Here is a 57671-nt window from a genome sequence, read left to right on the forward strand (position 1 = left end):
CGCCCGGTTTACATTCCGAACCCGGAAGCTAAGCCTTTCAGCGCCGATGGTACTGCAGGGGGGACCCTGTGGGAGAGTAGGACGCCGCCGAACAACCCGCCCTTTTAGCTCAGTCGGTAGAGCGTCTCCATGGTAAGGAGAAGGTCAACGGTTCGATTCCGTTAAAGGGCTCCAAAGAAAAAGGCCCCCGCCTCTTGGCGGGGGCCTTTTTGCGTTTCCGGGGCCGGCCCCGGAGTCCGGACGGGCGGGGTGCACCGCGACTCTCTAACATGGGCGGGAAGGGGCGAACCCCGGGAGGCATGATGACCGTTCCCTTTGACGCGGCCCCGCAGCACAAGCAGAGCGACCCCGAGGATGTCCTCAAGAAGGTCGGGGGCGCGTGGCACTGGGCACTCGGCTTCGCCCTCGCGACCCTGATCCCCGGCATCCTGATCCTCGTCTGGCCGGACGAGACGCTGCACATCCTGGCCGTCATCATCGGTCTGCAGCTCCTCGTGGCGGGTGTCTTCCGTTTCGTCACCGCGTTCTCGCACAGCAACGACGGCGGCAGCAGACTCGCCGCGGTCTTGGTCGCCGTGCTGGCCCTCCTCGCGGGAGTCCTGGTGCTACGGCATCCGATGCAGACGATCGGCGCGCTCTCCCTGATCCTCGGCGTGTTCTGGCTGCTGACCGGAGTGCTCACGGCGTACACCGCGCTCGCGGACCGCGCGGTCGTGCACCGCGGCCTGCTGTTCGGCCTGGGCGCACTCGGAACCGTCGCCGGAATCGTCGTGCTCTGCTTCCCGGTGGATTCCGCGGTCGCGCTGACCCGGCTGCTGGGCCTGTGGCTCGTCCTGCTCGGCGTCTTCGAAGTGGTGATGGCGTTCGCACTGCGGTCCGCCACCCGCCACCCGGGTACGGCCTAGTCGCCCGTGCGCGGCTGGGGGACGCGGAACGCCAGGATGGCCATGTCGTCCGAGGCGGGTTCGGCCGCGAAGCGTTCCACCGCGCGCAGGACGCGGGCGGCGACGGCGCCGGCCGTGAGGCCCGTGCAGGTGGTGAGGACCTCCGTGAGGCCGTCGTCGCCCAGCATGCGGGTGCCCTCGCGGCGTTCCGTGACGCCGTCCGTGACGCAGAGCAGCACGTCGCCCGGGTCCAGGGTGAGGGTCTGTTCGTAGAGGTCGAGGTCGTCGATCACGCCGAGCAGCGGCTGCGGGTCCGCGGCCGGGGTGACCCGGCCGTCCGGGCGCAGGCGCAGCGGGAGCGGGTGGCCCGCGCAGACGACCTTCATCAGGGCGCCGCCGTCCGGCTGCGGGTGGAGTTCCCCGTACAGGAGGGTGAGGAAGCGGCTGCGGGCGCCCTCGTCGAGGATGGCCGCGTTCAGCCGCTCCAGGACGGCCGGTCCGCCGAGTCCTTCGCGGGCCAGTAGGCGCAGGGCGTGCCGGGCGAGGCCGGTGACGGCGGCCGCCTCGGGGCCCGTACCGCAGACGTCGCCGATGGCGAAGCCGTACGCGCCGTCGCGGATCGGGAAGACGTCGTAGAAGTCGCCGCCCACCTCGTTGCCCTCTCCGGCCGCGCGGTAGATGACCTCGACCTCCATGCCGGGGATGGCGGGGGAGCCGGGCGGGAGCAGGCTGCGCTGCAGGGAGCGGCTGATCGCCGTGCGCTCGGAGTAGAGGCGTGCGTTGTCGAGGGCGAGGGCGGCCCGGCGGGAGAGGTCCTCGGCGAGTTCCAGGATCTCCTGGCGGAAGTGCTCCTCGGACGGCTTGCCGAGGGTCAGCATGCCGATCACGCGGTTGCGGGCCAGGAGCGGGAGGACCACGGTCTCCCCGCCGACCGCCTGGGCCGTCGCGGGCCAGGGGCGGGCGCCGGCCTCGCGGACCGGGTCGGGCGGGCTGACGCGGGAGAGCAGGGCCTTGAGGCCGTCGATGCGCTCCTCGTCCTCGTGGAGCACGTACGCGAGGTAGGGGTCCGAGGACTGGTCGGCGATCGTGTAGACGGCGCACCAGGTGGCCAGGGTGGGGACGGTCATCTGGGCCATGAGGGCCAGGGTCTGGTCCCGGTCGAGGGTGCCGGCGAGCAGGTCGGATGCCTCGACGAGGAAGGAGAGGGAACCGCGGCGCAGCCGTTCCAGCTCGCCGAGGCGGGCGGATTCGACGGCGAGGGCGATGCGGTCGGCGGCGAACTGGAGGCGCAGGGCCTCGGCGTTCGAGTAGCGGCCGGGGTTCTCGGCGGCGACGCCGAGCGAGCCGGTGAGCCGGCCTTCGACCTTGAGCGGGACGGTGATCACCGAGCGCATGCCGGTGGCCTCCAGGAGCGGTACGGCTCCGGGGACGGCGGCGAGGTCGTCGTGGACGGCGGGCATGCGGGCCGAGCCGTACCGGTTGGTGCCGGCCTCGACGGGGACGCGGGCGAAGCGCTGGCGGGTGGAGGGGAGCCCGGTCGTCGCGCGGACTTCCAGCTCGGTCTCGTCGTCGGTGGCGAGCAGCAGGAAGGCGGAGTCGGCGTCGAGCATGTCGCGGGCGCGTTCGACGGTGCGCTGGAGGAGTCCGTCCAGGTCGTCGGGGGCGGGGGAGCCGATGAAGACCTCGAAGGGGTCCGCGGGCCGGGGTTCGGTGAGCTGGAGGCTGTCGGCCGCGGCGACCCGCACGGGGGTCTGGAGCAGGGCCCGCTCGTCGTCGTGGACCAGCAGGCAGACGATGGACGGTTCTCCGTGGGCATCGCGGACCCGCAGGTGGGAGGCGTACACGGGGATCACGCGGCCGTCGGCGCCGCGGATGCCGTAGCTGCCCTCCCAGCGGGACAGGCGCAGGGCCTCGGCGATGCCGGTGCCGGTGCCGGGGGTCTGGGGCCAGGCGGCGAGCTCGGAGAGGGGGCGGCCGAGGACCTTCTCGGCGGCGTAGCCGAAGACGTGCTCGGCGTCCTCGTTCCAGGCGGAGATCGCGTCGGAGGCGTCGATCTGGAGGACGGCGACGCGGACGCGGCTGTCGGCGAGGGGCAGGAGGCGGTCCGGTACGACGGGTCCGGCGGATCGGGTACCGACCGGCCGGTCCGGGAGGTCGAGCCGGAACCACACGTGTTTGTGGGTGGCGGTGTACTCGACTCCCCAGCGGGTGGCGAGGGCGGCGCAGAGCATCAGCCCGCGGCCGTTCTCGCGGTCGGGGTCGGCGTACGGCCGCTCGCCGGGGTGTTGGAGAGGAAGCTCACGTTCCGGGTACCGGTCGGCGATCTCCACGCGTACCCCGTCCCCGGAGCGCAGGCACAGGACCTCGGCCCTGGTGCCGGCGTGGACCACGGCGTTGGTGACGAGCTCGCTGGTGAGCACCACGGCGTCGTCGACGATGTCCGCGAAGCCCCATCCCTGCAGGGTGTCGCGGACGAACGCCCGGGCCGCGGCGACCGAGCGCCCGAGGGGGTCGAAGCTGGCAGCCGCCCGAGCCGTGATCACGAATCTCCTTCGACGCGGTTGGACATCGGGTGCCAGGTTACTTACCTTCGCGGTCGGCATGGTGCCGTCGTCCGGGATTCCACCCGCAGGGTGCGGCCGGTGTGCGATGGTGCCGAAGTGTTATGGCCGGGTTCGGCCGGGGTGAAACACTGGGCAGGATCGGATAGCCGGGCGTGCGACTCGCTTGGTGTCGGTGGAACAGCGGTCGACCCTTTCGGGAGGGACACGGTGGAGTCTGGCGCAGCGGTGCGGCGAACGGGAACGCGCCCGAAGGGCGGGAGGTCCCGCCGGGGCGGCACGACGGAAGTCGATACCGCGGCCCTGAACCGGCTGCTCACGGCCCTGGTGTCGATGCGGGACGGGAATTTCCGCAAGCGGCTGACGGTGTCCGGCGACGGTGTGATGGCGGAGATCGCCGCCGTCTACAACGAGGTCGCCGATCGCAACCTCCATCTGACGGGAGAGCTCTCGCGGGTGCGGCGGATGGTGGGCCGCGAGGGGAAGCTGAGCGAACGGCTGGAAACAGGCGCCTGTGAGGGCTCCTGGGCGGCCGCGATCGACGCCTCGAACCAGTTGGTCGACGATCTGGCCCGGCCGGTGTCCGAGGTGGGCCGGGTGCTGTCGGCGGTCGCCGAGGGCGATCTGGACCAGCGGATGGACCTGCGGACGCAGGCCGCGGACGGGGCCGGGCATCCGCTGCGCGGTGAGTTCCTGAAGGTCGGGCGTACGGTCAACAACCTGGTCGACCAGCTGTCCGCGTTCACCGACGAGGTGACGCGGGTCGCGCTGGAGGTGGGTACCGAGGGCAAGCTGGGCGGTCAGGCCCAGGTGCGCGGGATGTCGGGTTCCTGGAAGGACCTGACCGACTCCGTCAACACGATGGCCTACCGGCTCACCGCTCAGGTGCGTGACATCGCTCTCGTCACGACGGCGGTGGCGAAGGGCGATCTGTCGCGCAAGGTCACGGTGCACGTGGCCGGCGAGATGCTCCAGCTGAAGAACACCGTGAACACGATGGTGGACCAGCTGTCGTCGTTCTCCTCCGAGGTGACGCGGGTCGCGCGCGAGGTGGGTACGGAGGGTGAGCTCGGAGGCCAGGCGAAGGTGCCCGGGGTCGCGGGTGTCTGGAAGGACCTGACCGACTCCGTCAACACGATGGCGGGCAACCTGACGGCCCAGGTGCGCGGGATCGCGCAGGTCACGACGGCTGTCGCCAACGGTGACCTGTCGCAGAAGGTACGGGTCAGCGCGCGCGGCGAGGTGGCGCAGCTGGCCGAAACGATCAACCAGATGACGGAGACGCTGCGGACCTTCGCGGACGAGGTCACGCGTGTGGCCAGCGAGGTCGGGGCGAAGGGCCTGCTCGGCGGTCAGGCGCAGGTGCCGGGTGCGGCGGGTACGTGGAAGGACCTCACCGATTCGGTGAACACGGTCTTCCGCAACCTGACCACGCAGGTGCGGGACATCGCACAGGTGACGACGGCGGTGGCCAACGGCGATCTGTCGCAGAAGGTCACGGTCGACGTGGCCGGCGAGATGCTGGAGCTGAAGAACACCGTCAACACGATGGTGGACCAGCTCCAGTCCTTCGGTGCGGAAGTGACGCGTGTGGCCCGCGAGGTCGGCGTCGAGGGCGAGCTGGGCGGTCAGGCGCAGGTGCCGGGTGCGGCGGGTACGTGGAAGGACCTCACCGATTCGGTGAACACCGCCTTCCGCAACCTCACCGGTCAGGTGCGCAACATCGCGCAGGTGACGACGGCGGTGGCCAACGGCGATCTGTCACAGAAGGTCACCGTGGACGTCTCGGGCGAGATGCTCCAGCTGAAGAACACCGTGAACACGATGGTGGACCAGCTCTCCAGCTTCGCCGACCAGGTCACGCGGATGGCGCGGGACGTGGGTACGGAGGGCCGCCTCGGCGGCCAGGCCCGGGTCGAGGGGGTGTCCGGGACGTGGAAGGAGCTCACCGACTCCGTCAACTTCATGGCCGGCAACCTGACCTCTCAGGTGCGGCAGATCGCGCAGGTGACCACGGCGGTGGCGCGCGGTGACCTGTCGCAGAAGATCGACGTGGACGCGCGCGGCGAGATCCTGGAGCTGAAGAACACCATCAACACGATGGTGGACCAGCTCTCGGCGTTCGCGGAGCAGGTGACCCGGGTGGCCCGGGACGTGGGTACGGAGGGCCGTCTCGGCGGTCAGGCGCAGGTGCCCGGTGTGGCCGGCGTGTGGCGGGACCTGACGGACTCCGTGAACGGCATGGCCGGGAACCTGACCTCGCAGGTGCGCAACATCGCCCAGGTCGCGACGGCGGTGGCGCGCGGTGACCTGTCGCAGAAGATCGACGTGGACGCGCGCGGCGAGATCCTGGAGCTGAAGAACACCCTCAACACGATGGTGGACCAGCTCTCGAACTTCGCGGAGCAGGTGACCCGGGTGGCCCGCGAGGTGGGCACCGAGGGCATCCTGGGCGGTCAGGCGGAGGTGAAGGGGGTCTCCGGCACCTGGAAGGACCTCACCCAGTCCGTCAACTTCATGGCGAACAACCTGACCTCGCAGGTGCGCAACATCGCCGAGGTGACGACGGCGGTCGCGATGGGCGACCTCTCCAAGAAGATCACCGTGGACGCGAAGGGCGAGATCCTCGAACTCGTCACCACCGTGAACACGATGGTGGACCAGCTGTCCTCGTTCGCGGAGCAGGTGACGCGGGTGGCCCGCGAAGTGGGCTCCGAGGGCATCCTGGGCGGTCAGGCCCGGGTCCGCGGGGTGACGGGCATCTGGAAGGACCTGACCGACAACGTCAACCTGATGGCCAACAACCTGACCTCGCAGGTGCGCAACATCTCGCAGGTCTCGGCGGCGGTGGCCAACGGCGACCTGACGAAGAAGGTGACGGTGGAGGCGCGCGGCGAGGTCGCGCAGCTCGCCGACACGGTCAACACGATGGTGAAGACGCTGTCCTCGTTCGCGGACGAGGTCACGCGCGTGGCCCGCGAGGTGGGTACGGAGGGCCGCCTGGGCGGCCAGGCGCACGTGCCGGGTGTGTCGGGTACGTGGAAGGACCTGACCGATTCGGTGAATTTCATGGCCTCCAACCTCACCGGCCAGGTGCGGCAGATCGCCATGGTCACGACCGCCATCGCCAAGGGCGACATGACCAAGAAGATCGACATCGACGCGCGCGGAGAGATCCTGGCGCTCAAGACGACGATCAACACGATGGTCGACCAGCTGTCCTCGTTCGCCGACCAGGTCACGCGCGTGGCCCGCGAGGTGGGTACCGAGGGCATCCTGGGCGGCCAGGCGCGGGTGCGGGACGTGGACGGCACCTGGCGCGACCTCACCGAGTCCGTGAACGAGATGGCCGGGAACCTGACCCGGCAGGTGCGCGCGATCGCGGCGGTGGCCACCGCGGTGACCCGCGGCGACCTCAACCTGAAGATCGACGTGGACGCGTCGGGCGAGATCCAGGTCCTCCAGGACAACATCAACACGATGATCGCGAACCTGCGCGACACCACCTTGGCCAACAAGGAGCAGGACTGGCTCAAGGGCAACCTCGCCCGGATCTCCGCCCTGATGCAGGGCCGCCGGGAGCTGGACGACGTGGCCTCGCTGATCATGAGCGAGCTGACGCCGGTGGTCTCCGCCCAGCACGGGGCGTTCTTCCTGGCGCTGCCTTCGGGCGGCACCACGGAGTTCGGGACCGAGCACGGTCCCGACGGTTCGTACGAGCTGCGGATGCGCGGGAGTTACGCGTACGCGGGCGGCGCGGTGCCCACCTCCTTCCGGCCGGGGGAGGGACTGATCGGGACCGTCGCCGAGGAGAAGCGGACGATCCTCGTGGAGAACACCCCGCCGGGCTACCTGAAGATCTCCTCGGGGCTCGGGGAGGCGCCGCCGGCCCATGTGATCGTGCTGCCGGTGCTGTTCGAGGGGAAGGTGCTCGGCGTCATCGAGCTGGCGTCGTTCCAGCCCTTCACGCAGATCCAGAAGGACTTCCTGAGCCAGATCGCCGAGATGATCGGTACGAGCGTCAACACGATCAGCGTCAACTCCAGGACGGAGACGCTGCTCAAGCAGTCGCAGGAGATGACCGAGCAGCTTCGAGAGCGCTCCGACGAGCTGGAGAACCGGCAGAAGGCCCTCCAGGCCGCCAACGCCGAGCTGGAGGAGAAGGCGGAGCTGCTGGCCCAGCAGAACCGGGACATCGAGGTGAAGAACACCGAGATCGAGGAGGCCCGGCAGGTCCTGGAGGAGCGCGCCGAGCAGCTCGCGGTCTCGATGCGCTACAAGTCCGAGTTCCTGGCGAACATGTCGCACGAGCTGCGCACGCCGCTCAACTCGCTGCTGATCCTGGCCAAGCTGCTCGCCGACAATGCGGACGAGAACCTGTCGCCGAAGCAGGTGGAGTTCGCGGAGACCATCCACGGGGCGGGCTCGGACCTGCTCCAGCTGATCAACGACATCCTGGACCTGTCGAAGGTCGAGGCCGGGAAGATGGACGTCTCGCCGACGCGGATCGCGCTCGTGCAGCTCGTGGACTACGTGGAGGCCACCTTCCGGCCGCTGACCGCGGAGAAGGGCCTGGACTTCTCGGTACGGGTCTCCCCGGAGCTGCCCGCGACCCTGCACACGGACGAGCAGCGCCTGCTCCAGGTGCTGCGCAACCTGCTGTCGAACGCGGTGAAGTTCACCGACACCGGGGCCGTGGAGCTGGTGATCCGGCCCGCGGGCTCCGACGTGCCGACGGCGATCCGGGAGCAGTTGCTGGAGGCCGGTTCGCTGCGGGAGGCGGACGCGGACCTGATCGCCTTCTCGGTGACGGACACCGGGATCGGCATCGCGGCGAGCAAGATGCTGGTGATCTTCGAGGCGTTCAAGCAGGCCGACGGGACGACCAGCAGGAAGTACGGCGGCACCGGGCTCGGGCTGTCCATCAGCCGGGAGATCGCCCGGCTGCTGGGCGGGGAGATCCACGCGGCGAGCGAGCCGGGCCGCGGCTCCACGTTCACGCTGTACCTGCCGCTGCATCCGAGCGAGCTGCCGCCGCAGGGGTACGCGCCGCCCACGCCCGGCGGCGGGCGCGGCGAGGTGTACCGCAGGCAGGCCGACGGGGCGCGGCCCGCGCTGCCGGCGACCCCGGCGGCGCCGGTCCCCGCGGCGCAGCCGCAGCACGCGCAGCCCGTACGTCCCGCGCTGCCGGCCGCCGAGCCGGCCGGTCAGGGGCAGGGCGGGGCCGCGCTGTTCCGGCGGCGGCGCAAGCCGCTGAGCGACCTGGAGCCGCGCACGGCGGTGCCGGGACAGCCGAACGCGCAGGGGCCGGAGGACGATTGGGTCAACCCGGCGGAGGAACTTCCGGTGCTGCCGAGGTCGTACGACTTCCACGGCGAGAAGGTGCTCATCGTGGACGACGACGTGCGCAACGTGTTCGCGCTGACGAGCGTGCTGGAACAGCACGGACTGGCAGTGCTGTACGCGGAGAACGGACGGGAGGGCATCGAAGTCCTGGAGCAGCACGACGATGTGACGGTCGTACTGATGGACATCATGATGCCCGAGATGGACGGGTACGCGACGACCTCGGCGATCCGGCGGATGCCGCAGTTCGCGGGATTGCCGATCATCGCGCTGACGGCGAAGGCGATGAAGGGGGACCGGGAGAAGGCGATCGACTCCGGTGCTTCCGACTATGTCACCAAGCCGGTCGACCCCGACTATCTGTTGTCGGTGATGGAACAGTGGATGCGGGGCAAGTGATCGACTGCCGGGCACTCTGATACCAATTGCTGACTGACTGTGGCGAAAACGGTGTGAAAGGGCGGGAGGCGGGGAACCTTCTGCTCCCCCACACCGTTTCTGCTTCGTGCACAGTGACATCCTGGTGACAGGGTGTGGCGATCTCGGGACTGGGGCTACGATGACCGGCACAAGGACGGACGGCGCAAGGATGCCGTCCTCTTCTGGGGCGGGGCCCGGCGTACAGGCCGGTGCCAGGAGCCGGGGAGGCCCCATGCCGGGGCGAGGAGGACAGGGCATGGTGCAGAAGGCCAAGATCCTCCTGGTCGACGACCGGCCGGAGAATCTGCTGGCGCTGGAGGCCATCCTCTCCGCGCTCGATCAGACACTGGTCCGGGCGTCGTCGGGGGAGGAAGCGCTCAAGGCGCTGCTGACGGACGATTTCGCGGTCATCCTGCTGGATGTGCAGATGCCCGGGATGGACGGTTTCGAGACCGCCGCGCACATCAAGCGGCGTGAACGTACCCGGGACATCCCGATCATCTTCCTCACCGCGATCAATCACGGTCCGCACCACACGTTCCGCGGCTACGCCGCGGGCGCGGTGGACTACATCTCCAAGCCCTTCGACCCGTGGGTGCTGCGGGCCAAGGTCTCGGTGTTCGTGGAGCTCTACACGAAGAACTGCCAGCTGCGGGAGCAGGCGGCGCTGCTGCGGCTCCAGCTGGAGGGCGGCGGCTCCAACGGCGACGGCAGCAAGGAGACGGCCGGCCTGCTGGCCGAGCTCTCCGCGCGGCTCGCCGCGGTCGAGGAGCAGGCGGAGGCGCTGACCAAGCAGCTCGGCGAGGAATCGGCCGACGCGGCGGTCGTGGCGACCGCGGCCCACCTGGAGCGCAAGCTCACCGGACTGCGGCGGGCGCTCGACGCGCTGGAGCCCGGGACCGGCGGGGGAACGCCGGTGCTGCCCGCGCAGGGCTGAGCCCGTCGAGGTGCCGGCGGCCCGGCCGTTCGCGGCGGCGCGGTATCTGGCGGTGCGTCAAAGCACTGATGCGGCGCGCGACACGAACGGGTGAAGGGGTGGGCACGCGTGTCCACCGGCGCGCGCACCGGTAACCTCGGGCCCATGGCCTCACGTACGTCCGGCAAGGGTTCCCAGAGCGCAGCGGGCACCGCGAAGGGCCGCACCGGCCGGACGACGGCGCCGGCGAAGAAAGCGGCCGCCGCGCGCGGGTCCGCCGCGAAGAAGGCAGCGGCGCCGCGGCGCGCCCCCGCCAAGAAGGCGCCGCCGAAGCCCGCGCCGTCCCCCACCGGGGGCGTGGTGCGGCTGGTGCGAGCCCTGTGGCTGGGCTGCGCGCACGCGGTGGGCGCCGTGTTCCGAGGAGTGGGCCAGGGGGCCAAGAACCTGGACCCCGCCCACCGCAAGGACGGCGTCGCGCTGCTGCTGCTCGCCCTCGCGCTGATCGTCGCTGCCGGTACCTGGTCGAACCTGAGCGGTCCCGTCGGGGATCTGGTCACCATGCTGGTCACCGGCGCCTTCGGACGACTGGATCTGCTCGTACCGATCCTGCTGGGCGTCATGGCGGTACGTTTCATCCGCCACCCCGAGCAGCCCGACGCCAACGGCCGGATCGGCGTCGGCCTCTCCGCGCTCGCGATCGGCGTCCTCGGCCTCGTGCACATCGCCTGTGGGGCGCCGGGCCGCGACGAGGGCACCACCGCCATGCAGGACGCGGGCGGCCTGATCGGCTGGGCCGCCTCGAAGCCGCTGATCTTCACCATGGGTGCGCCGCTCGCCGTGCCGATGCTGGTGTTGCTGACGGTCTTCGGGCTGCTCGTGGTCACGGCGACCCCGGTGAACGCGATCCCGCAGCGGCTGCGGCGGCTCGGGATCCGGCTGGGGATCATCGCCCCGAACGAGTACGACGAGGGGTACGGGGAGGACGGCGCCGCCGAGCGGCACGACCCCGAGCAGTGGCGGGCCCGGTCGGGTGGCGCCGGCGCCGGTGCGGGTGCCCAGGCGGATCCCGCCGGTTCCGGCGATCCCGCCGACGCCGCCGAGGAGCAGGCGCTCGCCCGGCGCCGGCGCCCCCGCCGGGCCCCCGCCCGACCGGCCGCCGAGCGGGAGATGGACGCCGTCGACGTGGCCGCGGCCGCGGCCGCCGCGCTGGACGGGGCGGTCTACGGCGGAATGCCGCCCTCCCCGCTGGTGGCCGACCTGACGCAGGGCATCTCGGTGGAGCGCCCGGGGCGCGAGGGCGTGGAGACCACCGCTCCGGTGCCTCCCGCGCGGGTGGAGCGGCCCAAGGCCGCGGGCGCGGACCTGGGTGCGGGTGCGGGTGCGGGTGCGGGTGCGGGCGCCGAGCCGGAGTCCGAGTCGGCCGCAGGGCCGCACGACACCACCGCCGCGGCTTCCGGGACCCTGTCCGTCCCGGACCTCACCAAAGCCCCGCCGGCGGCCCAGCCGCTGCCGCCCCGCGCCGAGCAGCTCCAGCTGCGCGGGGACATCACGTACGCCCTTCCCTCGCTCGACCTGCTGGAGAAGGGCGGGCCCGGCAAGACCCGCAGCGCCGCCAACGATGCGGTCGTGGCCTCGCTGACGAACGTGTTCTCCGAGTTCAAGGTCGACGCGCAGGTCACCGGCTTCACCCGCGGCCCGACGGTCACCCGGTACGAGGTCACCCTGGGCGCCGCGGTCAAGGTCGAGCGGATCACGGCGCTGGCCAAGAACATCGCCTACGCCGTGGCCTCGCCGGACGTCCGGATCATCAGCCCGATCCCGGGCAAGTCGGCCGTCGGCATCGAGATCCCGAACACCGACCGCGAGATGGTCAACCTGGGTGACGTGCTGCGGCTGGCGGACGCGGCCGAGGACGACCATCCGATGCTGGTGGCGCTCGGCAAGGACGTCGAGGGCGGCTACGTCATGGCCAACCTCGCGAAGATGCCCCACGTGCTGGTCGCCGGCGCCACCGGCTCCGGAAAGTCCTCCTGCATCAACTGCCTCATCACCTCGGTGATGGTGCGGGCCACCCCGGAGGACGTCCGGATGGTGCTCGTGGACCCCAAGCGCGTCGAGCTGACCGCGTACGAGGGCATCCCGCACCTGATCACGCCGATCATCACCAACCCCAAGCGGGCCGCCGAGGCGCTCCAGTGGGTCGTGCGCGAGATGGACCTGCGCTACGACGACCTGGCCGCCTTCGGCTACCGGCACATCGACGACTTCAACCAGGCGATCCGGGACGGCAAGATCAAACTGCCGCCGGGCAGCGAGCGGGAGCTCAGCCCGTACCCGTACCTGCTGGTGATCGTCGACGAGCTCGCCGACCTGATGATGGTGGCCCCGCGCGACGTCGAGGACTCGATCGTCCGCATCACCCAGCTGGCCCGCGCGGCCGGCATCCACCTGGTGCTCGCCACCCAGCGGCCCTCGGTGGACGTGGTGACCGGTCTGATCAAGGCGAACGTGCCCTCGCGGCTGGCCTTCGCCACCTCGTCGCTCGCCGACAGCCGCGTCATCCTCGACCAGCCGGGCGCCGAGAAGCTCATCGGCAAGGGCGACGGGCTGTTCCTGCCGATGGGCGCGAACAAGCCGGTCCGCCTCCAGGGCGCCTTCGTCACCGAGGACGAGATCGCCGGGATCGTGCAGCACTGCAAGGACCAGATGGCGCCCGTTTTCCGGGACGACGTCACCGTCGGGCAGAAGCAGAAGAGGGAGATCGACGAGGAGATCGGCGACGACCTGGACCTCTTGTGCCAGGCTGCCGAGCTGGTGGTCTCCACCCAGTTCGGGTCGACCTCGATGCTCCAGCGCAAGCTGCGGGTGGGTTTCGCGAAGGCGGGCCGGCTCATGGACCTGATGGAGTCGCGGGCAATCGTGGGCCCCAGCGAGGGCTCGAAGGCGCGCGACGTCCTGGTGAAGGCGGACGAGCTGGACGGGGTCCTCGCCGTCATCCGGGGAGAGACCCAACCGTGATTCACGGGCGGGCAACCGTTTCCCCTGGGCCCGCGTCAAGTTGAGGGAGATGGCGGCGCCGTGCCCGGCACGGGGCCGCCGCAGCACCCGGACTTCCCACACTGTTCGGTTTGCCATTCGGATGGCGTAGGAAGTCCACCCTCCGGTTGCTCCACCCTTTCGTCACCCCCCTAGACTGGACATCCAGCAGGTGGCTACACGCTCGAAAGGCGCCCTCGTGTCCATCGGCAACTCCAACTCCCCCGAAGATGAGCGTCCTTCGACCGACGACCGGTCCGAGGACCGCATCATCGAACGCAAGGCCGAAGGACCGTCCATCGGGACGGCCCTGAAGAAGGCCCGGATCGCCGCCGGGCTCACTGTCGACGAGGTCAGTTCCACCACCCGCGTGCGCATCCCGATCGTGCACGCGATCGAAGCTGACGATTTCACGCGGTGCGGCGGCGACGTCTACGCCCGCGGTCACATCCGTACGCTCGCCCGCGCCGTCCACATCGATCCGGAACCCCTGGTCGACGCGTACGACGCGGCCCACGGCGGCCGGCCGGCCCCCACGCCCGCCGCGCCGATGTTCGACGCCGAGCGCATCCGTCCCGAGCGGCAGCGGCCCAACTGGACCGCGGCCATGGTCGCCGCCATCGTCGCCGTGATCGGCTTCGTGGGCTTCACCGCCTTCGGCGGCGGCGACGCCAAGGAGAAGCGGCCGGTGGCGGACGCCTCCGCCGCCCCGCAGGCGGCGCCCAAGCAGTCGGCCGGGAAGCCGGCCGCCCAGCCGCAGCAGCCCGCGAAGCCCGCCAAGCCGGAGCCCTCGGACAGCGCGATCGCCGCCGCGCCCAAGGACGTCGTCACGGTCGTCCTGACGGCCAACGACGGCGAGAGCTGGATCTCCGCGAAGGACCACAGCGGCCGGCTCCTGTTCGACGGGACGCTGACCCCCGGCCAGTCCAAGACGTTCACGGACAAGGAGTCCATCGACCTCGTCCTCGGTGACGCCGGGGTCGTGAAGCTCTTCGTGAACGGCAAGGAGATCAAGGACGATTTCCAGCCGGGTCAGGTGGAACGCCTCACATACACCAAGGACGACCCCCGCCAGGGACCGGCCCAGGCGGGCTGATACAGCGCTGAATCCGTGATTCCGGGTCCCCGGGGTGCTGCGCCGCACCCCGGGGATCTTGGTTTACCGGGACTTGGGGCGGGGGCCGGCGTTTGGACAAAGTAGTCTTGAGTCCATGCCCGAACGCCGTACCGTCGCCCTTGTCACTCTTGGCTGCGCCCGTAACGAGGTGGACTCGGAGGAGCTCGCAGGCCGCTTGGCGGCGGATGGCTGGGAGCTCGTCGAGGACGCCGCCGATGCGGACGTCGCCGTCGTCAACACCTGTGGCTTCGTCGAAGCCGCCAAAAAGGACTCCGTAGACGCCCTGCTGGAAGCCAACGATCTCAAGGATCACGGCAAGACCCAGGCCGTCGTCGCCGTCGGCTGCATGGCCGAGCGCTACGGCAAGGAGCTCGCCGAGGCGCTCCCCGAAGCCGACGGCGTGCTCGGCTTCGACGACTACGCCGACATCTCCGACCGCCTCCAGACCATTCTGAACGGCGGCATCCACGCCTCCCACACCCCGCGCGACCGGCGCAAGCTGCTGCCGATCAGCCCGGCGGACCGCCAGGAGAGCGCGGTCGCACTGCCCGGCCACGCGCAGGAGCCGGTGGCCGAGGCCCCCGCCGACCTGCCGGACGGGGTCGCGCCCGCCTCCGGGCCGCGCGCGCCGCTGCGCCGCCGTCTGGACAAGAGCCCGGTCGCCTCGGTCAAGCTCGCCTCCGGCTGCGACCGGCGCTGCTCCTTCTGCGCCATCCCGTCCTTCCGCGGCTCCTTCATCTCCCGCCGCCCCAGCGACGTGCTGGGCGAGACGCGCTGGCTCGCCGAGCAGGGCGTCAAGGAGATCATGCTGGTCTCCGAGAACAACACCTCGTACGGCAAGGACCTCGGCGACATCCGCCTGCTGGAGACCCTGCTGCCCGAGCTGGCCGAGGTGGACGGCATCGAGCGCGTCCGCGTCAGCTACCTCCAGCCGGCCGAGATGCGGCCCGGCCTGATCGACGTACTGACCTCGACCCCCAAGGTCGTGCCGTACTTCGACCTGTCCTTCCAGCACTCGGCCCCCGACGTGCTGCGCTCCATGCGCCGCTTCGGTGACACCGACCGCTTCCTGGAACTGCTGGACACCATCCGTTCCAAGGCCCCGCAGGCCGGCGTCCGGTCCAACTTCATCGTCGGCTTCCCCGGTGAGACCGAAGCCGACTTCAAGGAGCTGGAGCGCTTCCTCACCCACGCGCGGCTCGACGCGATCGGGGTGTTCGGCTACTCGGACGAGGACGGCACCGAGGCCGTCACGTACGCGAACAAGCTGGACGAGGACACGATCGCCGAGCGGCTCGCGCACATGCAGCGACTCGCCGAGGAGCTCACCTCGCAGCGCGCGGAGGAGCGGATCGGGGAGACCCTGGAGGTGCTCGTCGAATCCGTCGAGGCGGTGGGCGGGGCCGACGAGGACGAGGCCGGTGCCTACGGGCGGGCCGCGCACCAGGCGCCCGAGACCGACGGCCAGGTCGTCTTCACGGACAGCACGGGCCTGGTGCCCGGCCGCATCGTGACGGCGAAGGTCGTCGGCACCCTCGGCGTCGACCTGGTGGCCGAGCCCCTGCACCTCGACGAGGAGGCGGCCGGATGACCGGAGCCCCGGCATCTGCGGCGGGCGGGACCGGCCGCCGGCCCGCGCCCGGCGCGAAGCTGGGAGCCGCGGCGGTCAATCAGGCCAGCCTGTGGAACATCGCGAACATTCTGACGATGATCCGGCTCGTCCTGGTGCCGGGCTTCGTCCTGCTGCTGCTCGCCGACGGGGGCTATGACCCCGTCTGGCGGGCGTGGGCGTGGGCGGCTTTCGCCGTAGCCATGATCACGGACATCTTCGACGGGCACCTGGCCCGCACCTACAACCTGGTCACGGACTTCGGGAAGATCGCCGACCCCATCGCCGACAAGGCGATCATGGGGTCGGCGTTGATCTGTCTCTCCTGGCTGGGCGACCTGCCCTGGTGGGTGACCGGCGTGATCCTCGGGCGGGAACTCGGGATCACGCTCATGCGTTTCTGGGTCATCAGGTACGGAGTGATTCCCGCCAGCCGGGGCGGCAAGCTCAAGACCCTGGCCCAGGGAACGGCGGTGGGGATGTACGTGCTCGCGCTGACCGGGCCGCTGGCCTCCCTGCGCTTCTGGGTGATGGCGGTCGCCGTCGTGCTGACTGTGGTCACCGGTTTGGATTACATCCGGCAGGCCGTGGTGCTGCGCCGCCAGGGTCTGGAAGCGGAGCGGGCCGCGAGGTGACACACGCGGTGGGGGAATCTCCGGAGTCCGGTGGGGCGCCTTCGGGCGCCGCGGAGCCGCCTGCGGAGACGGGGACCCCCGCCGCGCTGGCCGCAGAGGTGCTGCGGTTGCTTGCGGAGAGTGATCAGAGCCTCGCCGTCGCGGAGTCGCTGACCGGTGGGATGGTCGCCGCGGAACTCACGGGCATCGCCGGGGCCTCCCGGTCGTTCCGCGGTTCGGTCACGGCGTACGCCACCGAGCTGAAGCACCGGGTCCTGGGGGTGGACGCCGGGCTGCTGGCCGCGGAAGGTGCGGTGAACGCGCAGGTCGCGGCCGAGATGGCGGCGGGCGTGCGGCGCGTGCTGGGGGCATCGTGGGGGATCGCGGCCACCGGGGTGGCCGGTCCGGACCCGCAGGACGGGCAGCCGGTGGGCACCGTTTTCATCGCCGTGGCGGGTCCGGCGGGCAGGAAAACCGTCCCGCTGAGGTTGAACGGCTCCCGTACGGAAATTCGTAGGGAGAGTGCACGGACAGTGCTCGAACTGCTCTCAAGCGAACTCCGCGAGTATGCGCGGGGGCAGGATACGGAACAGAACGGGGGGATTTGATGTTTGCAGCCCTGAGTGAACACGACATAGCTCCCCGCACGGCCGCCGCGCGAGGCGGTACGGTGGGGCGTGAAGGATGCGGCTACACGGTCAGAGGAGGGAGCCACCGATGATTCTGCTCCGTCGCCTGCTGGGTGACGTGCTGCGTCGGCAGCGCCAGCGCCAGGGCCGTACTCTGCGCGAAGTCTCCTCGTCCGCCCGAGTTTCTCTCGGCTATCTTTCCGAGGTGGAGCGGGGGCAGAAGGAGGCATCCTCCGAGCTGCTCTCCGCGATCTGCGACGCGTTGGACGTACGGATGTCCGAGCTGATGCGCGAGGTCAGTGACGAACTGTCGCTGGCTGAGCTGGCGCAGTCGGCCGCGGCAAGCGAACCGGTCACGGTGCCGGTCCGCCCGATGCTCAATTCGGTCTCCGTGGCTTCGGTCACGGGCGGCCCGGAGCGGGTGACCATCAAGGCGCCTGCGGAAGCGGTGAATGTCGTAGCCGCGTGAGCCCCATGCGCGAGCTGTGAAGAAATGAGCGTGGCCGGAGCCCCGGCCGGTGCATCAGCACCGGCCGGGGCTCCGGGCCGTTCTGGGTGCGCTGTCGGGGGGTGTACGGGAGGATGGGGGCTCCGGCGGAGTCCGGATCGCGGCCCTGATCCCGGGAGGCAGCCGTGCGGCGTTACCTACGCATACCCCCGGTACTGGGCATACCCCCGGCGGCGGCCCTCGCGGTGGCGCTGGGCGCGCTGTGGTGGTGGGCGGTGCTGCGGCTGGCGCTGGCGCCGGGCGACTCGGGCCCGGTGGAGGGCGCGGTGGCCGTGGGCGGCTGGGGGCTGGGGCTGTTGCCGGTGCACTGCACGCCGGGGCCCGCACGCAGGGCCCGGCGGGCGGCGGCGGAGTCGGCCGACGGGGGTCGGGTCGAGCCGGTCGACGGGGGCGAGGCCGGGCCGGCGGACGTGGTGCCGGGTGACGGGGCGCTCACCAGGGCATCGACACTCCGCCGTTCGGGCGCAGGATCTGGCCCGTCATGAAGGACGAGGCGTCCGAGGCGAGGTAGAGCACCGCCTGGGCGATGTCCTCGGGCTCGCCGACGCGGCGCAGGGGGGACATCCGGACCATCGCGGCCTCGGTCTGCTCCTGGACCTCGGGGCCGTGCCGACCGGTCATGGGGGTGCGGATCCACCCCGGGGCGACGGCGTTGACGCGGATGCCGTGGGGGCCCGCCTCGGTGGCGAGCGTCCTGGTGAGCTGGACGACGGCGGCCTTGGCCGCGCTGTAGCAGAGCAGGCCGGGCTGGGCGGCGTCCACGGCGCCGGAGGCCATCGTGACGATCGAGCCGGGGCGGCCGGACGCGATCATGGCGCGGGCGGCTTCCTGGCAGGTGCGCAGCACTCCCTTGAAGTTGATGTCCAGGACCCGGTCGAGGTCCTCGTCGGTGGTGTCCAGGACGCTGCTGGTGTGCATGATCCCCGCGATGGCGGCGGTGATGTCGAGCGGTCCGGCGGCCGCTGCGGCGGCGCGCAGGGCGGCCCGGTCGGTGACGTCGAGGGGGTGGAGGGTGGCGGATCCGCCGGCCTTGGAGACGAGGTCCGCCGTCTCGGCGATGCCCTTTTCGTCGCGGTCCGCGCAGTGCACGGCGGCGCCCGCCCCGGCGAGGAGGACGGCGGTGGCGCGGCCTATGCCGCTCGCGGCGCCGGTGATCAGGGCGGTCCGGCCGGTGAGGTCGTACGGGGCTCTGGGTGTGGGCATGCCGGGACGGTACGACCGGATCTGACGGAGCGTCAACTAGGCGGAGGGGTTCCGCGGGTTCGCACGGGCCCGCGGGGTCGGGCCGGACTGGCAGTGGGGGCACCAGTACGTCGGACGGTCGTCCTGCGGGGCCTCGCGGACGGGGGTGGCACAGCGCAGGCAGGGGCGGCGGGCCCGGCCGTACACGAACAGCTCCTGGCCGCGGCGGCGCAGGCCCGTGGTGTTGCGGATTGGGCCGGCGCCGGTGTTGGCGCGCAGCAGGCGGTGGGCGGCGCCGGCCAGGCGGACGGCGGTGGTCGCGGGGTCGGGGAGGTCGCCCACCGGCGTCCAGGGGGTGACCTGGGCGAGGAAGCAGAGCTCGCACTTGTAGATGTTGCCGACGCCGGCCAGGTTGCGCTGGTCGAGGAGGGCCTCGCCGAGCGGGCGCCCGGGGGTGGCGAGGAGGTTGGCCGCCGCCTTCTGCGCGTCCCAGTCCGGGCCGAGGAGGTCGGGGCCGAGGTGGCCGACGGCCCTGTCCTCCTCGGCGGTGCGCAGCAGTTCGACGACGGGGAGGCGGTAGCCGACGGCCGTCCGCCCGGTGGTGCCGAGGACGGCGCGGATCTCGTACGAGGGGCCGCCGTGCCACTTCTCGTCCGGGCCGAAGATCCGCCAGGAGCCGTCCATGCCCAGGTGGGTGTGGAGGGTGAGGCCGCCCTCGAAGCGGGCGAGGAGGTGTTTGCCGCGCGGGGTGACGTCCAGGGTGGTGCGGCCGGTGAGGTCGGCGGTGGCGAAGCGGGGGACGCGCAGGTCGCTGCGCGTCAGCTGGTGGCCGGCCAGGGCGGCGTGCAGCCGGGCCGCGGCGCGCCAGACGCTGTCTCCTTCGGGCATGGCGCCATTGTCGCCCCGCGGGGCCGGGCCGGGACGGCCGGAGCCCCCGCCGCGCCGTGGCGCGGTCGGGGGCCCGGTCGGGGAGAAGGCGCAGGCCCTACTTCCAGAAGAGGCCCTTGCTGTCGTTCAGGTTGTTGTACGGGTCGCCCCAGTACTCGGCGCCGACCACCTTCGTCTGGGCGGACGGGGCCAGGGCGATGGCGCAGCTGGTCTGGGTCTGGCCGTTGGTGAAGCCCTTCGGCAGCGTCTCGTCCTTGCACTTCTCGAACTTGCCGATGACGGAGACGCCCTGGGCCTCGGAGCCGTCGGGGAGCAGGCCCTTCATGTGGCTGACGGAGGCGAACGAGAGGTCCGTGGTGCCGGTGTTCTTGACCGAGTAGCGGATGTAGTAGGGGATCATCCCCTTGACCTTGTCGCCCAGCTTGAGCGAGTCCAGGTCGGCCGGCTGGCCCTGCTCGACGGTGGTGATGGTGAGGGCGATGGCGCCCTTCGTGCTGCCGGAGCTGAACGGCACCTGCGCCGTCTCGCCGATCTTGAAGGTCTGGCCGGGCTTCGCCTGGCCCGCGGCGGGGGCCTGGCCGCCGTCGGCGGAGGGGCTGGCCGGGGTGCTCGGCTGTGCGGAGTCCTGCCCGCCCTGGCCGGCCGGTGCGCTCGACTGCGCGGGTGCGACCTCTTCGTTGCCGTTCTTGCAGCCGGTGAGGCTCAGGGTGCCGGCAACCGCCAGGCCGATGACGCCCGTTGCTGCTCGTCGCATGGTGTTGGTGCTCACTTTTCAGGTCCCCCATGAGTGTGATCTTTTGGCGTGGCATCGTCAGGATCGATGCCTGCGGTGATCTTGATAGTCCATAAAAGGGCGGGGTTGCCAGCTGAAGAGGGCTTCGTGACGTGCTCAAGACATAAGCGGGACATAAGTGGGATGGTCGAGACCGGAATGCCGGATTCCGGCACAGGATCCCCACACCGGATTCACGAGCGCATGCGCAGGCCCCGGGGCGTGGCGTGGAAGCCGGCCGCCTCCAGGGCCGGGCCCAGCGGGGAGGTCAGCGCGGGGGCGGCGTTGATGCGTTCCACCGTGAGCGCCGGGAGCGTGCCGATCCGGGAGGCCGCCGCCAGGGCCGCGGTGGCCGCCGCGAGCCGGGGATCCTCCGCCGGGGGCCAGGCCAGCAGCGTCTTGCCGCCCCGCTCCAGGTACAGGACGAGCTCGCCGTCGACCAGCACCACCAGCGAGCCCGCCTTGCGGCCGGGCCTCTGCGTGGCCCCGGCCGGGGGCTCCGGCCAGGGCAGCGCCGCCCCGTACGCGTTCGCCGGATCGGCCGCCGCCAGGACCACCGCCGCCAGCGGGGGCGGATTGCGTTCGGCCGAGCGCAGCCGGTCCACCGCGCCGTCCATCGCGAACTGGGCCGCGCCCAGGCCCTCCACCACATAGCCGCGGCGGGCCTGACCGCTGTCCTCGAAGGCCGACAGGACCCGGTACACGGCGCTGAAGCCGCCCTCCACGCCCTCGGCGGCCACCGCGCCCCGCGTGACCACTCCGTGCCGGTCCAGCAGGGTCCGGGCCAGCGCGTGCGCCCGGTGGGTGGGGTCGGGGGCCTGGGCGGGCAGCAGCGACCAGCGGCCGGAGACCGTGGGCGGCCCCGGACGCGACACCTGGGTGCTGAGCGCCCCGTAGCGGCCGCGCGGCACCGTGCGCCGGGCCCGGTGGGCGGTGGCACCCGCGGTGCGGCCCGAGCCGAGCAGGGAGCGCAGCGGGGAGAGCGTGTCATTGGTGAGTCGGCCCGACCAGGCCAGGTCCCAGACGGCATCGGACAGTTCGAGGTCGGTGGCCTCGGACCACTTGGCACGCACCGACTCCGCGAGCTGACGGAAGAACAGCCCGTACCCGCCGGACAGGGTGTCGAGGATCGACTGGTGCAGGGGCGTCAGCTCCAGCGGGTGCGCCGGGGGCAGCAGCAGCGGGGCCGCGTCCGCCAGGTAGAGCGAGACCCACCCGTCCTTGCCCGGGAGGGCCCCGGATCCCGCCCAGACCACCTCCCCGCTGGTGGTGAGCTCGTCCAGCAGGGTCGGGGAGTACCCCGAGACCCGCGAGGGGAGGATCAGCCGCTCCAGCGCCGAGGCGGGCACCGGCGCGCCCTGGAGCTGCTCGATCGCCCTGGCCAGGCCGTCGATGCCGCGCAGGGAGCCGCCCAGGTGCTGCCACTGCGGCAGGAAGGTGGCCAGGGAGGTCGGCGGGACCGGCTCCAGCTCCTGGCGCAGCGCCGCCAGCGAGCGGCGGCGCAGCCTGCGCAGCACGGTCGCGTCGCACCACTCCTGGCCGATGCCGGCCGGGTGGAACTCGCCCTGCACCACCCGGCCCGCCGCCGCGAGCCGGTGCAGGGCGCCCTCGGTCACCGCCGCGCCCAGGCCGAAGCGGGCGGCGACGGCGGCCGTGGTGAACGGCCCGTGGGTGCGGGCGTACCGGGCCAGGAGGTCGCCGAGCGGGTCCTTGACCGGCTCGGTGAACGCCTCCGGAACCCCGACCGGGAGCGCCGTGCCCAGCGCGTCGCGCAGCCGGCCCGCGTCCTCGATCGCCGCCCAGTGGTCCGCGCCGGCGATCCGGACCGCGATCGCCCGGCGGGCCCGGGCCAGGGCCTGCGGCCAGGCCGGATCGGCGCCGCGCTCGGCCAGCTCGGCCGTGGTCAGCGGGCCGAGCAGGCGCAGCAGGTCCGCCACGGACTCGGCGTCCTTGGCCCGGCGGTCCTCCGTCCGCCACTGGAGCTCCCGCTCCAGCTCCTCCAGCACCTCGGCGTCGAGCAGTTCGCGCAGCTCCGCCTGGCCCAGCAGCTCCGCCAGCAGGCGGGAGTCCAGCGACAGCGCGGCCGCCCTGCGCTCGGCGAGCGGCGAGTCCCCCTCGTACAGGAACTGGGCCACGTACCCGAAGAGCAGCGAACGGGCGAAGGGCGACGGCTCGGGGGTGGTGACCTCGACCAGGCGGACCCGGCGCGCCTCGATGTCCCCCATCAGCTCCGTCAGGCCCGGCACGTCGAACACGTCCTGGAGGCATTCCCGTACGGCTTCCAGCACGATCGGGAACGAACCGAACTCCGAGGCCACCTGGAGCAGCTGGGAGGCGCGCTGGCGCTGCTGCCACAGCGGGGTCCGCTTGCCGGGACTGCGGCGCGGCAGCAGCAGGGCGCGCGCCGCGCACTCGCGGAACCGGGAGGCGAACAGGGCGGATCCGCCGACCTGGTCGGTGACGATCCGGTTGATCTCGCCCTGGTCGAAGGCGACGTCCGCGGCGCCCAGCGGGGCCTGCTCGTCGTCGAACTCGAAGGCGTGGGAGGCGGCGGGGTCGTGGTCCAGGAGATCCATCGAGAGCAGGTCCGCGTCGGGCAGCCGGAGCACGATCCCGTCGTCGGCATGCATGACCTGCGCGTCCATGCCGTACTTCTCGGCGAGGCGGGCGCCGAGGGCCAGTGCCCACGGGGCGTGCACCTGGGCACCGAAGGGGGAGTGGACCACGACCCGCCAGTCGCCGAGCTCGTCACGGAACCGCTCGACCACGATCGTCCGGTCGTCCGGGACGTGGCCGCAGGCCTCGCGCTGCTCCGCGAGGTACGCCAGGACGTTCTCCCCGGCCCAGGCGTCGAGCCCGGCCGCCACCAGGCGCAGCCGGGCGTCCTCCTCGGCCAGGCCGCCGAGCTCGCGCAGGAACGCGCCGACCGCACGGCCCAGTTCGAGGGGCCTGCCCAGCTGGTCGCCCTTCCAGAACGGCAGCCGGCCCGGGACCCCGGGGGCGGGGGAGACCAGGACCCGGTCACGGGTGATGTCCTCGATCCGCCAGGAGGTGGTGCCCAGCGTGAACACGTCGCCCACGCGGGACTCGTAGACCATCTCCTCGTCGAGCTCGCCGACCCGGCCGCCGCCCTTCTTCGGGTCGGCCCCCGCGAGGAACACGCCGAACAGGCCCCGGTCCGGGATGGTGCCGCCGGAGGTGACCGCGAGGCGCTGCGCCCCCGGCCGTCCGGTGATCGTCCCCGCCACCCGGTCCCACACGACCCGGGGTCGCAGCTCCGCGAACGCGTCGGAGGGATACCGGCCCGCCAGCATGTCCAGCACCGCCGTGAACGCCGACTCCGGCAGCGCCGCGAACGGCGCCGCCCGCCGCACGAGGGCCAGCAGCTCGTCCAGCTGCCAGGTGTCCATCGCGGTCATCGCGACCAGCTGCTGCGCGAGCACGTCCAGCGGGTTCGACGGGATGCGCAGGGACTCGATCGACCCGCTGCGCATCCGCTCCGTGACCACGGCCGCCTGGACCAGGTCCCCGCGGTACTTGGGGAACACGACGCCCGTGGAGACCGCGCCCACCTGGTGCCCGGCGCGGCCCACGCGCTGGAGCCCGGAGGCCACCGAGGGCGGGGACTCCACCTGCACCACGAGGTCCACCGCGCCCATGTCGATGCCCAGTTCCAGACTGGAGGTGGCGACGACGGCGGGCAGCCGGCCCGCCTTCAGATCCTCCTCCACCAGCGCCCGCTGCTCCTTGGAGACCGAGCCGTGGTGCGCCCGCGCCAGCAGCGGCGGGGCCCCCTGGGCGGCCCCCGACTGGGCCATGATCTCGGCCGGCGGCGGCGCCCCCTCGGCGAGCTGTTCGCCGGTGGCGCGCTCGTACGCGATCTCGTTCAGCCGGTTGCACAGGCGCTCGGCGAGGCGGCGGGAGTTGGCGAACACGATCGTGGAGCGGTGGGCCTGGACGAGATCCGCGATCCGCTCCTCCACATGCGGCCAGATCGAGGGCTTGTCCCCGCCCTCCCGCCCCTCGGTGGCCGGCGAGCCGCCCAACTCGCCCATGTCCTGGACCGGGACGACCACCGACAGGTCGAACTCCTTCGCCGAGGGCGGCTGGACGATCTCGGCCTTGCCGCGCGGCGCGAGGTAGCGGGCCACCTCGTCCACCGGCCGGACCGTCGCCGAGAGCCCGATCCGGCGGGCGGGGCGCGGCAGCAACTCGTCCAGCCGCTCCAGGGACAGGGCCAGATGCGCCCCGCGCTTGGTCCCCGCGACCGCGTGCACCTCGTCCAGGATCACCGTCTCGATCCCGGCCAGCGCCTCGCGCGCCGCCGAAGTCAGCATCAGGAACAGCGACTCGGGCGTGGTGATCAGGATGTCCGGCGGCCGGGTGGCCAGCGCCCGCCGCTCCGCCGGCGGGGTGTCCCCCGAGCGGATCCCGACCCGGATCTCCGGCTCGGGCAGGCCCAGGCGGACCGACTCCTGGCGGATCCCGGTCAGCGGACTGCGCAGATTCCGCTCGACGTCGACGGCGAGGGCCTTCAGCGGGGACACGTACAGCACGCGGCAGCGCTTCTTCGGCTCGGCCGGCGGCGGGGTGGAGGCGAGCTGGTCGAGGGCGGCGAGGAAGGCCGCCAGGGTCTTGCCGGAGCCGGTCGGCGCCACGACGAGCACGTCGGAGCCCTCCCGGATGGCCCGCCAGGCCCCCTCCTGCGCGGAGGTGGGCGAGACGAAGGCCCCCGTGAACCAGGAGCGGGTCGCGGGGGAGAACGCGTCGAGCGCGGAGCCGGCCATGCCCCCATCCTGCACCCGGGCACCGACAACGGCCCGGACCTGGGCAAACGCCCCGGGCCTGGCGGGGCGCAGAATGGGGGCATGGCGGACAGGGCGCAGGAGTCGGTCGAACGGGAGTGGGCCCGGCACTGGCAGTACGCGGAACTGCCCGGCCTGGACCTGCTGCGCGCCCACTACGTCCACCACACCTTCCCGCGCCACGCCCACGACGGGTACGTCATCGCGGCCGTCACCGGCGGCATCGAGGAGGTCGGCCTGCCCGCCGGCATCGTGCGGGCCGGGCCGGGCAGCGTGGTCCTGATCAACCCCGAGGTGGCGCACACGGCGCGCGCCGGGGTCCCGGAGGGCTGGGCGTACGCGACCCTCTACCCCTCCCGGGAGCTGATCGCCGAGGTGGCCGCGGAGATCGCCAGCCTGCGCGGGACCCCCGGCTTCACCGCCGACTCGGTCACCGATCCGCAGACCTCGTACGTGATCACCGAAGTGCACCGGGCCGCCGAGGAGGGCAACGCGCTCGCCGCCGACACGCTGCTGCGCGGGGCGGTCGCGCGGATGCTGACCCGGCACGCCGGGCCGCTGCCCGCCCGGACGGTCCGCGGCGCGGGCGCGGCCGACGCGGCGGCGGCCCGGGCGGCGCTCCTGGAGCGGATGGCGCGGCCGCCCTCGCTGGAACAGCTCGCCGCGGAGCTGGGGACCAGCCCGTTCGCCCTGCTGCGGGCCTTCCGGGAGCGGTACGGAATGCCGCCGCACACCTGGCTCACCGACGCCCGAGTCCGCCGGGCCCGGGCGCTGCTGGACGCGGGCACCGCGCCGGCGGAGGCGGCCGTGGCCGTCGGCTTCACCGACCAGCCGCACCTGAACCGCCATTTCACCCGCATCGTCGGCGTCCCCCCGGGCGCGTACCGGCGGGAACGGGCGGGTGGCGGAGGTGCGGCCGGGGGCGCGCCCGGGGGTGCGGCCGGGGGCTGAGCCCGCCGGGCGGACGAGCCCCCGCCCGGCCACGGCCGGCGCCCCCACGTGCAAGAACGTACAAGACCCGGTCGGGGCGGGCTGCGTACGGTCGCGGAGTGGGAGAGCGACAGATGGTGAGGCAGGAGAGCCCCGGCGGGGTCGAGGACCGGCCGCGGGCGGCCGTCGTACGCGACGCGCTCGGGGTCGGCGTGGCCGTCGGACTGTCCGGGTTCGCGTTCGGGGTGACCGCCGCCGGAGCCGGGATCAGCGTGCTCCAGGCCTGTGCGCTGAGCCTGCTCGTGTTCACCGGGGCCTCGCAGTTCGCACTCGTCGGAGCGCTGGCCGCGGGCGGAAACCCGTTCACCGCGGCCGCCGGGGCCTTCTTCCTCGGCACGCGCAACGCCTTCTACGGGCTGCGGCTGTCGCAGCTGCTCGCCCTGCCCCGGGCCGTGCGTCCGCTCGCCGCCCACTGGGTGATCGACGAGACCACCGCCGTGGCGCTGGCCCAGCGCCACCGCAAGTCGGCGCGGCTCGGGTTCACCGTGACCGGGCTGAGCCTGTACGTCCTGTGGAACCTCACCACCCTGCTCGGCGCCCTCGGCGCCGAGGCCCTCGGGGACACCGCCGCGTGGGGACTGGACGCCGCCGGACCGGCCGTCTTCCTGGCCCTGCTCGCGCCCATGCTGAAGACCGCCACCGAGCGGGCCGTCGCCGCGCTCGCCCTCGTCCTCGGGCTGGGCCTGCTGCCCGTACTGCCCGCCGGACTGCCGGTGCTCGTCGCCGCCCTCGCCGCCCCCGCGATCCTCTGGCTGAAGGGATGCCGCCCGTGAACGTCTGGATCGCCATCGCGCTCACCGTCGTCGGCTGCTACGCCCTCAAGCTGACCGGGCTGCTCGTGCCCGCCGGGGTGCTGGAGCGGCCCGCGGTGCGCCGGCTCGCCGCCCTGCTGCCGGTCGCACTGCTCGCCGCGCTCACTGCCCAGCAGACCTTCAGCACCGGGCACGAACTCGTGCTCGACGCCCGCGCCGCCGGGCTGGCCGCCGCGGGGCTCGCCCTGCTGCTGCGGGCGCCGTTCCTGCTCGTGGTCGCCGCCGCGGTGGTCGTCACCGCCGGGGTCCGGGCCCTGGGCGGTTAGGCCGGGTCCCCCGGGGGATCGCCGGTCAGCGGACGGCCGTACGCGCGCAGGGTCAGCAGGGCCTCCAGGGTCGCGATCGGGCGCCGCTCCAGCGAACTGCCCGGCGCCCACGCGAGCCGCCGGACCGGCCAGCCGCCGTCCTGCTGCTGCCCGGCGGCCAGGAAGTCCAGCGAACGCCGCAGCTCCTCGTCGGTGAACCAGCCGCGCGCCAGCGACTCCGGCCGTCTGGCGACGTCGTGCGGGAACAGCTGCTCGCCCGGCGCGCAGCCGGGGTACGGCGGGTACTCGCGGCGCCGGCGCGGGTCGAGCACGACCAACCGCTGCTCGCGCACGAGCCGCCCCAGCCGGTCCGCTGCGGCCACCGCCCGCGCCCGGTCGGGGGCGCCGTCGAGGAAGGCCGCGGCGCTCTGGATCTCGTACGGGTCCGTGCGGCGCAGGTTCTCGACGCGCTCCCAGCAGAAGTCGGTGGCCCGGAACAGCCACGCGTGCCAGATCCGGTTGCGGTGCAGTACGCCGACCACCGGGCCCGTGGTCAGCAGCGCGCCCGGCGGATCGTCGTGCACCGGGTGGTACGGGGCTGCGGGGTAGCCGTGCGGCGCCGGGAGCACCACCGGAAGCGCGCCGTCCGCGGTGGAGACCCGGGTCAGGTGACGGCAGAGCCGCTCGATCCGCTGGCCGGCGCAGCGGCCCAGGCCGTCCAGGATCCGCAGGGCGTGGGCGGTGTGCAGCGGATGGCTGAGCGGACCGCGCAGGTCCGGATCGAGGGCGTGGCCGTAGCCGCCGTCGGCGTTGAGGTACGAGCCGAGGGCGGTGTCCACCGCGTCGGCTTCCCCGCCGAGGAAGTGGAACGCGAACCGCCGCTGCTCCAGAACCCGGGCCGTGAGCCAGATGAACCGCTCGGCGCGGGCCAGTGTGGTCGGCAGGGGTGGTGGGGTTGGTGGTGGCTGTGGGGTCGATGAGTGTGGTGGGGTCAGCGAGGAAGCGTCGTCTCCAGGCATGCGTGAAACCGTAGGGCGCACTGCGGCGCGGGCGGGAGGCGAACGGCGCCGGTGCACTCTCCCGGGGCGGGATACTGGGGGCATGCGGTTGACGATTTTCTGGGAGCGGATGGCCGAGCACTTCGGCCCGGGCTACGCGGACTCCTTCGCGCGGGACCACGTCATGACGGAGCTCGGCGGACGCACCGTGCACCAGGCGCTGGACGCGGGCTGGGAGGCCAAGGACGTCTGGCGCGCCGTGTGTGCGGCGATGGACGTGCCCGCCTCGCTGCGCTGACGCGGGCGTCCGTTTCCCCGTACGCGGGACGGGTGGGACAGACTGGGCGGCGTGGCAGCCACCGATGAGACGACCGTGACGACGACCGGCACGACCGGCACGACCGGTACGACCGGGACGCCCCGGGCCCCGGAGCCGTCCGAGACGACGAACGACACCGCCGGCGCGGGCGAGGCGGCCGGGCCCGCGGGGTCCGCGGCTCCTCCCGGCGGGGCCGCCGCACCGGCGGCGGGGGCCGGGGCCCGGATGCCGCGCTGGCTGCCGCGCGCCGTCATCCTCGTACTCGCCCTCATCGCCTGCTTCCAGCTCGGCAGCTGGGCCTTCCACCAGCTGACCGCGCTGCTCGTCAACATCCTGATCGCGTTCTTCCTCGCGCTCGCGGTCGAGCCCGCGGTGTCCCGGATGGCGGCCCGCGGCATGCGGCGCGGGCTCGCCACCTTCCTGGTGTTCCTGGGCGTGTTCGTCGCCGCCGCCGGCTTCGTCGTGCTGCTCGGATCGATGCTCGCCGGACAGATCGTCGACATGGTGGGGGGCTTCCCGCGCTACCTCGACTCGGTGATCGCCGCGATCAACACCACCTTCCACACCAAGCTGTCCCGGCTGGCGATCCAGGACAGCCTGCTGCACTCCGACTGGCTCCAGAAGTACGTGCAGAACAGCGCGACCGGCGTGCTCGACGTGTCCGCCACCGTGCTCGGCGGGCTCTTCCGGCTGCTGACGGTCGGGCTCTTCTCCTTCTACTTCGCCGCCGACGGGCCGCGGCTGCGGCGCGCGCTGTGCTCCGTACTGCCCCCCGCGAAGCAGTCGGAGGTGCTGCGCGCCTGGGAGATCGCCGTCGCCAAGACGGGCGGCTACCTGTACTCGCGGGGGCTGATGGCCCTGGTCTCCGGCATCGCCCACTACGTGGTCTTCGCGATCCTCGACGTGCCGTACGCGCCCGCCCTCGCGGTGTGGGTGGGGCTGGTCTCCCAGTTCATCCCCACCATCGGCACCTACCTGGCCGGCGCGCTGCCGATGCTGATCGCCTTCCCGGACTCACCCTGGTACGCGCTGTACGTCCTCGGGTTCGTGGTGATCTACCAGCAGTTCGAGAACTACGTCCTGCAGCCGAAGCTGACCTCGAAGACGGTCGACATCCACCCGGCGGTGGCCTTCGGGTCCGTCATCGCGGGCACGGCCCTGCTGGGCGCGGTCGGGGCGCTCATCGCGATCCCGGCCGTCGCCACGCTGCAGGCCTTCCTCGGCGCGTACGTGAAGCGGTACGAGCTGACCGAGCGGGCGGCCGGGGACTCCGCTGCTTCTTCTACTTCTTCTCCTTCTTCTCGCCCTCGGCCTCGACTTGGTCGAGGAACGCTGCCAGGGCCTCGTTGACGGTCGCCTCGGCGGCGGCCTTGTCCACGCCGAGGCCGCTGAGCAGGCCTTCGCCGTTCTCCAGTTCGAGGAGGGCGAGGAGGATGTGCTCGGTGCCGACGTAGTTGTGGCCCAGGCGCAGGGCCTCGCGGAAGGTGAGCTCCAGGGCCTTCTTGGCGGACGCGTCGAAGGGGATGAGGCCGGGGAGCTCCCCGTCGGAGGCCGGGGGCAGGGCGGCGGTCGCGGCGGTGCGCACGTCCTGCGCGGAGACCTGCTGGGCGCGCAGGGCGAGGGCGGCGAGCCCCTCCGGCTCGGCGAGCAGGCCGAGGACGAGGTGCTCGGTGCGGATCTCGGAGTTGCCGGCGGCCCGGGTCTCGTTCTGCGCGGTGACGACGACGTTGCGGGCGCGCGGGGTGAAGCGGCCGAAGCCCTGGCCGGCGTCCATGCCGCCCTCGCCCTCCTTGTCGGCCTTGGGGACGAAGCGCTTCTGGGCGGCCTGACGGGTGACGCCCATGCTGCGGCCGATGTCGGTCCAGGAGGCGCCCGAGCGGCGGGCCTGGTCCACGAAGTGGCCGATGAGGTGGTCCGCGACGTCGCCGAGCGATTCGGCGACGACGACGGCGCCGCTGAGCTGCTCCAGGGTGTCGGTGTGGACCTTCTTGATGGCCTCGATCAGGTCGTCGAGGCGTACCGGATTGGTCATGCGAACGGGTTCCACGGAAGGGTTCGTCATAGGTGCAACCCTAGGTTGACAGTCAGAAGAGTGTCAACCCCAGGTTGTCAGTCGCGTGCCCGGCGAGCCCGCTTGACAGGGAAATCGAACATCCATTCTGATGAGTTATCCACAGCCGAACCGGGCGTGGAAGCGCATTGTCAGTGGCAGGCGTTAGCGTCAATGGCGTGAAGCGATCGACTCAAGCAAACCGGGTGGAACCCATGGCAGGCACCGACCGCGAGAAGGCTCTCGACGCCGCGCTCGCACAGATTGAACGGCAATTCGGCAAGGGTGCGGTCATGCGCCTCGGCGACAAGCCGAACGACCCCATCGAGGTCATCCCGACCGGGTCGACCGCGCTGGACATCGCGCTCGGCGTCGGCGGGCTGCCCCGCGGCCGCGTGATCGAGGTGTACGGCCCGGAGTCCTCCGGCAAGACGACCCTGACCCTGCACGCCGTGGCCAACGCGCAGAAGGCCGGCGGCACCGTCGCCTTCGTGGACGCCGAGCACGCGCTCGACCCCGAGTACGCGAAGGCCCTCGGCGTCGACACCGACAACCTCATCCTGTCGCAGCCGGACACCGGCGAGCAGGCGCTGGAGATCGTGGACATGCTGGTCCGCTCCGGCGCCCTCGACCTGATCGTCATCGACTCCGTCGCCGCGCTCGTGCCGCGTGCGGAGATCGAGGGCGAGATGGGCGACTCGCACGTGGGTCTCCAGGCCCGGCTGATGAGCCAGGCGCTCCGGAAGATCACCGGTGCGCTCAACCAGTCCAAGACCACCGCGATCTTCATCAACCAGCTCCGCGAGAAGATCGGTGTGATGTTCGGCTCGCCGGAGACCACCACCGGCGGCCGGGCGCTGAAGTTCTACGCCTCCGTGCGCCTCGACATCCGCCGCATCGAGACCCTCAAGGACGGCACCGACGCGGTCGGCAACCGTACCCGCGTCAAGGTCGTCAAGAACAAGGTCGCGCCGCCGTTCAAGCAGGCCGAGTTCGACATCCTCTACGGCCAGGGCATCAGCCGTGAGGGCGGTCTGATCGACATGGGCGTGGAGCACGGCTTCGTGCGCAAGGCCGGCGCCTGGTACACGTACGAGGGCGACCAGCTCGGCCAGGGCAAGGAGAACGCCCGCAACTTCCTGAAGGACAACCCCGACCTCGCCAACGAGATCGAGCGGAAGATCAAGGAGAAGCTGGGCGTGGGCGTGCGCAAGGACGCCGCCGCCGAGGCGGCCGCCGGTGCGCCTGCCGCCGAGGCAGCGGCCGTGCCCGCCCCCGCGCCGAAGGCCAAGACGACGGCCAAGGCCGCCGTCGCCAAGAGCTGACCCGTGCGGGAGCAGGAAAGGGGCGGCGGGAGCGGCGGCCGGGAGGGCCGTCGCGGAGGCGGTCGCGAACGCCGTCGTGAAGACGGCCTCGAAGGCCGTCGTGACGGCGGCCTCGAAGGCCGCCAGGAACTGCCGCCCCAGAGTCCCGAGGAGCAGGCGCGGGCGATCTGTCTGCGCCTGCTCACCGGGATGCCGCGCACCCGGCGGCAGCTCGCGGACGCCCTGGAGAAGCGGGGCATCCCCGAGGAGGTGTCGCAGGAGGTCCTCTCCCGGTACGAAGAGGTCGGCCTGATCGACGACGCCGCGTTCGCCGGGGCCTGGGTCGAGTCCCGGCACCGCGGCCGGGGCCTCGCCCGCCGGGCGCTCGCGCAGGAGCTGCGCACCAAGGGGGTGCACGCCACCCTGGTCCAGGAGGCCCTGGAACAGCTGGACTCCGACCAGGAGGAGCAGACCGCCCGGGAGCTCGTGGAGCGCAAGCTCCGCTCCACCCGGGGCCTGGAGCGGGACAAGCGGCTCCGGCGCCTCGCCGGGATGCTCGCCCGCAAGGGGTACCCGGAGGGCATGGCCCTGCGGGTGGTCCGGCGCGCGCTGGAACAGGAAGGCGCCGAGGACACGGACGAAGAGGGCCTGGGGTATTCGGGGTTCTGAGGTACCCGGGTCCTGAGGTCGGCCTCCGGGCTGCGGGGCCGCGGGCAGGGCCCGGGGGGTGGGGATAGCCCCCGGGCCGAGACGCCGGGGCGCTTCACTGCCAACCAGCGCACCCGGCGGCAGAGTTGGCCGCATGATGCTGCGTTACGCCCTCCAGACCCTCAGGGACCGCAAGGCCGGCTTCCTCGGTGCCTTCGTCGCACTGCTGTGTGCGGCCGCCCTCATCACCGCCTGCGGCACTCTCCTGGAAACCGGACTCCGCGGAAAGATCGCCACCGAGCGCTACGCGGCCACGCCGGTCGTCGTCTCCGCCGACCAGAACGTGCACCAGAGCACGGTCACGGAGAAGAAGGGCGAGACCAAGACGAAGCACAAGGCCAAGCCCGTCGCCGAACGGGCCTGGCTCCCCGCCGCCACCGTGGACGCGGTCCGTTCCGTGCCCGGCGTCGAGCGGGCGGTGCCGGAGCTCAGCTTCCAGGCCGTCCCGCTGGTCGGGGCCCCGGGTGGCGCGAAGCCCTCGTACGGGCACGCCTGGGCCTCCGCAGCGCTCACCCCCTTCACGCTCACCGAGGGCCGCTCCCCCCGGAACGACGGCGAAGTCGTCGTCGACCGCGAACTGGCCGCCCGCGCGGGGCTGAAGACCGGCGCCCCGCTCACCGTGCAGGCCACCGGCGAGCCGAAGACGTACACCGTGAGCGGGATCGCGCAGAGCGCCCGCGGCGACCTCGCCCGCCAGAACGCGCTGTTCTTCGGCGACGCCGAGGCGCAACGGCTGGCCGCCCGCGACGGACGGGTCACCGCCATCGGGGTCCTGCCGACTGCCGGGACCGACCCGGGTGAACTGGCCGGGAGGCTCCGGCAGGCGCTCCGGGGCGCGGGCGGCGGCGGAGGTGGCGGCGCGGGCGGCGGCGCACAGGTCGCCGTGGGCGACGCACGCGGGCCCGTGGAGTTCCTCGACGCGGCCGGCGCGCGCATCAAGCTCGTCTCCATGGGCGGGGCCATGGGCGGCACCGCACTCCTCGTCGCGATCCTCGTGGTCGTCGGCACCTTCGCCCTCTCCGTCCAGCAGCGCTACCGCGAACTCGCCCTGCTGCGGGCCATCGCCGCCACGCCGAAGCAGCTGCGCCGGATGATCGGCCGCGAGGCCCTGCTCGTGGGTCTGGCCGCCGGTGTCGCGGGGGCGCTCGCCGGCCTCCCGCTCGCCGCCTGGCTGCACGGCCGGTTCGTCGCGAGCGGGGTCGTCCCCGCCAACCTGGAGCGCACCGCCGGCATCTTCCCGATGTTCGCCGCCGTCGGAGCGAGCCTGCTCGGAGCCTGGGCGGCGGCCAGGATCACCGGGCGGCGGATCGCCCGGATCCGCCCGGCCGAGGCCCTCGCGGAAGCCGCCGTGGAGCGGGGGCGCCCCGCGTGGATCCGGATCGCGATCGGGATGCTGCTGCTGGCCGGCGGTGTGGTGCTGGTCGCCGTACTCGGTGCGCTGCGCACCGAGCCGGCGTCGACCCCGGTGACCTTCCTCGCGGTCGTCGTGTTCGCCGCGGCGGTCTCGCTGCTCGGCCCGCTGCTCGTCCGCGGCGCGGCGGCGGTGCTCGCCGGGCCGCTGAGGCTCGCGGGGCCGGGCGGGTACCTGGCCGCCGCGAACCTGCGCGGCAATGCCACCCGCATGGCGTCCGCCGTCACCCCGCTCGCCCTGCTGATCGGTATGACCTGCACCGTTCTGTTCATCACGCCGACGCTGGGCGAGGCAGCCCGGGCGCAGGCCCGCGACGGAGTCCGGGCCGGCTGGGTGCTGGCCGCGCGGGGCCCGGGTGTCACCGGCGGCGCCGCGGAGCGGATCCGCCGGACCCCCGGGGTCACGGCGGCCACCGAGATCGTGCACACGTCCGTACGGGTGGGGCTGACGAAGTACGGAGCGCAGGGTGTCACCCCGGCCGGGCTGACCCGGACCTGGGACCCCGGCGTGACGGCCGGGAGCCTGGACGGGTTCGGCGAGAAGAGCGTGGCGGTGAGCGAACTGGCCGCCGATCAGCTGGGGCTGGAGCCGGGGAGCCCGCTGGAGCTCGCGCTGGGGGACGGGACACCCGTCACCCTGACCGTCTCTGCCGTGTACGCGCGGGGGCTCGGCTTCGGCGACCTGACGCTGCCGCACGATCTCGTCGCCGCGCACGTGGACAACCCGCTGGCGGACAGCGTGCTGGTGGCGGCGGAGCCGGGTACGGGGCGGGAGCGGCCGGCCGAGGCGGCCGCGGCGGTCGCGGGGTTCCCGGGGGTCCGGTTGCTGTCGGCGCGGGACGCGGACGCGGTGCGGGCGGAGCGGCAGCAGGCGGGTGCCGAGATCAACCTGCTGGCGATGGGGCTGGTCCTGGCGTTCACCGCGATCGCGGTGGTCAACACGCTCGCGATGTCCACGTCGGAGCGGCTGCGGGAGTTCGCGATGCTGAGGCTGGCGGGGGCCAGACGGCGGCAGGTTCTGCGGATGCTGCGGGTGGAGGCGCTGGCGGTGGTGCTGATCGGGGCGGTGCTGGGGTCGGGGATCGCGCTGGCCGTGCTGACCGCGTTCAGCGTGGGGATGACGGGGGCGGCCGCGCCGGCGGTGCTGCCGGTGGTGTACGTGGGGGTCGTGGGTGTGGCGGGGCTGTTGGCGCTCGCCGCGACCGCTCTGCCGGGGCGGGTCGCGCTGCGCGTGCCGCCGGTCGAGGTGGCCACCTCGCGATAGCGGGCCGCCGCCCCGCCCGGGCCCGGGGCCCCGCAGAGAGCGGGGGGGGGTCCCGGGCCCGGCGGTGTGCGTGGCCTGCCGGGCCCGGTCCCCGAACGTCGGCCGGGCTAAGAAGCGGGGGCGACGGGGAGCCCGGCGGACTTCCAGGCCTGGAAGCCGCCCGTGAGGTCCGTGGCGCGGTGGAGGCCCAGGGCGTGGAGGGAGGCAGCCGCCAGGGAGGAGGCGTAGCCCTCGTTGCAGATCACCACCACCCGCAGGTCGTGCGAGGTTGCCTCGGGAGCGCGGTGGGAGCCCTGCGGGTCCAGGCGCCATTCCAGTTCGTTGCGCTCCACCACCAGCGCCCCCGGGATCAGGCCGTCCCGCTCGCGCAGTGCCTGGTAGCGGATGTCCACCAGCAGCGCGTCGCCGGCGCGGAACGCCTCGTACGCCTGCACCGGGCCGATGCGCGCATACGTCGACCGGACCCGCTCCAGCAGGGCGTCGATGCCGACCGGGGCGCTCACTGCCAGTCCGCCGGACGCTCGACCTGCTCCAGCGTGAGCACCTGCCCGGTACGGCTGAAGCGGCGGATCAGGGGCAGCGGCGGGTAGTACGCGTGCACGGAGACCGCGTGCTCCGCCTGCGACTCGTTGAGCACCTCGTGGACGTGGTGTTCACCGAACGCCCGGCCCGTCCCCGCGCCCAGGCTGCGACTGCGGTCGAGGTCCGGGGCGAGTTCCAGGCTCCGCCAGCCCTCCGAGGGGAGCCGGACCGCCAGCGAGTGCTCCTTCAGCCGGCCCCGGGCAGTGGCGAACGCGCCCTGCGACTCGGCGTGGTCGTGCCAGCCGGTGCCGGTGCCCGGCGGCCAGCCGATCACCCAGGCCTCGCTGCCGCCCGGTCCGTCGAGGCGGATCCAGGTGCGGCCCTCGGGGTCGAGGGGGAGGGAGTCGATGACCGCCGCGTCGGCGGCGGTGCGCAGGGCGAAGGCGAGGAGTTCCGCCGCCGTCACCGCAGGAGCGGGGGCGCGTACGGGGGCGTGCGGAGGTGCGAGGGGCGCAGTGGATGCACTGGGGGCAAGGGGCGCAGACATGGGGGCGTGACCGTCCTGGGGGTTCGCGAAAGTGCGCGCGGAGCGCGCGAGGGGAGGCGAATCAGCAGGAAGGGCGACACACGCAGCCCGCATAGCGGAGCAGGTCCATATGGACCCTCCGCCACAGGCGCACGTCATTGCCGGTCATGTCCGCGAGTGAAGCACGCGCACCGGAGACCGGTCAATCGATCACGGCCGGATGTGTCGGGGCCGTAGGCGTCGTTGACGACGGGTCGAGCGCCGCGCGAGCGCCTTCGGGCGCCCCGCACCGGAGCGTGTCAGCCGCCTCGTACAGCTCCGCGGGCCGCACGCCCGCGAAGGTCGCCGCCAGGTGCCCGTCCGGCCTGACCAGCAGGACCGTGTGCGCGGGCGCCCCCGGGTAGCCGTCCGCGACCAGCAGTTCGGTACGGACCGGCAGCGCACTCACCGCCGCCGCGAGCCGCGGCATCAGCCCGGCGCCCAGCCAGTGCCGCCGATCCCAGACCCCGGTGCCCGGGGCGACCAGGACCACCAGCGGCCGGCCCCGCCCCAGCAGGTCGCGCAGCGGCACCGTCGACCCGTCGGGTGCGGTGACGGGAACGTTGGCGACCTGACCGCCCGGCTCCGTGTCGGTGGGCACCTCGCGCACTGCCACCGGCGGGGCGTACGTCGGCGCCGCACCCAGCGGTCCGCGGCCCAAGTGGCCGTCGGTCAGCAGCATTTCCCCGGAGCGGGTGGCGCCGGGCAGGTAGGTCCGCAGGCCACCGCCCCCGCGCAGTACGGGCATCGTCTGGTCGGCGGCGCGCAGCCGGGCCGCGACCGCCGTGCGACGCTCGCCCTCGTAGCTGTCGAGGAGGGCTTCGGAAGCGCCCTGGTGCCAGGCGAGGGACAGCTTCCAGGCGAGGTTCTCGGCGTCCCGCAGCCCCTCGTCGACCCCCTGCGTGCCGAGCGCGCCCAGCAGGTGGGCGGCGTCCCCGGCGAGGAAGGCGCGCCGGTCGCGCCAGCGCCTGGCCAGCCGGTGGTGCAGGGTGTGGACCCCGGTGTCGAGGAGCTCGTACGGCGGGGTCGCGCCCCCGCACCACGCCGCCAGGGTGTCCCGGATCAGGATGACGAGCGCGTCGGGCGTGACCAGCTCCCCGCGGGCCGGGAGCAGCCAGTCCAGCCGCCACACCCCGTCGGGCAGCGGCCGGGCGGTGGTCTCCCGCGGCGGGTCGCGGTGCAGCAGGGCCTCGCCGGGCCAGGGGAGTTCGGTGCGCAGGGCGGCCACGGCGTGCCGCTCGACGGCGGTGCGGCCCGGGAAGCGGATGCCGAGCAGCTTGCGCACGGTGGAGCGGGCCCCGTCGCAGCCGACCAGGTAACTCCCGCGCCACCACGTGGTCTCGGCGCCCCGGGTGTGCGCGGTGATCCCGCGGTCGTCCTGTTCGAGGGAGTCCAGTTTGCTGTCGGTGACCAGCTGGATCAGCGGATGCGTGCCCGCGGCGTCGCGCAGCCCGCGCGCGAGGGCGTGCTGCGGCAGGTGCAGAGGAGCCTGGCGGTCCTCGAAGGTGATGCGCCGATCGTCGGCCCGGCTGCGCCGCCGCATGGTGCGCCAGGCGGCGAACAGCGCCCCCTCGTCGCGCAGCGTCGTACAGCCGAGCCGGTGGACCATGGCCGAGGTGTCCTCGTGCAGGACGACCGTACGGGCAGGTCGGGGCAGGTCCTTGCCCGGTCCCTCGTCGAGCACGACGCTGGGCACGCCCGAGCCGGCCAGGGCCAGGGCCAGCGACAGTCCGACGGGCCCCGCGCCGACGACGATCACCGGGTCCATGATGCGGCTCCCGATGTCCGGTATGTGATCACAGAACGTATGCAACCCACTGGAGGTGCCTGCGTCAAGTGACACCCGGCCCCGCCAACGCCGTGTGGTGCGGCGGATGAGTTCCGCCGCACCACAGGTGTCACACAAGTGTACTGACCGGGCGTCAGCCGCCCGCACCGGGGAGAGCCGTCAGGGAGCCTCGCCCACGCCGGCGGCGCCGCCCGCGTCGACCTCGGCCACGTCCCCGGCGACGACCGCGCCGGTGCCCTTCTTCGACTTCCGCAGCCGGCCTTCGATCCAGGAGGCGAAGGTGGTGAGGGCGAAGTTCACGGCGATGTAGATCAGGGCGATCACGACCATCGTCGCGATGGTGTTGCTGTAGTTGGCGGAGATCTGCCGGTTCATCGACATCAGGTCGGCGAAGCCCAAGGCCGCGCCTCCGAGTGCCGTGTCCTTGAGGATCACCACGAGCTGGCTGACCAGCGCCGGCAGCATGGCCGTCACGGCCTGGGGGACCAGGACGTGCGTCATGATCTGGCCCTTGCGCATTCCGATCGCCTTGGCCGCGTCGGTCTGGCCGCGGGGCAGCGTCAGGATGCCGGCTCGGACGATCTCGGCGATAACCGAGGCGTTGTACAGGACCAGGCCGGTGACGACCGCGTACAGGGGGCGCAGATCGGAGCTGACGGTGCCGAGCATCACGTACAGAGCGGAGCTGAAGAACATCAGCATCAGGACCGGGATCGCGCGGAAGAACTCCACGACCGTGCCGACCGGGACGCGGATCCACGCGTGGTCCGAGAGGCGCGCGATGCCGAGGAGTGCGCCGAGGGGCAGTGCGATCACCATGGCGATCAGGCCGGCCTTGAGGGTCTCGCCGAGACCGGGAAGCAGGTACGTCGTCCAGACCTGGCTGTCGGTGACGAACGGGGACCACTTGTCGGCGTCGAGCTGGTTCTTCTCGGCCATGAGGGACAGCGCCCACCACAGGACCAGAGCGAAAACCACGAGGAAGATGCCGGTGTAGACCCAGTTGCGGGACCTGGCCTTGGGGCCGGGGGTGTCGTACAGAACGGAGCTCATCGCTTCACCGCCACTCGCTTGGCCACCCAGCCCAGCAGCAGGCCGGTGGGCAGGGTCAGTACGACGAATCCGAGAGCGAAGACCGCGAAGACGGCGAAGATCGCGTCTGACTCGTTCTCCAGCATTTCCTTCATCAGGAGGGCCGCCTCGGCCACACCGATCGTCGCCGCCACCGTGGTGTTCTTGGTGAGGGCGATCAGTACGTTCGTCAGAGGCCCGACGACCGCACGAAACGCCTGTGGGAGAACGATCAGGGTGAGTACCTGGAAGAAGCTCAGGCCGAGCGCGCGGGCGGCCTCGGCCTGCCCCACGGGAACGGTGTTGATGCCCGAGCGGATCGCTTCACAGACGAAGGTGCCGGTGTAGGCGATCAGGCCCAGGACCGCGAGGCGGAACCCGGTCTCCTTGAAGGTCTCGCCACCGAGCGAGATGCCCAGCGTCTGGCTGAGGCCCAGTGAGCAGCCGATGATCAGCAGGGTCAACGGTGTGTTGCGCACGGTGTTGACGTACGCAGTGCCGAAGGCCCGCATCAGCGGGACCGGGCTGACCCGCATCCCGGCCAGCATCGTGCCCCATATCAGGGAACCGACGGCTGAATAGAGGGTGAGCTGAACCGTCACCCAGAAGGCTCCGAGCACGTCGTATTGCCCGGATTCAAGAAAGTCGAACACGTTGCCCTGCGCTCTCCCCAGGATGGCCGGTGAGCCGCGCCGCCGCCTGTGACAGGCGGGCGGCGACGCGCCTCACCGGGAAATCAGCTGCCTTCGGTGATCTGCGGGGCCGGCTCGGCCTTGTAGCCGGCGGGGCCGAGGTTCGAGTCCACGGCCTTCTGCCAGGAACCGTCCGAGACCATCTTCTTCAGCGCGGCGTTGACCTTGGTCTGCAGGTCCGTGTCGCCCTTCTTCAGACCGATGCCGTACGGCTCGTTGCTGAGGTTCAGACCGACCAGCTTGAACTTGCCCTTGTTCTTCTCCTGCGCGGCGTAGCCGGCGAGGATCGAGTTGTCCGTGGTGAGCGCGTCGACGGCCTTGTTCTCCAGGCCCGTCAGGCACTCGGAGTAGCCCGGGTTCTCCTGCAGGTCGGCCTCGGGGGCCAGCTTGGTCTTGACGTTCTGCGCCGAGGTGGAGCCGGTGACGGAGCAGAGCTTCTTCTTGTTGAGGTCCTCGGCCTTGGTGATCGAGGTGTCGTCGGCGCGGACCAGCAGGTCCTGGTGGGCCAGGAAGTACGGGCCGGCGAAGTCGACCTTCGCCTTGCGCTTGTCGTTGATCGTGTAGGTCGCGACGACCAGCTTGACGTCACCGTTGGCGATCAGGTTCTCGCGCTCGGCGCTGACGGCCTGCTTGAACTCGATCTGGTCGGGCTGGTAGCCGAGCTCCTTGGCGACGTAGGTCGCCACGTCCACGTCGAAGCCCGTGTACTTGCCGTCCGGGGTCTTGAGGCCGAGACCCGGCTGGTCGAACTTGATGCCGATGACGATCTTGTCCTTGGCGCCACCGGACGCGCCGCCGTCACCGCTCGCCTTGTCGCTGCCGCCACCGCAGGCGGTCGCCGTCAGGGCGAGTACTGCGGCGACGGCTGCGGCCGCACCGGCCTTGAAAACCTTCATGATGAACTTCCCTCGGATGAGACGTTGTTGGGCGACGAGCGGCGACAGGTCGGTCGCGCTGCCACGGGATCACTACCAGAGCAGGACCGTCAGTGGTGCAGGATCTTCGAAAGGAAGTCCTTCGCGCGGTCACTGCGCGGGTTGCTGAAGAACTGCTCGGGTGCGGCCTCTTCGACGATCTTTCCGTCTGCCATGAAGACGACGCGGTTGGCCGCGGACCGGGCGAAGCCCATCTCGTGCGTGACGACCACCATCGTCATGCCCTCCCGGGCGAGCTGCTGCATGACCTCCAGCACCTCGTTGATCATCTCCGGGTCGAGCGCCGAGGTCGGCTCGTCGAACAGCATCACCTTCGGGTCCATCGCCAGCGCGCGGGCGATCGCCACGCGCTGCTGCTGGCCGCCGGACAGCTGCGCCGGGTACTTGTCGGCCTGCGAGCCGACACCCACCCGGTCCAGCAGGGACTTGGCCTTCTCCAGTGCGGCAGCAGAGTCCGTCTTGCGGACCTTGAGCTGACCGAGCATCACGTTCTGCAGCACCGTCTTGTGCGCGAACAGGTTGAAGGACTGGAAGACCATGCCCACATCGGCGCGCAGCCGGGCCAGTTCCCGCCCCTCCGACGGCAGTTCCTTGCCGTCGACCGTGATGGTGCCCGAGTCGATCGTCTCCAGGCGGTTGATGGTCCGGCACAGCGTGGACTTGCCCGATCCCGAGGGACCGATCACGACCACGACCTCACCGCGGGCAATGCTCAGATCGATGTCCTGAAGCACGTGCAGCGCGCCGAAGTGCTTGTTGACGTTGCTCAGTACGACCAGGTCGTCCGCGGCCGGGGCCGCATCCTGCGCGTCCTTGGTCACTGATACTCCGCTCATCGGCTTCTTGCTCCGTCCTCCTCGGTTGGGAGGACAGTAGTGACGTCATGCGCACACCGTCATTACATCTGAGGGAGAATTGAGCATAACGAAACGGCCTCGCTCCGATACGCTCCGTGCGCACCCGGCTGCCGGGGGCGGATCGCCCGTACCGGGTACATAACGGAAGACGCGCCGGAGCGGAACCCCCTTGACGTGGGCCTCTTCATCGGCGTGGATGCAGGGTGGCCCTGACCGCGGGCCCTGATCAGGAAAACAGGAAACAGGAAAGGGGGACGCCATGAGACTGCTGCTCGTCGAGGACGACGACCACGTCGCCGCCGCCCTGTCCGCGATCCTCGCCCGGCACGGCTTCCAGGTGACCCACGCCCGAAGCGGCGAGGAGGCCCTGCAGGCCCTGCTGCCGGCCGGAGCTCCCCCCTTCGGCGTCGTCCTCCTGGACCTCGGCCTGCCCGACCAGGACGGGTACGAGGTGTGCGGCAAGATCCGAAAGCGCACCTCCACGCCCGTGATCATGGTGACGGCGCGCGGCGACGTACGCTCCCGCATCCACGGCCTCAACATGGGCGCGGACGACTACGTCGTCAAGCCGTACGACACGGGTGAACTCCTCGCACGCATCCACGCCGTCGCCCGGCGCACCGGCGCTTCCGAGGAGGCCGCCGCCACCGGTACGGGCGCCCCCGACGTGGTCCGGATCGGCCCGGTCCGCATCGAACTGCCCACCCGCCGGGTCAGCGTGGACGGCGCCGACGTGCCGCTCACCCGCAAGGAGTTCGACCTGCTCGCGCTGCTGGCCCAGCGCCCCGGGGTCGTCTTCCGGCGCGAGCAGATCATCAGTGAGGTGTGGCGCACCAGCTGGGAGGGGACCGGGCGGACCCTGGAGGTCCACGTCGCCTCGCTCCGCTCCAAGCTGCGCATGCCCGCCCTCATCGAGACCGTCCGCGGGGTGGGCTACCGGCTCGTCACCCCGGCCGCGCCCTAGCGGAGGTCCGTCGTGCGCGCCCGTCTGCTCCCCCTGCTCGTCGTCCTGATGGCGGGCGTGCTGCTCGCCCTCGGCTTCCCGCTCGCCGTGAGCCTGGCCGCGGGGCAGCAGCAGCGGGTGGTGGTCGACCGGATCGACGACAGCGCACGCTTCGCCGCCCTCGCCCAGTTCGTCATCGACGCCGAGGGATCCGGCTCCACCGGCGCCACCGAGCGCCTGGAGACGCTCCAGCTGGAACTCGCCCGCTACCAGCAGCTGTACGGCATCCGCGTGGGCATCTTCCTGCGCGACGACAACGCGATGGCCCGCGCGCCCGGCTGGTGGGAGCTCCCGGCGACGGGCGAGGGCCGCCGCGCCTTCTCGGAGGCCCTCGCCGGGCGCCGCAGCCACGACCCGGCCCAGGTGTGGCCCTGGCAGACGCGCGGCAAGCTGCTCGTCGCCTCCCCGGTCGTCCTCGACGGTGACGTGGTCGCGGTCGTCGTCACCGAGTCGCCCACCGACCAGATGCGGGCCCGCATCCTGGACGGCTGGCTGATCATCATCGCCGGGCTCGCCGCGGCGATGCTCGTGGCGTTCGGCGCCGCCCTCGTGCTCACCCGCTGGGTGCTCAAGCCGGTGTGGACCCTCGACGCGGCCGCCCACGGCATCGCCACCGGACGGATGAACTCCCGGGTCGCGGCGGCCGGCGGGCCCCCGGAACTCCAACGCCTGGCGCATTCGTTCAACGAGATGGCCGACAACGTGGAAGAGGTCCTGGAGCAGCAGCGGGCGTTCGTCGCCGACGCCTCCCACCAGCTGCGCAACCCGCTCGCGGCGCTGCTCCTGCGGATCGAGCTGCTCGCCCTCGAACTGCCCGAGGGCAACGAGGAGATCGCCTCCGTGCGGACCGAGGGCAAGCGCCTGACCCAGGTCCTGGACGACCTGCTGGACCTGGCGCTGGCCGAGCACACCTCCGCCGAGCTCAGCCTCACCGACATCGGCGGGCTGACCGCGGAGCGGGTCGCCTCCTGGCGCTCGTACGCCGAGGAGAAGGGCGTACGGCTCACCGAGACGGGCCGGACCGCCGTCACGGGCTGGGCCGATCCGATCGCGCTCTCCAGTGCGCTGGACGCGGTGATCGACAACGCCCTCAAATTCACCCCGGAGGGTGAGGAGGTCGAGGTGTCGGTCGCCGCGGCCGGGCCCTTCGTGCACGTCGTCGTCGCCGACCGCGGTCCCGGGCTGACGGACGAGGAGCTGCTCCGCGTCGGCGACCGGTTCTGGCGCAGCGGCCGCCACCAGAACGTCAAGGGCTCCGGGCTCGGCCTGTCGATCTCCCGGGCGCTGCTCGCCGCGGGCGGCGGGTCCCTCGCCTACGAGAAGAACCCGCCGCACGGGCTGCGGGTGACGGTGGCCGTCCCGCGCAGCGACCCGCACTCGGCCTGAGGGCCGGGCCCCCCGAGGCGGTCCGCAGCCCGTCAGTCCGCCGGTGCGTCAGGTCCAGGGGAGCGTGGTGGCGGCCGGGGCGGAGGCCGCGTACAGCTCGTCCACGGCCCGGACCTCGAAGCCGGCCGCGGGCTCGCGTCCGGCCCGGGTGACGGCCGGGAGGTACAGGGCCGTGCCGCAGGTGCCGCCGAGGAAGCGGCGGGTGCCGTCCGGGAGCAGGCGGCACAGCTCGTAGTGCCGGACCGGCCCGGCCGCCCGGCTCCAGGACAGCCGTACGTCGGCCCTGCCGTCCTGCTGGGCCGAGGCGTCGACGGTCAGGGCACCCGGAGCCGCCGGGCGCCGCCGCGCGGTGTCTTCGCGTACCGACAGGGCGCCGAGCCGCCAGGACACGGCTCTGTTCCCGCGGGCCGTGATCCGTACGGCGATCCCGTACGCGGTCCTGCCGCCCAGGGCCCCGAGAGCGACCCGGGACGTGCGCCAGGCGCCCGCGGCGGAGCCCCGGACCGGGGCCTTCAGCCAGGTGTACGGGACCGGCTCGCCCGGGGCGGCCGGCTCGCGCGTGGCCACGCCCACCTCGACGGTGACCGTGCCCGAGTCGGTCGCGTGCACCAGCTCCAGCACCGCGGAGGCGGTCAGCGGCAGCCGCGTGCAGTGCAGCCCGACGATGACGGGGGCGGTCAGCGAGCCGGACACGAGGAGACTGGATCCGCCGCGCCAGGCCCTCGCGAAGTCCAGGGTGACGCAGGGGCGCGCGCCGGTCGTCTCGACGGCCCAGCGGCGGCCCGGGAGCCGGTCCTGGAGCCCGAGGTGGTTCCACGGGGTGTCGGAGGTGACCTTGCCGTCCTCGTACCAGCGCTCCCCGTGCCCGGTGTTGAAGGCACAGGCGAAGGGCAGCGCGGTGACGGTGGACCGGTCCGCGACGGCCGTGGCGGGAGCCCGCCAGGTGCCCTCGGGGGCAGGGTGGGCCGGGTCGAGGGACTCGCCCGTCCAGAACCGGTCGTCGGCGCGGTGGAAGGCCCCGGGGGAGCGGTCGGTGAGGTGGTTTCGGGTCCACTCGGGCCGGTAGAAACCGAAGCCGACGACGTGGTCGCGGTCGCGGGGGATGATCGCGTCCCAGCTGACGCCGGAGTTCCAGCCGTTGGACTCCATGTCGAGGGCCGCCCACAGCTCGTGGCGGGAGCGGCCCAGCCGGTCGGCGAGCGCTCCGGAGGCGGCCAGGGTCTGCGCGGTCCAGCGGAAGTCGACGAACATCGTGTCCGCGACCCGGCCCGCCCGGTCCTCGAAGAACTCCTGGTTGAGCGCGTTGAGGGCGCCCTGCCAGCCGACCCGGCCGGTGCTGTTCATGGCGTCGTACCAGGTGATCCGCAGCCCGTACGGGGCGCCGGCCGCCCGCAGGGCGCGCAGGAAGGCCCGCATCCGCGTGGCGAGCGCGCTGTCACCGCCGTCGGTCTCGGCGTTCACGAACCAGCCGTCGAACCCGTGGGTCCGCGCCACCAGGACCAGCTTCTCGGCGATCGGGAACCGGCCGAGGGAGTCCTGCTGGACGATGTCCCGGGTCCACTGGAGGTCGCCGCCGTACACGACGGGCGGCAGGAAGATGTTGCCGAGCACCGGGACGCCGTGGCGGTGGGCGGCGTCGACGACGGGCGCGTTCGGGGCCAGCACGATGCCCTCGCCGGAGGAGCCGCCCCAGAACACCAGTTCGTCGAGGTACGCCCAGTGCGTGAGGGCGTAGTGGTCGGCGGTCGCGGAGCCCTGCGCGGGGTTGCGGGCGGTGGGCCCGAAGGAGACCAGCGAGGAGATCCGGGCCTGGCCGGCCCGGGCACCCGCGTTCGGGGGAACGGGCGTGAACCGGGGCGCGAGCGGCACGGTCGCGGTGTTGTACGCGAGGTCCGGATCGGACTCGGGGGTCCACTGCTTGAGGGAGCGCCAGGTGATGCCGGGGCCCGGGGCGCCCTGGGGGAGGGAGTCGGGGAACCAGTACGAGGCGTACGGGGCCAGGTCGGGGGCGGCCGGCGGGGCGGCCGGCGGGGCGGGCGCAGCCGCGGCCGGGACCGGCGCGGCCTGTGCCTCGGTGGCGGCGCCGATGCCGCCGAGCAGCGCCGCGGCCCCCGCTCCGGCCCCGGCGGCCAGGACGTGGCGGCGGGTCGGCGGGATCGTGCGCGGCCGGTGCGACGGGCGGGCGGTACGAGGGTCGGCGCCGTTGTCGGACTCGGACATGCGGGGCTCCTCGGTGACGGGGACGAGCGGTCAACGTGCGGGCGGTCGGATGACCTCGGGTACGCGCAGCACCTGCGTGATGCCGCGCGCCGACAGATGGGCGGGGTCCTCGGCCAGCTCCGCCAGGACCACCGCGGGGCGCACCCCCTGGGCCGTCAGCGCGGCCCAGGCCTCGAAGAACGCGCCGCCCGGCGCGCACACCGAGCGCGCCGGTGCGGCCCGCGCCCCGCCGACGTCCACCGCCAGCGCGGTGGACCGGACGGCCGGGCGGTGTTCCCGGCCCCGCCACCGCGCGGCGATCCCGGCGACGGCCGCGCCGGCGGGCTTGACCCGGCGGTCGTTGGTGAGCAGGCCGAGCCCGTACTCCAGCTCCGGGAAGTCCGCGAGCTCCCGGGACACGTCGTGCGAGCACCACCAGGTCACGCCCCACAGGTCCGGGCAGTCCAGCGCGTTCGCCACGGTGGCCTCGGCGAAGGCGGCCGCGTGCTCCCCCGGGATCAGCGGGGCGGGCGCCCCGACCTCCTGGAGCCACACCGGGCGGTGGGCATCGCGCGCCCAGGCCTTCGACAGCTCGACCAGGTACGCGGCGTGGTGCTCGGTGGCCGTCCCGGTGCGGCCGTGGCGCTGCGCGGTGCCGTTGAACACCCAGGAGTGCACGGCCGTGGCCGCGCCCAGCCGGGCCGCCTGGGCCGGGGTGAAGGGGTGGCCGTCCCGGTACCAGGCGGCGTCGTACTCGGCGTGCACGTGGAGCCGGCCCGGCGCGCCCTTCTCGCACGCGGCGAGCATCCGCTCCAGCCACTGGCCGGCCTGCTCCGCGGTGATCCGGTCGGGGTCCGGATGCGGGCCGCCGGAGAACTGGTTGACCTCGTTGCCGACCGTCATGCCGAGGAAGTTGGGCCGGTCGGCGAGGGCGCCGGCCAGCGTGCGCAGGTACTCCTCCTGAGCGGCGACGACGTCCGGATCGGTGAAGATGTTCCGCCGGTGCCAGGTCCCGGTCCACGCGGGCAGGAAGTCGAAGCTCGACAAGTGCCCCTGCAGACCGTCCACGTTGACGTCGAGCCCGCGCTCGGCGGCCGTGTCGGCGAGCGCGACGAGCTGCTCGACGGCGCGCGGCCGGATGAGCGTCCGGTTCGGCTGGAACACGGGCCACAGCGGGAAGACCCGTACGTGGTCCAGTCCGAGCGCGGCGATCGAGTCGAGGTCGGCCCTGACCTCGTCGAGGTCGAAGTCGAGCCAGTGGTGGAACCAGCCGCGGGACGGGGTGTAGTTGGCGCCGAAACGGAGCGGACGAGGGGCGGCTTCGTCGTGCATAAGGCGTCCTGGAGTTCTCGGGAATTCGCCGGGTGAGGCACAACCTGCCGGGTGCGGGGAGTGAAGTCAACAGGGCCTCGGGCGGCTGCACTTAAGCGCTTCAGTACCGTTGACAGAAGGGTTTCGTCCTCTCAAGCTGGTCGAACTAATGCGGTTTAGTTCCGGCTTCCGAATGCGTACGGAAAATTCCGGAGGGAAGAGGCGTGCACGTCATGGCCCGCAGGCCCACCATCAAGGACATCGCCCGCCGGGCCGGGGTGTCGGAGAGCGCCGTGTCCTTCGCGCTCAACGACCGGCCCGGCGTCTCCCAGGACACCCGAGCCCGGATCCGCCGCGTCGCCGAGGAGGTGGGCTGGCAGCCCAACAGCGCCGCGCGGGCCCTGTCCGGCGAGCGCTCCGGCGCGGTCGGACTCGTTCTCGCCCGGCCCGCGCAGACCCTCGGCGTCGAGTCCTTCTTCCTCCAACTGGTCTCCGGCATCCAGGAGGTGCTCTCCGCGGACCGGGTCGCGCTGCTCTTCCAGGTCGTGGACGGCATCGACGCCGAATGCGCCGTGTACCGCCGCTGGTGGGCCGAGCGGCGGGTGGACGGGGTCCTCGTCGTGGACGCGCGTACGGACGACCCGCGGCCGGAGCTCCTCGCGCGGCTCGGCCTCCCGGCCGTGCTGATCGGCGCGGCGGGCACGGGCGCGGGCGCGGAGTCGTCCTCGGTATGGGCCGACGATGCCCGGGCCATGGCCCAGGTCGTGGACCACCTGCACGGGCTCGGCCACCGGCGGATCACCCACATCGCCGGGCTGCCCGGCCTCGCCCACACCGCCCGCCGCATCGCCTCGCTGCGCGCCGAGGCGAAGGCGCGCGGGCTCGACCCGGAGCACGTGCGCTCGGTGGTCACCGACTACTCCGACACCGAGGGGGCGGCCGCCACCCGCAGGGTCCTCGCCGAGCCCGAACCGCCGACCGCGCTCGTCTACGACAACGACGTGATGGCGGTGGCCGGCGTCGCCGTCGCCGCCGAGCTGGGCATCGCGGTCCCCGGCCGGATCTCCGTGGTCGCCTGGGACGACTCGGCGCTGTGCCGGGTCACCCACCCCCGGCTCACCGCCTTCGTGCGCGACACCGCGGGGTTCGGACGGCTCGCCGCCGAGGAGCTGCTCGCCGTGCTCGCCGGGAGCCCGCCGAGGGCCCGGGAGAGCGAGCGGCCGCGGCTGGAGCCCCGAGAGAGTACGGCCCCGCCTGCGGCCGCATACTGATTCCGACCCCTTCCTGGAGCCGCTTCCGTGACGAGTCCCACCTCCGCCCTGCCCGCACCGCATGCCGCCGCCCTCGATCCGGGGGCCGGCCCGACCGTGGCCATCGACATCGGCGGTACGAAGATCGCCGGGGCGCTGGTGCACCCCGACGGCACGATGACGGCCACCACCCGCCGCCCGACCCCGCGCGGCGCGGACGGCGACGGGGTCTTCGCCGCCGTCGCCGAGGTCGTCGCCGAGCTCGCGGGCTCCCCGCTGTGGTCCGCGGCGGTCCGCTGCGGCATCGGCAGCGCGGGCCCGGTGGACACCTCGCGCGGCACGGTGAGCCCGGTGAACATCGGGGCGTGGCGGGAGTTCCCGGTCCAGGCCCGGGTCGAGGCCGAACTGGCCCGGCACGGAGCGGCCCTGCCGACCGTACTCGCCGGTGACGGCGTGGCGATGACCGCCGCCGAGCACTGGCTGGGCGCGGCCCGGGGGCACGCGAACGCCCTGTGCATGGTGGTCTCCACCGGGGTGGGCGGCGGCCTGATCCTGAACAACCGGCTCCACCCGGGCCCCACGGGCAATGCGGGCCACATCGGGCACATCAGCGTGGCCTTCGACGGTGAGCCGTGCGTCTGCGGCAGCCGCGGGTGCGTGGAGTCCATCGCGTCCGGGACCGCCATCGCCCGGTGGGCCCTGGACCAGGGCTGGACCCCGGCGGATCCGGACGGGGACGCCTCCGCGGCGGGCGTGGCCGCGGCCGCCGAGGCCGGGGACCCGGTCGCCGTGGCCGCCTTCGACCGGGCGGGGCGGGCGCTGGCCGCGGCCATCGCGGCCACCGCGACGCTGGTGGAAACGGACATCGCGGTCATCGGCGGGGGCGTCGCCACGTCGGGGGACACGCTGTTCGCGCCGATCCGCGCGCACCTGGCCGACTACGCCACGCTGTCCTTCGTGCGCGGCCTGCGGGTGGTCCCGGCGGCCCTGGGGACGCACGCGGGGCTCATCGGGGCGGCCGCGGCCGCGGTGATGCTGCTGCCGGGCACCTGACCGGCGGTTCCCTACGGCTTGACCGAGCGGTAGTACCGCTGGGCGCCCTCGTGCAGGTCCAGCGGGTCCGTGTAGATCGCCGTACGCAGGTCCACCAGCTGCGCGGCGTGCACCTCGTGCCCGATGTCGTCGCGGCTGAAGATCACCGTGCGCGTGAAGCGCTCGGTCAGCTCCGGGTCCGTCTCCTCGGTGGTGACCAGCAGGTTCGGCACGGCCAGGGTGGCCACCGACGAGGTGTTCCGGGCCCGTGCGTACGCGTCCTGCGGCATCACCGCGGCCCGGTAGTACCGCGCCGGGGTCCCGCTCGCCTGGAGCGACTGCACCAGGTCGCCGAGCTGCACGAGCCGGATCTCGTACCGGTCCGCCAGATCGCGCACCGCCTGCGTCGGCAGTCCGCCGGACCAGAAGAACGCGTCGATCCGGCCGGCCTCCAGCTCCGCCGGCATGGTGTCGATGCCTATCGACACCGGGGTGATGTCCCGCGCGGGGTCCAGCTTGGCGGCCCTCAGCAGCCGCTCCGAGATCAGCCGCACCCCGGATCCCGGCTGGCCGATCGCGACCCGCTTGCCCTTCAGGTCCCGCGCCGACTGCACGCTCGACCCGGCCGGGACGACGAGCTGTACGTAGTCGTCGTAGAGGCGGGCCACGCCGCGCAGCTGCTCCGCGCCCGGCTTCCCGTCGGCCCGGTACTTCGAGACGGCGTCCGCGGTGGCGATCGTGAAGTCGGCCTTCCCGGTGGCCACGCGCTGGAGGTTCTCCTGAGAGCCCTCGCTGGGCTCCAGCTGCACCTTCACGCCGGGCATGTCCTGGGCGAGGGCCTGCTCCAGCAGCTGGCCGTAGCGGTGGTAGACGCCGGTGCGGACCCCCGTGCTGAAGGTCAGTTCGCCCTTGAGCTCCGGCTCCCCGAAGGGCCTGAGCCACCAGGCGAGCAGCCCGAGCACCGCCAGTACGGCCACCAGCCCCCACAGGGCGGTGCGCCTGCGGATGCGGGGCGGTACGTGAGCCATGCCGCGATCCTGCCACCGGGCGCGGCCGCTGTCACGGCCCGCCCGCGGTGGAGGGGGCCGGAGGGGTTCCGGGCACCGCCTACCCTTGTTCCATGACCAGCAGCAGCGACCGGAGCACGGCAGTGGACGTCAAGGGAACATACGAGGTGCGCACCTACGGGTGCCAGATGAACGTGCACGACTCCGAGCGGCTGTCCGGTCTGCTGGAGGGCGCGGGCTACACGCGGGCGCCCGAGGGGTCCGACGGTGACGCCGACGTCGTGGTGTTCAACACCTGCGCCGTGCGGGAGAACGCCGACAACAAGCTGTACGGCAACCTCGGCCGGCTCGCCCCGATGAAGACGAAGCGCCCCGGCATGCAGATCGCCGTCGGCGGCTGCCTCGCCCAGAAGGACCGGGACACGATCGTCAAGCGGGCCCCCTGGGTCGACGTGGTCTTCGGCACGCACAACATCGGCAAGCTGCCGGTCCTGCTGGAGCGCGCCCGCGTCCAGGAAGAGGCGCAGGTCGAGATCGCCGAGTCGCTGGAGGCGTTCCCCTCCACGCTGCCGACCCGGCGCGAGTCCGCTTACGCCGCGTGGGTCTCGATCTCCGTCGGCTGCAACAACACCTGCACCTTCTGCATCGTCCCGGCCCTGCGCGGCAAGGAGGAGGACCGCCGGCCCGGCGACATCCTCGCCGAGGTGGAGGCGCTGGTCGCCGAGGGCGTGTCCGAGATCACCCTGCTCGGCCAGAACGTGAACGCGTACGGATCGGACCTGGGCGACCGCGAGGCGTTCAGCAAGCTGCTGCGCGCCTGCGGGGGGATCGAGGGGCTGGAGCGGGTCCGCTTCACCTCCCCGCACCCGCGGGACTTCACGGACGACGTGATCGCGGCGATGGCCGAGACGCCGAACGTGATGCCCCAGCTGCACATGCCGATGCAGTCGGGTTCGGACACCATCCTGCGCGCGATGCGCCGCTCGTACCGCCAGGAGCGCTTCCTCGGCATCATCGAGAAGGTCCGCGCCGCGATTCCGCACGCCGCGATCTCCACCGACATCATCGTGGGCTTCCCCGGTGAGACGGAGGAGGACTTCGAGCAGACGATGCACGCCGTGCGCGAGGCCCGTTTCGCCAACGCCTTCACCTTCCAGTACTCCAAGCGCCCCGGGACGCCGGCGGCCGACATGGAGGGGCAGATCCCGAAGGAGGTCGTCCAGGAGCGGTACATGCGCCTGGTCGCCCTCCAGGAGGAGATCTCCTGGGAGGAGAACAAGAAGCAGGTCGGCCGGACGCTGGAGGTCATGGTCGCCGAGGGCGAGGGCCGCAAGGACGGCGCGACGCACCGGCTGTCCGGGCGGGCGCCCGACAACCGCCTGGTGCACTTCACGAAGCCGGCGGACGAGGTCCGTCCCGGTGACGTGGTGACCGTGGACATCACGTACGCGGCCCCGCACCACCTCCTGGCCGAGGGCCCGACCCCGTCCGTTCGCCGCACCCGCGCGGGCGACGCCTGGGAGAAGCGCAACGCGGCCCCGGCCCAGCCGCAGGGCGTCATGCTGGGCATCCCCACCCTGGGGGTCCCGGCCCCGCTCCCGGAGGCGGCTTCGGGCTGCGCGCTGCCGGCGTCTTCCTGACGGACCGGCAGGGCCCCCGCGCCCGGGGCGCGGGGGGCTAGGGTCGGATCATGCTTGTAGCCGCCGCCGTGTGTCCCGCCCCGCCCCTGCTCGTGCCCGACGTCGCCGCCGGAGCCGCTCCCGAGCTCGCGGACGCCCGTACCGCCTGCTCGGACGCGCTCGCGGTGCTCGCCGCCTCCCGCCCCGACCTGCTCGTCGTCGTCGGCGCCGCCGACCAGGACCACCGCGGGACCTACCCCCAGGGCTCCCGCGGCAGCTTCCACGGCTTCGGGGTCGAGGCCGGCGTACAGCTCGGGGACGGCGAGGAGGGGCCGCGCCTGCTGCCGCCGTCCCTGGCCGTCGGCGCCTGGCTGCTGCGCCACGCCCGCTGGGGCGCCGCCCCGGTCGAGGGCCTCGGCGTAGGGGAGCCCCTCGAAGCCGCGCGGTGCCTGGAGGCGGGCCGGGGGCTCGCCGCGCGCGAGGAGCGCGTCGCGCTCCTCGTCATGGGTGACGGCAGCGCCTGCCGCACCCTGAAGGCACCCGGTTACCTCGACGAGCGCGCCGCCGCCTTCGACGCCGCGGCGGGCCGCGCGCTGGGCGCCGCCGACGTGGCCGCGCTCGCCGCCCTCGACACCGAGCTCGCGCACGAGCTGGGGGCCGCCGGCCGGGCGCCCTGGCAGGTACTGGCCGGGGCCGCCGAGGGCGCGGGGCTCGACGGGCGGCTGCTGTTCGAGGACGCCCCTTACGGGGTCGGCTACTTCGTCGCCGCCTGGTCCTGACCGGCGGGTACCCGCGCGGCGGGAACGGGGAAGGGGCGCGGGTTCCGGTGAACCCGCGCCCCTTCCGCCGTACGCGTCAGGAAGACGCCGGCGGCGGAGTCGGCCCGCCGGGGGCGTCCTTGTGCGCGATCTTGCCCAGGGCGTCCTTCGCCTTGCTCGTACCGGTCTCGATGTGACCGTGGTACTTGCCCTTGGTCTTGGAGTCCACGGCCTTGGCCACCTTGTCCAGGTTCTGGCCGATCTTCCCCTCGTGCTGCTGCGCGAGGTCGCCGACCTTCTCCTTCGCCGGTGCGAGCTTGGCCTTCAGCGTGTCCAACAGGCCCATGGGTCACCTTCCAGTGGCGGTAGCTACGTACGGGCGCCTTCGCCGGTCTCGCTGTCCGCGGCCTTCTCCGCCGACTGCTGCTTCGGGATCTCCACGCCCTCCGGCGCGGCTCCCTCGGACTCCGCCGGCGCGGCCTCGGCGTCGGTCTCGACCCCGGTCTCGGCCTTGCCGTCGGCGGCCGCGTCCTCGGACTCCGTCGTCAGGGCCGCGGCCGCGGCTTCCTCCGTGCTCGCTTCCGCGACCTTGCGGCGAAACCGACTAAAAACGCCCATGTCTACTCCCATAACGTTACTCGTGCGGGTGAAGTTCCGCCGTGTACGGCCCGGCCTCCGCCGGGCGTACGCCCGGCGGAACCTCGCCAGGGCAACGACCCCGCCACCACCCCGTCACGTAACTCGATCGGGTACATGCCGCGGTGTTTGCGAGACTGGGGCGGTGAGCAACGCAGCCCCCGCTCCGCGGGTCATCGCCGTCGTCGGTCCCACCGCGGCCGGAAAGTCAGATCTGGGCGTGGCCCTGGCCCGCCGTTTCGACGGGGAGGTCGTCAACGCCGACTCCATGCAGCTGTACCGGGGGATGGACATCGGCACCGCGAAGCTGACGACCGAGGAGCGCGGCGGGGTCCCGCACCACCTCCTCGACGTCTGGGACGTGACCGAGACCGCGAGCGTCGCCGAATACCAGCGCCTCGCCCGCGCCGAGATCGACAAGCTGCTCGCCCAGGGCCGTACGCCCGTCCTCGTCGGCGGATCGGGCCTGTACGTGCGCGGCGCCCTCGACGCCATGGAGTTCCCCGGCACCGACCCCGAGGTCCGGGCCCGGCTGGAAGCGGAGGTCACGCTGCGCGGCCCCGGCGCCCTGCACGCCCGCCTGGCCGCCGCCGACCCGGCCGCCGCCCAGGCGATCCTGCCCAGCAACGGCCGCCGCATCGTCCGCGCCCTGGAGGTCATCGAGATCACCGGGAAGCCCTTCACGGCGAACCTGCCCGGCCACGAGTCGGTCTACGAGACCGTGCAGATCGGCGTGGACGTGGGCCGACCGGAGCTGGACGAGCGGATCGCGCTGCGCGTGGACCGGATGTGGGAGGCCGGGCTGGTCGAGGAGGTCCGCGCCCTGGAGGCCCGGGGGCTGCGCGACGGAGTGACCGCTTCCAGGGCGCTCGGCTACCAGCAGGTGCTGTCCGCCCTGGCCGGCGAGTGCACCGAGGACGAGGCCCGGGCCGAGACCGTACGGGCCACCAAGCGCTTCGCCCGCCGCCAGGACTCCTGGTTCCGCAGGGACCCCCGCGTGCACTGGCTCAGCGGTGCGGTGGCCGACCGGGGAGAACTCGTCGGACTCGCGCAGTCGTTGGTCGAACGAGCGGTCACAGCCTGATCACGTGATGGCATCGGGACGCCCCTCGCGCCCGTTCGGGGCCCCGAGCCGTGCCATCATCAAATTCCGCGGGTGCGGTCACCGGCGGTGAACAGCGGCGTACGAAGTCCGAGTGGGGAGGGCGCGTGGCGATGGAGGCCGGCCCTCGCGACACCGGGCAGGACGGCACGAGGCGGGACGCCGACCTCTGGGACGGCGATCCCGTGGTCGCCGAGCCGGATGCCCTCGGCCTGCCCGCCGATCCCGCACGGCTGACCCCCGACGGCCCGGACGCGCCGGACACCGCGGAGGCGGAGGCCGCCGCCGGTCCCGAGTTCGAGGTCGAGCTGCGCCCGCAGCGCCGGCTGCGCATCTGGCAGATCGCCCCGATCGTGATGCTGGCCGCCGCCGGCTCCCTGATGTTCGCCTTCCCGCTCGCCTTCGAGTTCGGCGACGGCGGAGCCGTGGTGGCCATGCTCGGCTTCCTCATCTGCTGCTGCGCCGGCGGCTGGGGCATGATGGCCGCCCGCCGCGTCGGATACACCTGGCCCGGGCTGCCGGCCCGGGGCAGCGGCCGCCGCCCCGACTGGCGGATGGCCGGGCTGTACGCCCTGATCGCGCTGGCCGTCGTGGCGCTGGCCGTGTACCGGGTCGCGCGGCTGCGCTAGAAGCGGGCCGCTGCTCCCGAAGGTGCCGCCGACCTGGTCGAACGCCCCGCTCGGTACCATGGGCGCGTGACGCAGACGAGCCTCTCCTTCCTCAAGGGCCACGGCACCGAGAACGACTTCGTGATCGTCCCGGACCCGGACAACGCCGTCGAGCTGCCCCGGGCCGCCGTCGCGAAGCTGTGCGACCGGCGCGCCGGCATCGGCGCGGACGGGGTGCTGCACGTCGTCCGGTCCGCCGCGCACCCCGAGGCCGCGCACCTGGCCGACGAGGCCGAGTGGTTCATGGACTACCGCAACAGCGACGGCTCCATCGCCGAGATGTGCGGCAACGGCGTCCGCGTCTTCGCCCGCTACCTCCAGTACGCCGGCCACGTCGAGCCCGGCGACCTCGCCGTCGCCACCCGCGGCGGCGTCAAGCGGGTGCACCTCGACAAGAGCGGCGACGTGACGGTCTCCATGGGCCGCGCCGTCCTCCCCGAGGAGCAGGTCACCGTGACCGTCGGCGAACGGGCCTGGCCCGCCCGCAACGTCAACATGGGGAACCCGCACGCCGTCGCGTTCGTCGACAGCCTGGACCACGCCGGAAAGCTGCTCGACCCGCCCCCGTTCAGCCCGGCCGGGGTCTACCCGACGGGTGTCAACGTGGAGTTCGTCGTCGACCGCGGCCCGCGGCACGTCGCCATGCGCGTCCACGAGCGCGGCTCCGGGGAGACCCGCTCCTGCGGCACCGGCGCCTGCGCCGTCGCCGTGGCCGCCATCCGCCGCGACGGCGCCGACCCCGCCGTTACCGGTCGGCCCGTCACGTACACCGTCGACCTCCCCGGCGGCACGCTCGTCATCACCGAACACCCCGACGGGCAGATCGACATGACGGGACCGGCCGTCATCGTCGCCGCGGGCGAGTTCGACACGGCCTGGCTCACCGAAACGGCTTTCGGCTGAGTCTTCCCTCTAATGGGTGATCCGTTTCACGCTGAGCGAGAGGCGGACTGCGCCACGTGGTGGGGTCGGTAGCATCAGGCACCGGCCCTGAGGGCTCACCCCATGCCCGCCACCGCCGGTCGAAGCCGCCGGAGGTGCCCATGAGTGCAGAGGCCACGAACCCCGAAGCACGTCCCGAAGCGCGCCCCGAACTCCGCAGACGGGGTCGAACCCGCCTTGACCTGCGGCGACTCGGGCGCGCTGCTCTTCTCGGACCCACGTCCCGAGACCGGCTCCCCGACGCCATCGGCCACGTGGCCGAGGCGCACCGCGCCCACCACCCGGACGCGGACCTGTCCCTCCTGCGGCGCGCGTACCTGCTCGCGGAGTCCTCGCACCGCGGGCAGATGCGCAAAAGCGGTGAGCCGTACATCACACACCCGCTCGCCGTCACCCTGATCCTCGCCGAACTCGGCGCCGAGACAACGACCCTGACGGCCTCTCTGCTCCACGACACGGTCGAGGACACCGAGGTGACCCTCGATCAGGTCCGCGCCGAATTCGGCGACGAGGTCTGCTTCATCGTCGACGGCGTCACCAAGGTAGAGAAGATCGACTACGGGGCCGCCGCCGAGCCCGAGACCTTCCGCAAGATGCTCGTCGCCACCGGCAACGACGTCCGCGTCATGTCCATCAAACTCGCCGACCGGCTGCACAACATGCGCACCCTCGGCGTGATGCGCCCCGAGAAACAGGCGCGCATCGCCAAGGTCACCCGCGACGTCCTCATCCCGCTCGCCGAACGGCTCGGCGTACAGGCCCTCAAGACCGAGCTGGAAGACCTCGTCTTCGCGATCCTGCACCCCGAGGAGTACGAGCACACCCGCGCGCTCATCGCGGCCCACGCCGGGGAACGCGACCCGCTGCCCGCCATCGCCGAATCCGTACGCGTCGTTCTGCGGGAGGCCGGCATCGCCGCCGAGGTGGTCGTACGGCCCCG

At 72.6% G+C, this 57671-nt stretch carries 48 protein-coding genes, 1 tRNA gene and 1 rRNA gene (1 of these 50 running past the window's edge); 30 read left to right on the forward strand and 20 right to left on the reverse strand.

The features are described 5' to 3' along the window. The 3 genes from rrf to AB0M92_RS25355 form a co-directional block, all read left to right on the forward strand. Positions 1–93: ribosomal RNA gene (gene rrf, locus AB0M92_RS25345) — 5S ribosomal RNA — on the forward strand; the annotation flags it as partial. A 5-nt stretch (positions 94–98) separates the two neighbouring features. Next, positions 99–174: transfer RNA gene (locus tag AB0M92_RS25350), tRNA-Thr, on the forward strand. 128 nt (positions 175–302) lie between these two features. Beyond that, on the forward strand, positions 303–905 hold the full coding sequence (locus AB0M92_RS25355; protein ID WP_366104579.1) for a DUF308 domain-containing protein: 603 nt from the start codon (positions 303–305) through the stop codon (positions 903–905). On the opposite strand, the gene AB0M92_RS25360 is transcribed toward AB0M92_RS25355, so the two are convergent. Then, positions 902–3487: a SpoIIE family protein phosphatase gene (locus tag AB0M92_RS25360; protein ID WP_366104581.1), complete on the reverse strand. Its 2586-nt coding sequence runs from the start codon at positions 3485–3487 to the stop codon at positions 902–904. The genes AB0M92_RS25355 and AB0M92_RS25360 overlap by 4 nt on opposite strands. A 168-nt stretch (positions 3488–3655) precedes the next feature. Here AB0M92_RS25360 and AB0M92_RS25365 point away from each other — a divergent pair, with 168 nt between their 5' ends. From AB0M92_RS25365 to AB0M92_RS25405, 9 genes are all read left to right on the forward strand, one after another. Continuing rightward, the gene (locus AB0M92_RS25365) at positions 3656–9190 is read left to right on the forward strand and encodes a HAMP domain-containing protein (protein ID WP_366104582.1); all 5535 of its coding nucleotides are present in this window, start codon (positions 3656–3658) and stop codon (positions 9188–9190) included. A gap of 277 nt (positions 9191–9467) precedes the next feature. Then, positions 9468–10148 (forward strand): response regulator, encoded by a 681-nt coding sequence (locus tag AB0M92_RS25370; RefSeq protein ID WP_366104583.1) that lies wholly within the window; start codon positions 9468–9470, stop codon positions 10146–10148. Positions 10149–10292: 144 nt separating this feature from the next. Next, on the forward strand, positions 10293–13145 hold the full coding sequence (locus AB0M92_RS25375; protein ID WP_366104584.1) for a DNA translocase FtsK: 2853 nt from the start codon (positions 10293–10295) through the stop codon (positions 13143–13145). Between the two features lie 217 nt (positions 13146–13362). Beyond that, on the forward strand, positions 13363–14259 hold the full coding sequence (locus AB0M92_RS25380; RefSeq protein WP_366104585.1) for a RodZ domain-containing protein: 897 nt from the start codon (positions 13363–13365) through the stop codon (positions 14257–14259). Positions 14260–14374: 115 nt separating this feature from the next. Next, on the forward strand, positions 14375–15871 hold the full coding sequence (gene rimO / locus AB0M92_RS25385) for a 30S ribosomal protein S12 methylthiotransferase RimO (protein ID WP_366104586.1): 1497 nt from the start codon (positions 14375–14377) through the stop codon (positions 15869–15871). After that, positions 15868–16524, forward strand: a complete 657-nt coding sequence (pgsA, locus tag AB0M92_RS25390; RefSeq protein ID WP_366104587.1) for a CDP-diacylglycerol--glycerol-3-phosphate 3-phosphatidyltransferase — start codon at positions 15868–15870, stop codon at positions 16522–16524. The genes rimO and pgsA overlap by 4 nt, the downstream gene beginning before the upstream one ends. A gap of 86 nt (positions 16525–16610) precedes the next feature. After that, complete coding sequence (locus AB0M92_RS25395) at positions 16611–17111, forward strand: CinA family protein (RefSeq protein ID WP_366104683.1); 501 nt, start codon at positions 16611–16613, stop codon at positions 17109–17111. Positions 17112–17220: 109 nt separating this feature from the next. Further along, positions 17221–17601, forward strand: coding sequence for a helix-turn-helix transcriptional regulator (locus AB0M92_RS25400; RefSeq protein ID WP_048477521.1), 381 nt, complete (start codon positions 17221–17223; stop codon positions 17599–17601). 164 nt (positions 17602–17765) lie between these two features. Beyond that, complete coding sequence (locus AB0M92_RS25405; RefSeq protein WP_366104588.1) at positions 17766–18125, forward strand: hypothetical protein; 360 nt, start codon at positions 17766–17768, stop codon at positions 18123–18125. Here AB0M92_RS25405 and AB0M92_RS25410 read toward each other — a convergent pair. The 4 genes from AB0M92_RS25410 to AB0M92_RS25425 form a co-directional block, all read right to left on the reverse strand. Continuing rightward, positions 18073–18843 carry an SDR family NAD(P)-dependent oxidoreductase gene (locus AB0M92_RS25410; RefSeq protein ID WP_366104589.1) on the reverse strand — a complete coding sequence of 257 codons (771 nt, stop codon included), beginning with the start codon at positions 18841–18843 and terminating at the stop codon, positions 18073–18075. The genes AB0M92_RS25405 and AB0M92_RS25410 overlap by 53 nt on opposite strands. 36 nt (positions 18844–18879) lie before the next feature. Continuing rightward, entirely contained in the window at positions 18880–19710 is an 831-nt protein-coding gene (locus AB0M92_RS25415; RefSeq protein ID WP_366104590.1) for a DNA-formamidopyrimidine glycosylase family protein, read from the reverse strand. 97 nt (positions 19711–19807) lie between these two features. Further along, a complete protein-coding gene (locus tag AB0M92_RS25420) occupies positions 19808–20479 on the reverse strand; it encodes a hypothetical protein (RefSeq protein WP_366104591.1) in 672 nt (223 codons plus the stop codon). A 197-nt stretch (positions 20480–20676) separates the two neighbouring features. Continuing rightward, the gene (locus AB0M92_RS25425; RefSeq protein WP_366104592.1) at positions 20677–25269 is read right to left on the reverse strand and encodes an ATP-dependent helicase; all 4593 of its coding nucleotides are present in this window, start codon (positions 25267–25269) and stop codon (positions 20677–20679) included. Positions 25270–25350: 81 nt separating this feature from the next. Between AB0M92_RS25425 and AB0M92_RS25430 the strand changes: the two genes are divergently transcribed. The 3 genes from AB0M92_RS25430 to AB0M92_RS25440 all read left to right on the forward strand — a co-directional run bounded on the left by AB0M92_RS25430 (position 25351) and on the right by AB0M92_RS25440 (position 27355). Next, positions 25351–26238, forward strand: a complete 888-nt coding sequence (locus AB0M92_RS25430) for an AraC family transcriptional regulator (RefSeq protein ID WP_366104593.1) — start codon at positions 25351–25353, stop codon at positions 26236–26238. A 113-nt stretch (positions 26239–26351) separates the two neighbouring features. Next, positions 26352–27050 (forward strand): AzlC family ABC transporter permease, encoded by a 699-nt coding sequence (locus AB0M92_RS25435; RefSeq protein WP_366104684.1) that lies wholly within the window; start codon positions 26352–26354, stop codon positions 27048–27050. Next, entirely contained in the window at positions 27047–27355 is a 309-nt protein-coding gene (locus tag AB0M92_RS25440) for an AzlD domain-containing protein (protein ID WP_366104594.1), read from the forward strand. Before AB0M92_RS25435 ends, AB0M92_RS25440 begins: the two co-directional genes overlap by 4 nt. Here AB0M92_RS25440 and AB0M92_RS25445 read toward each other — a convergent pair. Next, on the reverse strand, positions 27352–28266 hold the full coding sequence (locus tag AB0M92_RS25445) for a hypothetical protein (protein WP_366104685.1): 915 nt from the start codon (positions 28264–28266) through the stop codon (positions 27352–27354). The genes AB0M92_RS25440 and AB0M92_RS25445 overlap by 4 nt on opposite strands. A 169-nt stretch (positions 28267–28435) precedes the next feature. Between AB0M92_RS25445 and AB0M92_RS25450 the strand changes: the two genes are divergently transcribed. Next, the gene (locus AB0M92_RS25450; RefSeq protein ID WP_366104595.1) at positions 28436–28630 is read left to right on the forward strand and encodes a DUF3046 domain-containing protein; all 195 of its coding nucleotides are present in this window, start codon (positions 28436–28438) and stop codon (positions 28628–28630) included. Positions 28631–28876: 246 nt separating this feature from the next. Continuing rightward, positions 28877–30001, forward strand: a complete 1125-nt coding sequence (locus tag AB0M92_RS25455) for an AI-2E family transporter (RefSeq protein WP_366104686.1) — start codon at positions 28877–28879, stop codon at positions 29999–30001. On the opposite strand, the gene AB0M92_RS25460 is transcribed toward AB0M92_RS25455, so the two are convergent. Further along, positions 29934–30713, reverse strand: coding sequence for a Clp protease N-terminal domain-containing protein (locus AB0M92_RS25460; protein WP_366104596.1), 780 nt, complete (start codon positions 30711–30713; stop codon positions 29934–29936). The two genes, AB0M92_RS25455 and AB0M92_RS25460, sit on opposite strands and share 68 nt — an antisense overlap. 203 nt (positions 30714–30916) lie before the next feature. Here AB0M92_RS25460 and recA point away from each other — a divergent pair, with 203 nt between their 5' ends. The 3 genes from recA to AB0M92_RS25475 all read left to right on the forward strand — a co-directional run bounded on the left by recA (position 30917) and on the right by AB0M92_RS25475 (position 35387). Then, positions 30917–32026, forward strand: a complete 1110-nt coding sequence (recA, locus tag AB0M92_RS25465) for a recombinase RecA (RefSeq protein WP_366104597.1) — start codon at positions 30917–30919, stop codon at positions 32024–32026. 3 nt (positions 32027–32029) lie between these two features. Continuing rightward, complete coding sequence (gene recX / locus AB0M92_RS25470) at positions 32030–32674, forward strand: recombination regulator RecX (protein WP_366104598.1); 645 nt, start codon at positions 32030–32032, stop codon at positions 32672–32674. A gap of 133 nt (positions 32675–32807) precedes the next feature. After that, on the forward strand, positions 32808–35387 hold the full coding sequence (locus AB0M92_RS25475; RefSeq protein WP_366104599.1) for an FtsX-like permease family protein: 2580 nt from the start codon (positions 32808–32810) through the stop codon (positions 35385–35387). 107 nt (positions 35388–35494) lie between these two features. Here the strand turns inward: AB0M92_RS25475 and AB0M92_RS25480 are convergent, their stop codons facing one another. The 8 genes from AB0M92_RS25480 to AB0M92_RS25515 form a co-directional block, all read right to left on the reverse strand. Then, complete coding sequence (locus tag AB0M92_RS25480; RefSeq protein ID WP_366104687.1) at positions 35495–35896, reverse strand: rhodanese-like domain-containing protein; 402 nt, start codon at positions 35894–35896, stop codon at positions 35495–35497. Continuing rightward, a complete protein-coding gene (locus AB0M92_RS25485) occupies positions 35887–36456 on the reverse strand; it encodes a cysteine dioxygenase (protein ID WP_366104600.1) in 570 nt (189 codons plus the stop codon). The genes AB0M92_RS25480 and AB0M92_RS25485 overlap by 10 nt, the downstream gene beginning before the upstream one ends. Before the next feature lie 61 nt (positions 36457–36517). Next, positions 36518–36604, reverse strand: coding sequence for a putative leader peptide (locus AB0M92_RS25490; protein ID WP_311318651.1), 87 nt, complete (start codon positions 36602–36604; stop codon positions 36518–36520). Positions 36605–36637: 33 nt separating this feature from the next. Then, positions 36638–38242, reverse strand: a complete 1605-nt coding sequence (locus tag AB0M92_RS25495) for an FAD-dependent monooxygenase (RefSeq protein WP_366104601.1) — start codon at positions 38240–38242, stop codon at positions 36638–36640. 180 nt (positions 38243–38422) lie between these two features. After that, on the reverse strand, positions 38423–39316 hold the full coding sequence (locus AB0M92_RS25500) for an amino acid ABC transporter permease (protein ID WP_366104602.1): 894 nt from the start codon (positions 39314–39316) through the stop codon (positions 38423–38425). Next, positions 39313–39987 carry an amino acid ABC transporter permease gene (locus tag AB0M92_RS25505; protein WP_366104603.1) on the reverse strand — a complete coding sequence of 225 codons (675 nt, stop codon included), beginning with the start codon at positions 39985–39987 and terminating at the stop codon, positions 39313–39315. Before AB0M92_RS25505 ends, AB0M92_RS25500 begins: the two co-directional genes overlap by 4 nt. Before the next feature lie 83 nt (positions 39988–40070). Further along, a complete protein-coding gene (locus AB0M92_RS25510) occupies positions 40071–40922 on the reverse strand; it encodes a glutamate ABC transporter substrate-binding protein (protein WP_366104604.1) in 852 nt (283 codons plus the stop codon). An 89-nt stretch (positions 40923–41011) separates the two neighbouring features. Further along, on the reverse strand, positions 41012–41797 hold the full coding sequence (locus AB0M92_RS25515; protein WP_030859665.1) for an amino acid ABC transporter ATP-binding protein: 786 nt from the start codon (positions 41795–41797) through the stop codon (positions 41012–41014). A 280-nt stretch (positions 41798–42077) separates the two neighbouring features. On the opposite strand from AB0M92_RS25515, the gene AB0M92_RS25520 reads away from it, so the two are divergent. Continuing rightward, entirely contained in the window at positions 42078–42782 is a 705-nt protein-coding gene (locus tag AB0M92_RS25520; protein WP_366104605.1) for a response regulator transcription factor, read from the forward strand. A 12-nt stretch (positions 42783–42794) separates the two neighbouring features. Further along, a complete protein-coding gene (locus AB0M92_RS25525) occupies positions 42795–44207 on the forward strand; it encodes a HAMP domain-containing sensor histidine kinase (RefSeq protein ID WP_366104606.1) in 1413 nt (470 codons plus the stop codon). A 48-nt stretch (positions 44208–44255) separates the two neighbouring features. Here AB0M92_RS25525 and AB0M92_RS25530 read toward each other — a convergent pair whose 3' ends face one another. Both AB0M92_RS25530 and AB0M92_RS25535 read right to left on the reverse strand, forming a co-directional pair. Next, complete coding sequence (locus tag AB0M92_RS25530; protein ID WP_366104607.1) at positions 44256–46427, reverse strand: endo-beta-N-acetylglucosaminidase; 2172 nt, start codon at positions 46425–46427, stop codon at positions 44256–44258. A 30-nt stretch (positions 46428–46457) separates the two neighbouring features. After that, positions 46458–47738: a glycosyl hydrolase gene (locus AB0M92_RS25535; RefSeq protein ID WP_366104608.1), complete on the reverse strand. Its 1281-nt coding sequence runs from the start codon at positions 47736–47738 to the stop codon at positions 46458–46460. A 212-nt stretch (positions 47739–47950) separates the two neighbouring features. Here AB0M92_RS25535 and AB0M92_RS25540 point away from each other — a divergent pair, with 212 nt between their 5' ends. Both AB0M92_RS25540 and AB0M92_RS25545 read left to right on the forward strand, forming a co-directional pair. Beyond that, positions 47951–48988, forward strand: a complete 1038-nt coding sequence (locus tag AB0M92_RS25540) for a LacI family DNA-binding transcriptional regulator (protein ID WP_366104609.1) — start codon at positions 47951–47953, stop codon at positions 48986–48988. Between the two features lie 96 nt (positions 48989–49084). After that, positions 49085–50020, forward strand: coding sequence for an ROK family protein (locus AB0M92_RS25545; RefSeq protein ID WP_366104689.1), 936 nt, complete (start codon positions 49085–49087; stop codon positions 50018–50020). Positions 50021–50031: 11 nt separating this feature from the next. Here the strand turns inward: AB0M92_RS25545 and AB0M92_RS25550 are convergent, their stop codons facing one another. Beyond that, positions 50032–51027 (reverse strand): TAXI family TRAP transporter solute-binding subunit, encoded by a 996-nt coding sequence (locus AB0M92_RS25550; RefSeq protein WP_366104610.1) that lies wholly within the window; start codon positions 51025–51027, stop codon positions 50032–50034. A 92-nt stretch (positions 51028–51119) separates the two neighbouring features. On the opposite strand from AB0M92_RS25550, the gene miaB reads away from it, so the two are divergent. Continuing rightward, positions 51120–52646 (forward strand): tRNA (N6-isopentenyl adenosine(37)-C2)-methylthiotransferase MiaB, encoded by a 1527-nt coding sequence (gene miaB / locus AB0M92_RS25555; RefSeq protein WP_366104611.1) that lies wholly within the window; start codon positions 51120–51122, stop codon positions 52644–52646. A gap of 50 nt (positions 52647–52696) precedes the next feature. After that, positions 52697–53404 carry a class III extradiol dioxygenase subunit B-like domain-containing protein gene (locus AB0M92_RS25560; protein ID WP_366104612.1) on the forward strand — a complete coding sequence of 236 codons (708 nt, stop codon included), beginning with the start codon at positions 52697–52699 and terminating at the stop codon, positions 53402–53404. Between the two features lie 76 nt (positions 53405–53480). Here the strand turns inward: AB0M92_RS25560 and AB0M92_RS25565 are convergent, their stop codons facing one another. Together AB0M92_RS25565 and AB0M92_RS25570 are read right to left on the reverse strand one after the other, a co-directional pair. Further along, the gene (locus AB0M92_RS25565) at positions 53481–53729 is read right to left on the reverse strand and encodes an antitoxin (protein WP_366104613.1); all 249 of its coding nucleotides are present in this window, start codon (positions 53727–53729) and stop codon (positions 53481–53483) included. Positions 53730–53752: 23 nt separating this feature from the next. After that, entirely contained in the window at positions 53753–54001 is a 249-nt protein-coding gene (locus tag AB0M92_RS25570; RefSeq protein WP_366104614.1) for a hypothetical protein, read from the reverse strand. 163 nt (positions 54002–54164) lie between these two features. Between AB0M92_RS25570 and miaA the strand changes: the two genes are divergently transcribed. The 4 genes from miaA to AB0M92_RS25590 form a co-directional block, all read left to right on the forward strand. After that, positions 54165–55103, forward strand: coding sequence for a tRNA (adenosine(37)-N6)-dimethylallyltransferase MiaA (gene miaA / locus AB0M92_RS25575; RefSeq protein WP_366104615.1), 939 nt, complete (start codon positions 54165–54167; stop codon positions 55101–55103). A gap of 131 nt (positions 55104–55234) precedes the next feature. After that, a complete protein-coding gene (locus tag AB0M92_RS25580) occupies positions 55235–55750 on the forward strand; it encodes a hypothetical protein (protein ID WP_366104690.1) in 516 nt (171 codons plus the stop codon). 66 nt (positions 55751–55816) lie between these two features. Further along, on the forward strand, positions 55817–56692 hold the full coding sequence (gene dapF / locus AB0M92_RS25585; protein WP_366104616.1) for a diaminopimelate epimerase: 876 nt from the start codon (positions 55817–55819) through the stop codon (positions 56690–56692). Positions 56693–56832: 140 nt separating this feature from the next. Beyond that, positions 56833–57671: the 5' portion of an HD domain-containing protein gene (locus AB0M92_RS25590; RefSeq protein WP_366104617.1), read on the forward strand. The gene runs 1246 nt beyond the window's last position; the window shows 839 of its 2085 coding nt (coding positions 1–839); the start codon lies at positions 56833–56835; its stop codon lies beyond the right edge, outside the window.

The sequence above is a fragment of the Streptomyces sp. NPDC051582 genome, from assembly GCF_040681715.1.
Classification (GTDB): domain Bacteria; phylum Actinomycetota; class Actinomycetes; order Streptomycetales; family Streptomycetaceae; genus Streptomyces.

Bases quoted from the DNA above. Each gene is read 5' to 3' on its own strand.
- AB0M92_RS25355 (WP_366104579.1), top strand. From the start codon at position 303: ATGACCGTTCCCTTTGACGCGGCCCCGCAGCACAAGCAGAGCGACCCC.
- AB0M92_RS25360 (WP_366104581.1), bottom strand. From the start codon at position 3,487: ATGCCGACCGCGAAGGTAAGTAACCTGGCACCCGATGTCCAACCGCGT.
- AB0M92_RS25370 (WP_366104583.1), top strand. From the start codon at position 9,468: ATGGTGCAGAAGGCCAAGATCCTCCTGGTCGACGACCGGCCGGAGAAT.
- AB0M92_RS25375 (WP_366104584.1), top strand. From the start codon at position 10,293: ATGGCCTCACGTACGTCCGGCAAGGGTTCCCAGAGCGCAGCGGGCACC.
- rimO (WP_366104586.1), top strand. From the start codon at position 14,375: ATGCCCGAACGCCGTACCGTCGCCCTTGTCACTCTTGGCTGCGCCCGT.
- pgsA (WP_366104587.1), top strand. From the start codon at position 15,868: ATGACCGGAGCCCCGGCATCTGCGGCGGGCGGGACCGGCCGCCGGCCC.
- AB0M92_RS25400 (WP_048477521.1), top strand. From the start codon at position 17,221: ATGATTCTGCTCCGTCGCCTGCTGGGTGACGTGCTGCGTCGGCAGCGC.
- AB0M92_RS25410 (WP_366104589.1), bottom strand. From the start codon at position 18,843: ATGCCCACACCCAGAGCCCCGTACGACCTCACCGGCCGGACCGCCCTG.
- AB0M92_RS25415 (WP_366104590.1), bottom strand. From the start codon at position 19,710: ATGCCCGAAGGAGACAGCGTCTGGCGCGCCGCGGCCCGGCTGCACGCC.
- AB0M92_RS25425 (WP_366104592.1), bottom strand. From the start codon at position 25,269: ATGGCCGGCTCCGCGCTCGACGCGTTCTCCCCCGCGACCCGCTCCTGG.
- AB0M92_RS25430 (WP_366104593.1), top strand. From the start codon at position 25,351: ATGGCGGACAGGGCGCAGGAGTCGGTCGAACGGGAGTGGGCCCGGCAC.
- AB0M92_RS25435 (WP_366104684.1), top strand. From the start codon at position 26,352: ATGGTGAGGCAGGAGAGCCCCGGCGGGGTCGAGGACCGGCCGCGGGCG.
- AB0M92_RS25450 (WP_366104595.1), top strand. From the start codon at position 28,436: ATGCGGTTGACGATTTTCTGGGAGCGGATGGCCGAGCACTTCGGCCCG.
- AB0M92_RS25455 (WP_366104686.1), top strand. From the start codon at position 28,877: ATGCCGCGCTGGCTGCCGCGCGCCGTCATCCTCGTACTCGCCCTCATC.
- AB0M92_RS25460 (WP_366104596.1), bottom strand. From the start codon at position 30,713: ATGACGAACCCTTCCGTGGAACCCGTTCGCATGACCAATCCGGTACGC.
- recA (WP_366104597.1), top strand. From the start codon at position 30,917: ATGGCAGGCACCGACCGCGAGAAGGCTCTCGACGCCGCGCTCGCACAG.
- AB0M92_RS25475 (WP_366104599.1), top strand. From the start codon at position 32,808: ATGATGCTGCGTTACGCCCTCCAGACCCTCAGGGACCGCAAGGCCGGC.
- AB0M92_RS25485 (WP_366104600.1), bottom strand. From the start codon at position 36,456: ATGTCTGCGCCCCTTGCCCCCAGTGCATCCACTGCGCCCCTCGCACCT.
- AB0M92_RS25490 (WP_311318651.1), bottom strand. From the start codon at position 36,604: ATGACCGGCAATGACGTGCGCCTGTGGCGGAGGGTCCATATGGACCTG.
- AB0M92_RS25495 (WP_366104601.1), bottom strand. From the start codon at position 38,242: ATGGACCCGGTGATCGTCGTCGGCGCGGGGCCCGTCGGACTGTCGCTG.
- AB0M92_RS25500 (WP_366104602.1), bottom strand. From the start codon at position 39,316: ATGAGCTCCGTTCTGTACGACACCCCCGGCCCCAAGGCCAGGTCCCGC.
- AB0M92_RS25510 (WP_366104604.1), bottom strand. From the start codon at position 40,922: ATGAAGGTTTTCAAGGCCGGTGCGGCCGCAGCCGTCGCCGCAGTACTC.
- AB0M92_RS25515 (WP_030859665.1), bottom strand. From the start codon at position 41,797: ATGAGCGGAGTATCAGTGACCAAGGACGCGCAGGATGCGGCCCCGGCC.
- AB0M92_RS25520 (WP_366104605.1), top strand. From the start codon at position 42,078: ATGAGACTGCTGCTCGTCGAGGACGACGACCACGTCGCCGCCGCCCTG.
- AB0M92_RS25530 (WP_366104607.1), bottom strand. From the start codon at position 46,427: ATGTCCGAGTCCGACAACGGCGCCGACCCTCGTACCGCCCGCCCGTCG.
- AB0M92_RS25535 (WP_366104608.1), bottom strand. From the start codon at position 47,738: ATGCACGACGAAGCCGCCCCTCGTCCGCTCCGTTTCGGCGCCAACTAC.
- AB0M92_RS25540 (WP_366104609.1), top strand. From the start codon at position 47,951: ATGGCCCGCAGGCCCACCATCAAGGACATCGCCCGCCGGGCCGGGGTG.
- AB0M92_RS25550 (WP_366104610.1), bottom strand. From the start codon at position 51,027: ATGGCTCACGTACCGCCCCGCATCCGCAGGCGCACCGCCCTGTGGGGG.
- miaB (WP_366104611.1), top strand. From the start codon at position 51,120: ATGACCAGCAGCAGCGACCGGAGCACGGCAGTGGACGTCAAGGGAACA.
- AB0M92_RS25560 (WP_366104612.1), top strand. From the start codon at position 52,697: ATGCTTGTAGCCGCCGCCGTGTGTCCCGCCCCGCCCCTGCTCGTGCCC.
- AB0M92_RS25565 (WP_366104613.1), bottom strand. From the start codon at position 53,729: ATGGGCCTGTTGGACACGCTGAAGGCCAAGCTCGCACCGGCGAAGGAG.
- AB0M92_RS25570 (WP_366104614.1), bottom strand. From the start codon at position 54,001: ATGGGCGTTTTTAGTCGGTTTCGCCGCAAGGTCGCGGAAGCGAGCACG.
- AB0M92_RS25580 (WP_366104690.1), top strand. From the start codon at position 55,235: ATGGAGGCCGGCCCTCGCGACACCGGGCAGGACGGCACGAGGCGGGAC.